The sequence below is a fragment of the Bacillus sp. BB51/4 genome, assembly GCF_008368845.1.
Lineage (GTDB): Bacteria > Bacillota > Bacilli > Bacillales > Bacillaceae_G > Bacillus_A > Bacillus_A wiedmannii.
The window spans coordinates 57,356-114,226 of record NZ_QOSC01000003.1 but is presented as its reverse complement, the minus strand read 5'-3'; the positions used below and the strand labels follow the sequence as shown (position 1 = coordinate 114,226).

The window sequence follows — 56,871 nt, the reverse complement described above, 5'->3', positions numbered from 1 at the left end:
GAACAGCTGAATTCAATTGGTACGGATTTAACACCAGATGCTGTGAAACTAGGAATGTTATTTAGCAGTGAAATTATTCAAATTGTAGCAGAACATATTAATAAATTTGGGTGGAATAATATTGTACTAGATCCTGTTATGATTGCTAAGGGCGGTGCATCATTATTACAACAAGAAGCAGTACAAGCATTAAAGGAATATTTATTACCAGTAGCAACAGTTGTAACGCCGAATGTTCCTGAAGCAGAAGTGTTAACTGGGATGGAAATTCATAATGTTGAAGATAGTAAGGAAGCTGCGAAAGTACTGCATGAATTAGGTGCGAAATACGTACTTATGAAGGGCGGCCATGCAGAGTATCAAGGTAATGAAGTAATTGATTTACTCTTTGATGGAGAAGAGTTTATCGAATTTAGAAGCGAACGGATTCCTTCAAAGCAAACGCACGGAAGCGGGTGCACATTTGCTTCAGCGGTTACAGCAGGACTTGCGAAAGGCTACTCGATTGAAGAGGCAGTTCAAGAAGCAAAACGATTTATTAGTATAGCAATTGAAGAGCCGTTGAATATTGGTAGTGGTCATGGACCGACGAATCATTTTGCATATAAATTGAATAAAACGCGTGCTTAGGTAAGTAAAAAGTCAGTTTTATAACTGGCTTTTTTTCTGTTTACTTTTTCCAAATACAGGAGTAATATATCAGCCAGAATATATTTTTTTGTAAACGCTGAGTCCGATTGTATGGAGCGGAGGAACCAATTTGTGCAGTGTCACTAGGGGTGAATCTTTCAATTTTGAAAGTAGGGCTACTCTCAAAGCCCGAATCCGACAGCTAACTTCGTAAGCGTCTTGAGAGAGGACGGTGCCATGATGGATACATCACTTCATCGATCTGATTAGTATAGGGGAATATCAATCTATGTTTGAGTTCTTTTATGCTAAGGAGGATGAGGTACATGGAACTAACACTTATTTGTGTTGGAGAAGAAAGCAAGGTAAATAGTTTAATAGATTTAGTAGCATTTCAACATGAGTTAATTATTTTTACAGCAAATGAAGAGATAGCGGCTGAAGTGAGGAATTGTGGGTTTGATTGGACGTATAGTTGTAGTAAGGAGCAGGATTTTACTAGTATTTGTGAGTGTATTAAGAAGGTGATTTTACTAGGGGATGAGCTTCCAATTATTAGTTTCTTTACAGAACACATTCGCTTTTCTTTTCAAGCACCTATTACTGTTGTTACAAGGAATAAACGATATCCAGCGAGGCTCTATGAAACAATTGGAGCTACATTTGTCGTGTTTACAAATTGTGATAATATTTCTTTTTTATTTTTTGAATAGGGCGGGGGAGAAGAAGATGAAGGTGTTGTTATTAGGAGATATAGCGAATCGTTGGGCGGTATCGGTAGAGCGAGTTCAAGAATTGGTGATGCTTGATCCTATTTTTCCAAGGCCCTATATTATATTGCCATCGAAAGACGCTTTATATTTAAAAACAGATGTTATCGAATATGAGCAACTACATGCAGAATTGTCACAAGTTTATATTCGCGGGAGAAATTTACGTGCTTTTTTACGAGGAGAATAAATAGTGAATAAAAAAGAGCGAATGCTAAGTGCAACAAGCTATGCACTTCATGTCATTCGCTCTTTTTATTTCGTATTTAAAAGATCATTTATGTGAAAAAGAAAGAAAAGACGAGAAAACAGATGAAAGAATATTAATAATACTCAATGTAAGCGTTTAAACAGACGGATATTTTCTTATTTTCAGTAATTTGCCTCTTTACAAGTGAAATATAGAGGAGTATATTTACTCTCATAAATCATTCATAAAATTTCCAAAAAAACCTAAAATCGCTGAGTTCCAGAAATGGAGCGGGGGAACCAATTTTGTGCATCGTCACTTGGGGTGAATCTTTCAGTTTTGAAAGTAGGGCTACTCTTTAGGCCCGAATCCGACAGCTAACCTCGTAAGCGTTTAGAGAGGAGGTTTACTTTGTGTTGTTCATTTCGAACACTAAGTAGAGCTTAGTGTTCTTTTTTTGATAACTAAATGGTAAATTTTAACAAAAGGTGAGGGATAGTTATGCTAGATGTTGTAATGATCGGGATTTTTGTTGTGTTAGTCGCATCGATGGCAAGTCTTGCAAGTTGGTCAGATAAAGTTGTGAAAGAAGGGAAGCAATCATGATGATTGCCTTATCGGTTATTGTTGCAGCAATTACGGTGTACTTAGTGTATGCATTATTAAATCCAGAGAAGTTTTAATTAGGGGGAATCATTCATTATGATTTGGGTCGCAGTTGTTATTACCATGCTGTTGTTTATTCTTGTGGCAAAGCCAATGGGGATATATTTAGAGAAAGCCTTTCAAGGTAGTCAAAAGCTAGATAAAGTATTCGGGCCTTTTGAAAAACTTATTTTTAAAATTACGGGTGTAAAAGAATACAATCAAACGTGGAAACAGTACGCATTGTCATTAGTTTTATTAAATGGATTTATGATTGTTGTCGTATATTTCATTTTCAGACTACAAGGAGTATTGCCATTAAATCCAGCACACATTGAAGGAATGGAGCCTACGCTTGCTTTTAATACAGCAATTAGTTTTATGGCTGATACAAACTTACAGCATTATAGCGGTGAAAATGGTTTATCTTATTTATCACAATTAATCGGAATTACATTTTTAATGTTTGCAGCACCGGCAACGACGTTAGCACTCGTTATGGCATTTATAAGAGGGCTCGCTGGAAAAGAACTCGGTAACTTTTTCGTTGATTTTACGAGAGCACTAACGAGAGTATTTCTTCCTATCGCATTTATTGCGGCGCTAGTCTTTGTCACACTCGGTGTACCACAAACGTTAGACGGTGCAGTTACGGCACAAACGATTGATGGGGCAAAGCAAAGTATATTACGCGGGCCAGTTGCATCATTTGTTTCCATTAAGGAACTTGGGAATAACGGCGGTGGATTTTTCGGAGCAAACTCTACACATCCTTTTGAAAATCCAGGACAAATGAGTAATATTTTGCAAATGATGCTTATGATGCTATTGCCAACAGCACTTCCATTTACGTACGGACGAATGGTAGGGAATAAAAAACAAGGTCGTATCCTTTTCGTATCACTATTTATGGTGTTTTTACTTGGATTTATAACGATTACGACATCGGAATTACATGGAAATCCAGCGTTAAATGGAATGGGTATCGAACATGTACAAGGAAGTACAGAAGGAAAAGAAGTCCGATTTGGAACAGTATTTTCTTCTCTTTATGCGACTGTAACGACAGCTGCTGAAACAGGGGCTGTTAATACGATGCATGATACATTAACACCAATTGGCGGTCTAGTTCCACTCGTAAATATGATGTTAAACACAGTATATGGCGGTGTTGGAGCAGGTTTTGTAAACATTATTATGTATGCCATTATTGCAGTATTTATATCTGGCTTAATGGTTGGACGGACACCGGAGTTTTTAGGTAAGAAAATTGAAGGTAAGGAAATGAAATTAATTGCGGTAACGATTTTATTCCATCCATTGCTTATTTTAGGATTTTCAGCATTAGCTCTTTCAACAAGTTTAGGAACAGATGCTATCTCACATTCCGGTTTCCACGGTTTAACGCAAGTTGTATATGAATACACATCGTCAGCTGCGAATAACGGATCTGGATTTGAAGGTTTAGCAGATAATACACCGTTTTGGAATATTACAACTGGTTTAGTTATGTTTTTAGGACGCTATTTCAGTTTAATTACGATGTTAGCTGTGGCAGCTTCGTTGAAAGAGAAGACGGTAGTACCAGAAACAGTCGGAACGTTCCGTACAGATAATGGTTTATTTGGTGGCATCTTCATCGGAACGATTGTAATTGTCGGTGCGTTAACATTCTTCCCGATGTTAGTACTTGGCCCAATTGCAGAATTTCTTACATTGAAGTAATGGAGGGTAAATGATGAGACCGGTAGTAGTAAAAGAAAAACAAGTAAATCAGTCACAAATACATGCTATAGAAGATGAGGTTAGACAAGCGAAAACGATGGATCGTGATATCGTAACACATGCGATGAAACAATCTTTTGCGAAATTGAATCCGAAAGTCATGATAAAGAATCCGATTATGTTCGTTGTGGAAATTGGATTTATCATTACGTTCATTTTATCGTTTCTTCCAAGTAGTGCTAGTAGTGTACCAGGGTGGTTTAATATAACAGTTTCTCTCATTCTCTTATTTACAGTTTTATTTGCTAACTTTGCAGAGGCGTTAGCAGAAGGGCGGGGGAAAGCGCAAGCCGATTCTTTAAAACAGTCGAAGAAAGATGTGTTTGCAAATGTGGTGAAAGAAAATGGGGACATTGTTCAAGTTTCAGCAACTGATTTGAGAAAAGGTGACGTTGTTATTGTAAAGCAAGGTGAGATGATCCCAAGTGATGGTGAAGTAATGAAAGGGTTAGCTTCTGTAGATGAATCTGCGATTACAGGTGAATCAGCTCCTGTAATAAAAGAAGCGGGCGGTGATTTTTGTTCCGTAACAGGCGGAACGATGGTCGTAAGTGATGAGATTACAATTGTCATTACGAGTAATCCTGGTGAATCATTTATTGATAAAATGATTTCGTTAGTAGAAGGCGCTGCTCGTCAAAAAACGCCGAATGAAATTGCTTTAAATACAGTATTAACGAGCTTAACGCTTATTTTCTTAATCGTTGTTGTGACGTTGCCGATCTTTACAAACTATTTAGGGTTTCAAATTGATACAGCTGTACTTGTCGCATTGTTAGTTTGTTTAATTCCAACGACAATTGGTGGGTTGTTATCAGCAATTGGTATTGCTGGGATGGACCGGGTGACAAAGTTCAATGTGTTAGCGATGTCGGGTAAAGCAGTAGAAGCTGCAGGTGATATTAATACAATTATTTTAGATAAAACAGGTACGATTACTTTCGGGAACCGAATGGCACATACATTACTTCCTGTAGGAAATGAAACGATTGAGCAAGTAGGAAAATGGGCTGCGATTAGTTCAGTTTTAGATGAAACACCAGAAGGTCGATCAGTTATAGAATATGTAAAAACGAAGTCTATATCATATAATCGAGAAATTGCAGAACAAGGTGAATTTGTTCCATTTAAAGCAGAAACGAGAATGAGTGGTGTTGATTTACAGGACGGAACGAAAGTGAGGAAAGGTGCTGTAGGTAGCGTTATTGAATGGGTTCAGTCACAAGGTGGAACGATTCCGAAAGATGTAAATCAAAAAGCAGATTTCATTTCAAAAGAGGGCGGGACACCACTTGTAGTTGCAGTGGATAATCGTATTTACGGTTTAATTTATTTAAAGGATACAGTAAAACCTGGTATGCGTGAGCGTTTTGAACAATTGCGTCAAATGGGGATTAAAACAGTTATGTGTACAGGCGATAACCCATTAACAGCAGCGACAATTGCAAAAGAAGCAGGGGTAGATGAATTCGTTGCTGAGTGTAAACCAGAAGATAAAATTGCGGTTATTAAAGCAGAGCAAGATAAAGGGAAACTTGTAGCGATGACAGGTGATGGTACAAATGATGCGCCGGCACTAGCGCAGGCTGACGTTGGATTAGCAATGAATAGTGGTACGACAGCTGCGAAAGAAGCAGCGAATATGATTGATTTAGATTCGAACCCGACAAAAATTATTGAGGTTGTAGGAATCGGTAAGCAATTGTTAATGACGCGTGGTGCGTTAACGACGTTTAGTATTGCGAATGATATCGCAAAATATTTTGCAATCATTCCAGCGATGTTTACACTTGCGATTCCGCAAATGGAAGCATTAAACATTATGAAACTAACATCACCACTGTCAGCGATTTTATCAGCACTAATATTTAATGCTGTTATTATTCCGTTACTCATTCCGTTAGCGATGAAAGGTATCGCATATAAACCGATGAGTTCGAATGCACTACTTGGCCGAAACCTACTTATTTATGGACTTGGTGGGGTTATTGTACCGTTCATTGGAATTAAAGTAATTGATATAATTGTCGGCTTGTTTATATAAGGAAGAGGGGAAAAAGATGGCGAAGAAACAAAGTATACTATCACCAATTGTCCGCATTACTTTTACATTTTTAGTGTTGTGCGGCCTTGTATACCCGCTTATTGTTACTGGTATTGCACAAGCAGTAATGAAGGATAATGCGGATGGAAGTCTAATATATAATGATAAAAATGAAGTGATTGGTTCTACATTAATCGGTCAAAATTTCACAGATCCACGTTATTTTCATGGGCGTGTTTCTAGTATTGAATATAAGGCAGAAGCATCTGGTTCAAATAACTATGCACCGTCTAATCCAGATTTAGAGAAACGAGTAGAGAAAAGTATTGAAGAGTGGAAGAAACAAAACCGGGCTGTTCCAGTTACAGAAGTGCCGATCGATTTAGTGACAAATTCAGGTTCAGGGCTTGATCCTGATATTAGTCCGAAGGCAGCTTCTGTACAGGTAGAGCGTATCTCGAAAATAACGAAAATTCCGAAAGAAACGTTAAATCAATTGATTAAAGATCAAACGGAAGGTGCGGCACTTGGCTTATTTGGAGAAAACCGCGTGAACGTCTTAAAGTTAAATTTAGAATTAAAGAAACTAATGAAATAGTAACAGTGCTACCTCAATCTAACGGATTGAGGTAGCGTTGTTTCGAAAGAAAGGTTGTGAATGTGTTGTATGCGGATGACTATAAACCGACGTTTCAAAGGCGAACACCAGAAGAGTATTTAGAATATATTCGTCAGCAAAACCGCGGGAAGTTAAAGCTATATGTAGGAGCAGCTCCAGGAGTAGGGAAAAGTTATAAAATGCTCTTTGATGCAAGAGAGATGAAAAAAGACGGTATGGATATTGTAATTGGTTTAATTGAAACGCATGGAAGAAAAGAGACAGAAGAAGCAATTGCTGATTTAGAAAAAATTCCTTTAAAAGAAATAGATTATAAAGGGAAAGTATTTTATGAACTCGATGTAGAAGGAATTATAAAACGTGCACCACAAGTAGTTGTTGTGGATGAACTTGCGCATAGTAATATTCCTGGATCTAAAAATAAGAAACGTTATATGGATGTACAGGAATTGCTAGATGCTGGTATATCCGTATTATCAGCGTTTAATATTCAACATTTAGAAAGCGTACATGACATTGTAGCTCAAATTACTAATGTAAAAGTAAGAGAGCGTATTCCAGATTTTATTTTACAAAAAGCAAATGAAATTCAGCTCGTTGATGCAACGCCGGAAGTATTAAGGAAGAGATTAATAGACGGGAAGATATATAAGGAAGAAAAAATAGAGCAAAGCTTACAAAATTTCTTTACGCTTAATAATTTAGGGGCACTAAGAGAATTATCGCTTCGTGAAGTGGCAGATGATATGGACGAGAAAATTAGCCAAACCGTTATAGAACCGATTGGTGTAAAAGAAAAAATTCTCGTTTGCGTACAATACAGTTCAACAGCGGAGAAATTAATAAGACGGGGATGGCGCATGGCGGATCGGTTAAACGCTGAATTGTATGTATTAAATGTTGAAAGAGAAAATATAGAGTTCCTTTCAGCAGGGAAAAAGCAAACGATTGAAGAGTGGAAGTTGCTAACGAATCAATTTGATGCGAGTTTTGTTTTAGAAGAGGCAAAAGGAAGAAAGCCAGCGGATGTTATTATTGAAGTCGCGAAAAGACTACAAGTAACACAAATTTTACTCGGACAATCGGCAAGAACACGTTGGGAAGAAATACGAAAAGGTTCAATTGTAAATGAAATTATGAGAGAAACGAAGTATATTGATATTCATATCGTTGCAGATCAAAGAGTTTAGAATAGAGACCATCTATAGGTCTCTATTTTGCTTTTTGCACAGCCTGAAAACATATCATTTTCATTGCGCATAAAATGATAAATAGAAATGTAATTGCACCTAGGAAGAAAATCCAAAAGTAATTTTGATTAAATACAAGAAATCCACCTACAAGTGGCCCTGTGCCCATACCGAGATAGCGGATGAAGTTGTACATACCGATGGCTGTTGCGCGTTCTTGTACGAATTCTTCCGTTAATAAAGTAGTGTGAGTTGGCATAGAAAGTCCCATGCTAAAACCGTATAAAGAGGTGCCGATAATGATGAATGGGATGTTGATGCTATATGTGAAAGAGAATAAAGTGACACATATAATATTGAAGAAACTAGTAGTGAATAAAGCTTGCTTTGTCGTGAGGCGTTTTTGCAAAAACTTGTAGCAATAACTTCCTAACATGATGGAAAGGGACATTGGTACAAATATAAGACCAATTTTACTTATAGTTAAGTGAAATAAATTTGTTAAAATACTCGGTAAAAAAACGAGGAAGTAAAAGTAAATACAAAATTGAATAAAGCCAATAAGAGTAATAGAAAATCCAGTTTTATTTTTTAAGATAAACCAGTACTTCTTTTTTGCTTGCGGTTGCTTAATTACAGTTGGTTTTGTTTCTGGAAGTAGTGAAATGTTTATAATTAATAAGAGAATGCCAAGTGTAGATAAAAACAGAAATACGGATACGTGGCCATTTATACTGCCGAGATAACCACCAATGAGAGGGCCAATCGCAGGTGCGAGAGCAAGTAACATTTGATAAAGGCTCATTGCTTCTCCGCGTTCTTTTCCTTCAAAGAAATCGCCTATAATTGTTGCTGCGACTACAGGTATAGCCGCTATTCCTATAGCTTGAACAGTTCTAAAAAATAGAAATAAATAAATGTTCGCCGAAAAAGCACATCCGATTGAACCAATTGTACTAATGATTAAACTAGGGATAAGGATAGATTTTCTCCCTTTTGTATCAATTAAAGGTCCATATATGAGCTGCATAATTGCAAGAACGAATGTGAAAAGTGAAACTGTTAAATTTATAAGATAAAGAGAAGTGTGAAAAGAATCTTGAATCATAGGCAAAATAGGTGTGTAAATATTTTGAGCGAAGGAACCGAGTAAGGCACTCATACAGACAACATATAAAATGAAATTTAGTTTGGATTTTTTCATCATGTTAACCTCCTTATAATTTAGTTTCCTAGGAAACTAAATTTATTTTAACATAATTTTCTCACTTGTAAATATGAAAAAATGATTTTAAAATGGTATATAGTTAAATTGTTTCTTTGGAAACCTAGGGGGCGAACGGATTGGAACGTACAATGAAACAAGTGGAAATACTTTCGGACATTCGTACACTTTTGCATAAAAAAGAAGAACATTTGAAAGGGCAAAATGAGAAGTTTCTTCGTGAAACAGGTATAAATGGTATGTCTTTATCTGAACTACATGTGATCGAGTGTATCGGAAAAAATGCTCTGATGAATGTAACTGCTATTACGACAGAAATGGGAATGACGAAGGGGGCAATCTCTAAAATTTGTACAAAGTTGTTTCAAAAGCAATTCGTTGAGAAGATGCAAATGTTAGATAATCAAAAAGAAATTTTCTTCCGCTTAACGGAAAGCGGAAATGAAATATATAAAGCTCATGATAAATTGCATAAACAAGCTGAAGAAAAGTGGCTGTTACTTTTAGATGGATATACGAAAGAAGAGCAAGATTTTATTCAAAGGTTTATAAAGGATGTCTCCGGTCATTTGGAAATATAATTGGAAGAAAAAACTCCTTCATTTCAAGACTTTTGAATATAATTTCTAAAAGAACTCATATATAATAGAAAAAGATACTTAACATGGTGAATAATTAAAGAGTCAATATATAAAGAGGAGAGAATAACATGCTTGAAAATACGGGGTTAGTATTAGAAGGCGGCGGTATGCGTGGTGTATATACGGGTGGGATATTAGAATACTTTATGGAACAAGATTTATATTTTCCATATGTAATCGGTGTATCAGCTGGTGCTTGTCATGCAGCGTCGTATCTTTCCAGACAAAGAAATAGAAATAAAACGGTCAATATTGATTATGCATCACACCCACAATATTTATCATATAAAAACTTATGGAGAAAACGTCAGCTATTTGATATGGATTTCATTTTTCATGAGATTCCAGAAAAGCATGTACCGTTTGATTTTGAAACATACTTTAATAGCCCAGAGCGTTTCCTTGTAGGGACGACGGATTGTGAAACAGGAAGGTCTATTTATTTTGAAAAAGAAGGAACGAATGATGATGCACTAAATTTATTACAAGCATCTAGTTCATTACCTTTCATTGCACCAGTAGTAAATTACCGAGGTAAGCAATTGTTAGATGGCGGGATTTCTGATCCGATTCCAGTTCGTAAAGCACAGGAAGATGGGTTTGAAAAATCAGTCGTTATCTTGACGAGAAACCATGGTTATGCGAAGAAAAAATCAAAATTTGGCTGGATTGCATCGAAAGCTTATAAAAAATATCCGAACCTTGTTAACACGATGGTGAATCGTTATGAAGTGTATAATGAAACACTTCACTACATTGAAAAAGAAGAACAAGCTGGGAATTTATTTGTTATTCGTCCGGAAGTGCCGCTTCAAGTAGATCGTATGGAAAAAGATACAGCAAAACTACAAAATTTATATGAGCAAGGCTATGAAGATGCAAAGAGACAGTTTGCAGATTTACAGTCGTTTTTACAAAAATAAGTATGAGGCTGTGGAGAAGATTTTCTCCGCAGCCTTTTTATATTGCTACTTATACGTTACTTTTTAAAAATGTATTAATGTTTAAGTGTTTAAAGAGTTTGTAAAACATCGGGTTTCTTATTGAGGAGAATTTATTTGAAGGATATTATGATGATGTAGCGCTACTAAACTATTAAATTTATGAGGTGATTGTTAATGAAAGGAAAAGTTTTTTCAATTACGACTTTAGTAATATTAGCAACATCAATCTCAACAAGTGCATTCTATCCAACTCTAAGCGGTCACAAAAGCGGTAACCTACTATCCTACGGAGCTCAAACTACTACGAATCAAAATGCATCTCGTTGTTCAGTAGCAATTTCTTTTATTAAATCAAATGGAAATAATTCATATATTGAAAGCGCTTCAGACAAATTAGGATCCCATGAATCTGGAAGAGCATTAAACGCAACTGTGAGTAATGGTGCATATAACGCCTTTGGTGCAAAAAGGACTATACTCTGAGCACTATGCTAATGAGAATAATGACTATCAAGAAGATACACACAAAGGTACTTTTGATAGTAATGGTAACTTACGATTACAGTGGTAAAAAGCATTAAACAGTTGTCTTTATAAATATTTGGATAAGGAGAAGGGGATGTTTATCATCTCCTTCTTATCTAAAAGGAGCAGAGACATGTATTTAGCTTTTAAAAATATAAAAAACAATAAACTGTTTTCAGTCATTCTTCTTATGGCATTTTTTATTTCTTTTCTTTCTATATCAATAGCCGCACTTTTAACAGAGTCTAAACGAAACTTTATATCTGCTTTTCAAATCGGTTTTCCAGAGAAGAATCAAATTTTAACTGTTCCGATAGCGAATGCAACTGAATTGGAAGAGGTAATTCCTTTCATACAAGATACTTTTGTTAGAAGTGATATTTACGTAGAGCATTTAAAAGCATTAAATAGTTCAGGGGCAACAAAGATCATAGCTGTGAACCTAAAAGATGATTATTATTGGAAGCCATATATTTCTGAAGGACAATATTTTCATCGTGAAAATGTAAGCGATATGGTTGTTGGCGATCAAACGAATGTAGAGGAGCTATATGAATTTGATGATACATATAAAAAAATAGGAACTATATCGAGAAAAGACAGTGACGTCGGTGTAGCAGGAATATACGTTCCACTTCAAAACTTACCTACTATATCTAAAAAAGGTATTATCGCGAGTAAACAATTACAATTAACAGTTGTTAATCCTACATCATCTATTCATAAAGAAATAAAAAAGTTTATGGATAGGAGTAAAGAAGTGCTTTCGGGAGATGTTCAAATACTGAATGAACGAGATCTTCAGGAACTACATGTGACACATATAGATTCAGCAAATAAGTATTATTATAAATTCATTCTTATTGCGATTGTTTCTGGCATTTCTGCGGTTTTATTTTGGATTTATAAAAAAGAAAGAGAGATTTCATTAAAAAAAGCAGTAGGTGCTTCTAATATATCTATTTACTGCGAACTATATATTCAAATTTTGTTTATTTCTCTAGCAGCGATGTTCGTAGTTTTTATTACGTTAGAAATATTTTCGGGAACAATTCATACTTATTTTGAGACATACTTAGTAAAACCGTTAACACTATATGTATTGATATGCAATGTTGTTTTTATAATTTTTCTTACAATTTTTGTTACTGTAATTCCAATCAAGCACATTATAAATATATATCCCGGAAAACACTTAAGAACGTAGGAGGTCTTCATGTTTTTTATATTTGATTCTATACGGTCTGTGAAAAAACGGTTGTTACCAAGTTTGATTATAGTAATTTCTTTAATTATTGCATTTTCTTCAGCAATAGAATTTGTTAGTAATCTTTCGGGATATCGAAAAATGATGACGGTAGCAAATAATTTATCGACGCATAAAAATTTCTATGAACTTTATGCGACGCAAGATATAACATTGTTTAGCGAAGAAAAAGCGAAAAGTGATTATCAACATTTCATTCAAGGGTTATCGAATACGATACCAATAACAAATAAAACTAATTATCTGTTCCGTAACTATTCACTTAGTTTAAAAAAAGAAAATGGAACGATAAAGACTCTTATTGTTGATAAAGATATTAATAAATACTTTCATATACGAATTTCACAAGGAAGATATTTTGAGGAATCGGAATTTCATAAATCAGTATTTGATAGTAGACCTGTTATATTAGGGGCTAATTATAGAGGAAAGGCATCTATTGGTGATATCATACCATCTGGAAAAATGAAACTAAAAGTAATTGGCTTTTTAGAAAAAAATTCAGCATTTACATATCCTCGAAGCGGTGAAATATCAGATAATCGTATTACATTATTAGATGACATGGCGATTTTACCAATTGGAACAGAAGAAATAGAGTTCTATAGTGTAGACCTTTTATACAATGGGGTAATTATAGAAACAAATGAGAAGATAAATATAAATGAATTTCAAAAGAAAGTATTAAAGGTAACAGAAGGTAAGGGGTATTCGTATTATGTTACAAATCCGGATAAATTATTAGAAAATGAAAAGCAAGGTAGTGATAATATGTCATATCCCTTATTATTAAGCGGTACAGTCTTATCTTTTTCATTTATATCTATTTTATTAACATCAATGGCCACGCTTTATATGGAACGTAAAAATATTTCTATTAAATCAGCATTAGGAGCAAGTACTTTTCAACTATGTCTTCCGTTTGTTATTGAGTATATGTTGTTATTCGTTTTATCTATATGTATAGGAATTATGTATTTTCAATGGGAGAATAGCGGAGTAATTGAAATTCAGAAAGGGCTAGAAAATAGTATGTTATCTTTCTTTGGAACGTTAAAAGTCTCTATAGAATCATTGGTTGTTATAGGTGCTTTATCACTTGTAATGATCCTCGTTATATATGCAATCATTTATTTCAATGTACTAAAAATAAAAAATACATATATGAAAGAGGTGTTATAGATGATTCAGCTCGCAAATGTGGCTAAGGGATACGGAAAGAGTAATTTTAGTGCTTTAAAAGATATTAATCTTACAATAGAAAAAGGCGAAATGATAGCCATTATGGGACCATCTGGTTCAGGGAAATCAACCTTACTTAATATTATTGGCTTAATTGATAACCCCTCTACTGGAAAGTATTTTTTAGATGGCATGGATACGAGTACATTAAAGTCAAACTATCATAAGTATAGAAATAAGGAAGTTGGATTTGTGTTTCAAAACTTTTCGCTACTAGATGATTATACAGTTATTGAAAATGTAATGCTCCCGCTTATATATAGAAAAATTTCTCATAAGAAACGTATACAAATATCAAAAGAAATGCTTGAGATGGTAGGGCTGGAGAGACATATTAATAAGTATCCCCACGAATTATCTGGAGGAGAACAGCAAAGGACAGCGATAGCGAGGGCATTAGCACAAGATACAAAAATTATACTTGCTGATGAACCGACTGGTGCTCTCGATCAAGAAAACGGAGAAAAAATTATGAGCATTTTAAAAGAGGTTCATAAACAAGGAAAAACGGTGCTAGTTGTTACACATGATCAAAAGGTAGCTGCATACTGCCAGAGGACAATATGTTTGCTTGATGGATATGTGGTGTAATATGGATAAAAGTATGTGGAGTGGTGATACAGATGGAAAATGTATATAAAGAGCTTAGACATACTGGATTTACTATGTTGCTTATTTTTGGCGGTGTATTTTTACTGTGCTGGTTCATTCATGATGAAATGCTATTGGATCAGCTTATTGGGTTGAGTGTAGGGATGGTAATGGTTATTTCATCAATATTTTCATTCAAAAGTACAGTAAAGAATTACAAGTAAATGAGAAGTGTTAAAAGTAATTCGTATGATTGTTATAGAAGGAAAGTAGAGCATCGAAATTAGATGCTCTACTTTCCTTTTATAAATAAAAAATCCCTCTGTATGAGGGATTTTAATGTGGTAAGAAAATCAATTGATAAGCGAACAAGATTCCGAATACATACACAAGTGGGTGAACAGAACGGAATTTACCTTTTGCCACTTTCATAATTGGGTATGAAATAAATCCAAGTGCGATACCTGTTGCGATACTTGATGTAAGTGGCATGCTTAAGATTACTAAGAATGCTGGGAATGCTTCATCAAATGCGTCCCAATCGATGTGGCGAACTGATCCCATCATAAGACTACCAACGATAATTAATGATGGTGCAGTAATAGCTGATACACCAGAAACGGCACTTACTAATGGTCCGAAGAATGCTGCTAGTGCAAATAGAACAGCTACTGTAACAGTTGTTAAACCAGTACGACCACCAGCTGCAACACCAGCAGATGATTCAATGTAAGCTGTTGATGGTGTTGTTCCGAACATAGAACCGATTGTTGCTGAGAATGAGTCAGATAGAAGAGCTCGTCCAGCTTTTGGAAGCTTTCCATCTTTCATAAATCCACCTTGCTGAGCTACACCAAGTAATGTACCTGTTGTATCGAATAATGTAACAAGGAAGAATGAAAATACAACGCCGTACAATCCGTAGTTAATTACATCAGAAACAGCAGTAATTGGATTAGAAACGATAATTCCTTCTGGTAATCCAGGCATTGATGTAACACCGTTTGAGAATGTTAATTGTCCTGTGAAGTAAGCGATAATACCAGTTAATAGCATTCCAATAAATAGTGCACCATTTACATTTAAAGACATAAGGACAATTGTAATTCCAAGTCCAGCTAATGCTAGTAGTACTGGAGCAGAGTGAAGATCACCAAGTCCAACTAAGTTTGCTTCATTTTTTGTAACGATACCTGTTAAACGTAAACCGATAAAGGCGATGAAAAGACCGATACCAGCAGTAATTGCATGTTTTAAGTTTTCAGGAATTGCTTCCATTAATTTTGTACGGAAAGATGTGAATGATAACAAAATTAAAATCATACCTGCTACGAATACAGCAGAGAATGCAATTGCGAAAGTCATGCCTTCATGAGCTTTTACAACAGAGTAAGAGAAGTAAGCATTTAATCCCATACCTGGTGCAATTGCGATTGGTAAGTTTGTAAAGATCGCCATAAATAATGTTCCGACAACAGCAGCGATAATTGTTGCTGTAAATGCTTGTTCAAATGGAACTCCTGCATCCCCAAGGATGACAGGGTTTACGACAATGATATATGCCATTGTTAAGAAGGTAATAATACCTGCCATAATTTCAGTTTTAATAGAAGTTTTATGTTTTGAAAGGTTAAACATATAAACATCCTTTCTGTTTACGAATAATTTTCACAACAGTTATATATAATATTCGTTTTTTAACTATTTTGCAATAGTTTTGCATAAAAAGTTTACAACAATTCATATTTTGTGTCTTAAATTCGAATATTAATCGTAAAACGATGTGTGAATTTCAGTTTTTATTGTGCGCATATTATAAGGAAAAGGAGTTGAAAGAAGATATGCCGCAGCAAAAAAACTTTGTAACAAAGCCAGCGCAACATCAAAATAAACAACCTGGTATTGAATCGTTAATGAATCCTCTACCACAGTTCGAAGACCCAAATTATAAAGGAAGCGAAAAGTTAAAAGGAAAAAATATATTAATTACAGGAGGAGATAGTGGGATTGGACGCGCTGTTTCCATCGCTTTTGCGAAAGAGGGAGCAAATATTGCGATTGCGTATTTAGATGAGGAGGAAGATGCAAATGAGACGAAACAATATGTTGAGAAAGAGGGGGTAAAGTGTGTATTGTTGCCGGGTGATTTAAGTAATGAACAACATTGTAAAGATATTGTAGAAGAGACCGTTCGGCAGCTAGGTAGTTTGAATGTCTTAGTAAATAATGTCGCACAACAATATCCACAGCAAGGATTAGAGTATATTACAGCAGAACAGCTAGAAAAGACGTTTCGCATTAATATTTTTTCTTATTTTCACGTTACGAAAGCAGCACTTTCTCATTTAAAGCAAGGGGATGTCATTATAAATACGGCATCTATCGTTGCATATGAAGGAAATGAAACATTAATTGATTATTCCGCAACGAAAGGAGCAATCGTAGCTTTTACAAGATCACTTTCTCAGTCATTAGTGCAAAAAGGGATTCGTGTAAATGGTGTTGCACCGGGACCAATTTGGACGCCACTTATCCCATCGAGTTTTGATGAGAAGAAAGTCTCTCAGTTTGGGAGCAATGTTCCGATGCAAAGACCTGGTCAACCATATGAATTAGCGCCAGCATACGTATACTTAGCGTCTGGGGATTCATCCTATGTTACCGGGCAAATGATACATGTAAATGGAGGCGTTATTGTAAATGGATAGTTTTCATTGATAAGAGCAAAGTAAAGTTAATTCCAATTATTATATTGAGCGCTAGGGGAGGGATATAGATGAAAAAGTTATGTTTCGTCATACTATTATTTTTCATCCTACCGGTTAGTGCTTTTGCTGATACAGATCATTTAATATTAGTGAATCTTACGACAAACCAATTATCTTTTTTTGAAAATGGAAATTATACAAAGACATTCCCCGTAACAACTGGAAGAGACCGTACACCTACGCCTGAAGGTAATTTTTGTATTATAACTAAATTTAAAAATAAAGAATACCATCGAAAAAAAATAGCTGGGGGTGCACCGAATAATCCTCTCGGTACGCGTTGGTTAGGTTTGGATAAGAAGGAGTATGCCATTCATGGAACGAATCGGGAATGGACGATTGGAAGCCGCGAATCGAATGGCTGTATTCGCATGCATGACAGGGATATACAGTGGTTATATGATCGAGTCCAGTTACAAACAAAAGTAATCATTTCCCGTTTTCATACGAGCCCCGAATATGAAGCGAATAAGCTTGGTTACCGTGTTGTAAGTTGGAATGGTCGTAAAGTGGAAGAAGAGCAAATTGGCGTGCTTACGTTAGTAGACCGTGCCGATATATATTGGCAAGAACCAAATGGACAGTTAACGAAAGTGAAAACGTTATTGCCAAACGAAAGATATGCAGTGTATTCAAAACGAAAAGATGGAATATATTATATAGGAAACAATTTGTATATTGTGGATGAAACAGGAGAAAAAATTCGTTATGAGCAAATTCCTACTTCGACTTTAAGTAATATATATAAACGGAAATATAATATTCCGTAATAAGCTACCGTATTATAGACGGTAGCTTATTTCTACTTCGAGTTTAACTGCAACTATTGTATTTTGCTGAATATAATACAGTACAGATAGGGGGGCGGTTACATTATGAAAAGTGAATTTGCTTTTAAAATTTTCTTAGTAACGACCTGTTTATTTATCGTGTATTTGTATGCGTTTCTCGTTTTTTCTTTTTATGTTCCATATGTTGATTTAATATTGTTCTTCGGATTTATTTGGGCATTTGTGAAAGCAAGAGAAGGAGAGAAGAGTATATATCGGCGCATTACCTTATGTGGGACAGTTGTTCTCGTTATTTTGTACTTTTTTATGATGCATGATTTTTGGAGAGGAATGTAAAAAAGCACACGAGTAATCGTATGCTTTTTTTATTTAATATTTTGGCTTAAATGTATGACAACAAGTTTCTACACTTGTTGTTACAGAACTTTCTAGCGTCTCGTTTGTTAAAACCGCGCCTGTATACGAATCATTTGCATTTGAACCAGCCTCTTGAGCATCTGGTTGAACAACGATTGCACTTGCTTGACAAAAGTTACCTTGTCCCCAAAATGAGCAATTGGAAACAGAACATTTCACTTCTGGCATAAAACCCCCTCCTTATACATTAGTTTGGGATTTTACGCCCATTTCATGTGTAGAAGGAGTTTCCTTTTCTCGTTATTTTTTCGTTTGCTCAAGCCATTCTTTTAATTTGTCTTCCGGTTGTTCACCACTAATACGGCTTACTTCTTTGCCATCTTTAAAGTGAATGATTGTTGGAGTTCCTTTAATTTTATATTCATCCCAAGGAACATCTAGTTTTTCAATATCCATAACTTTCATATCGACGTTCAAGTCTTTAGCCATTGGTACTACGACAGGAGATAGCTTTTGACAATGAACGCAAGATGTTTGATAAAAGTATACTGTTTCTTCTTTTTTCTCTTTTAAATTCTTTTGAAGATCTGAAAGAGAGATTTTGTTTGTATAGTAGTCAGGGCCATTTGTCTTACTTTCAGTAGCATTATCAATTTTTTGGCTAGTAGCATTTTTTTCTTCCATTTGTGTGACAGCGAAAATTGCTGCAAACAGAGCGATAATAATACCACCAAATATAAGCATTTTTTTCATTGTTTCATCTCCTTATTTGTTTTTTATTACAATAAAACTACATACAGCGATTGTAATAAAGCCGATAAGTGCTAAAAACGGGATTGTAATAAAACCAAACCAGTTTATGAATTCTCCGGTGCAAGGTACACGGCCGCAAGCTGCCCCAGCAGCTGAAAATGCTGCGACTTTTTGAATTGCATAGTGATATAAAGAAATACAAGCACCGATACTTGCAATTGGTAAAGAATAACTTGCGATGCGATAATCTTTCTTTGCTACAGCGATACCAAGCCATAAAACGAATGGATACATAAAAATACGTTGATACCAACAAAGTACACAAGGCTCAAATTTCATGATTTCGGAAAAATAAAGACTTCCTAGTGTAGCGACAAAAGAAGCTCCCCATGCGGTAAGTAAAGCATATTCTTGCTTTTTTTCTCGTCCCATATTTTATACCTCTCTTATAATAGTTACATACTAAATTATAGTATGAAGTAGCACAGAAAAGAAAGAAAAAATATGTTTATCAATAAAAGTTTTATAAGAGGAAACTTTTATTGATATCAATATTTAAAAAAGCGCCATTCTCCTGAAGAGAATAGCGCTATATTTTACATTTGAATTTGTTCTACTTCTTCTATATGTGACTTTTGGGATGCGTGGTCAATATATTGAAATAGGAGCTGCAATTGTTTATCAACTTCTGGTAGTTCTTTACTGTATTGATAAGCGTGTAAAAAATGTTCAATACGCTTAGAAAATAGTTGATCGTTCGTTTGAACCATGAGAACGAGTAATTTATCCCAATTACAGCAATACGTGTAATAGAGAGCTTTGTCATAGTCGTTATATGTTTGCACTGTGTACCCTCCTTACTGAGGAGTTATATATAGTGTGTGACAAGTAAGGAGAAATACACTTGAAAGAATTTGTTAAGAAAAAAAGTGAATGAAAAGAAAAAACGAGGTGTTTCCTCGTTTTTAAGCTTTTGGCATTGGCGTAGGTGTTGGCTTGCCATAGCCTTCTTTGTATTTATTATCGATATAGTTACGAATTTCAAGCGTTGATTTTCCTTTTTGTTTCATCGAAGCAGATTCAACTGCGATTTCTAGGCAATTGACGCAAGTCGTTGCATGGGAATCCCAAACAACTTCACCATTCTTTTTCATTTCACGAATAAAGCAGTTTTTATTATTTTTATGTCCTACACTCTCACCGCAACCGCAGTAACATGGAATCCAATCTAATAGCTCTGCATTTTGTCCAGCAACAGTGTAAATGTCTTTCATTTGTGGATCAAGCTTGTCTAGGAAGGTAGGAAGTGTGTCGACTCCTTTTGTTTTCTCTTGAATGTCAGTTTGCTGAGTGTGCGTGGCGTGGTCATGCTCTTCTTTTGATTCAGATGATTTTTTTTCATTTGTACTAGTAGCTCCGCATCCAGCAAGAATTAAACTCAGTACTGCAAGTAAAGAAAATACATATTTCTTCATACGCTTGTCCCCTTTACAAATGTATTACTCAAATTGTATCAGAGATTATGGTGTATCGGTTGAAGATTTTTTCGACGGATTTTTGAAGCGCCATCGTAGTGAATGAAATAGAAATAAAATTGGGATATAGGCGTATACAATATATAAACCAGCTTTAGATAGTACTGTATTTAATGTGTTGATACTTTCACGGTTTGTGAAAAATAAGGATGAAATAAATATGACTGCGATAAATAATGGTAGTGTGATTTTAAATGGTATGTGAAACGATTTTTTACTAATGCAACAAGAAGACCAAATGGTTAAACAAAGATTAGGTAAAATAATAAGATACCATAGAAAAATAATGATGTACTCAAACCTTTGGATAAAAGGAACTTTAATGATTTTTAGCATCGTTAATGTTGGCCAAATGGTATGGTGTAGCTGCCCTTGACTATAGTACATAAGGGAAACAATTGCCAGTACTACGTATAAAACAGTTGAAAAAGCAATACCACCATGTGCCCATTTATTTATCGATTTTCCTTTTTTAATAAACGGATAAAAAATAAGAATCGCTTCAAATCCAAGAAATTCTAATGCAGATGCTTTCGTTGCATTTAGAATTTCTAAAGGTGAATGAGTAAGAATTGGGAAAATGTTACGGACATGTGCATATTTCATTGGGAAAACTAAGAAAAATAGGACGAAAATCGGTATGATAACTCCCCAAAAACATATTCCTGTTACAGACCGCAAGCCACCTCTAATTATGTAATAAGCTACAAGTAAAAATAGTAAGGTTAATTTCCACGGTTTAATTGTAGGAAAGACCCAAACTTGAATCACTTCAATATATGAACGAAGAACAGTAAGGCAAAATAATAAAAGATATGCGGCAAAGCATACAGAAAAAAATTTTCCAATCCACTTTCCGAAACATGTCGTATGAATATTCATTAAATCATTATCTTTTTCTAACATTTTAAGCATGCAAAATAGTACGATATGAGTTGCAATGCCAGCGATGATAAGAGAAATCCAAGCATCATAACCGGCAAATTGTGCAATAATCCTTTGGTATCCTAGCACACCTACTCCAATTTGAAGAGAGTGTAATAGAAGGAATGTGAAATAAGGGGAAACAGTATGTGTTTTATCTTGTTCAGCCATGATAGCACCTCACTATTCTCCGATACCAGATTGTACGACATTAATCTTTACATTGACAGCAACGTCTACGTTAGGATACATGTTCTGAATTTGTTTCATGCTCCATTTTCTTGAGTGACTACGAATTTCTTCACGTATACCAATTGGATCGATTTCATTTTCTTGGAATGTTTGTATTAATTCGTTTAAATCCTTTTCAAGCGCTTTTTCTACATGTCTTTTTACGTAAGTTACATTTTTGCTCTTCGATAAATCAAGCCAGCTGGGAGCATTTTTTATGAGTCCATTTAATTTTAAGTGTATGTTAACTTTCGGAATATCACCGTTTGGTGAAAGAGAACATACACTTTTTCCAGATATGTTTTGAGTAGCAATTAATCCTTTATGTTTACCTTGACGTATTGGGACTTCGTAACGCCCATTTTTCGTTGGATTAATGAGTAATTTAAATAAAAAAGACCTTTTCTTATCTGTATACATAACCACTTTATCCTTTTTTAAAAAAGCTAGCCCTTTAATGGAAGCAGATTTGTCTTCTGATACTTGAATGTAAGGAAGAAATGGATCGCATCCAGATGAATAGAAGTTATATAAAAAAATATTTAAAGCTGTCCGCGGGATTGTCTCGTTTTTTATATTTTGCTCCAATAAATCAGATAAATAAAGTGATCCATTTATTCTGACATGTTTCAGTAATTCTTCTGCTGAACCATCTACAAGTGCTAGCTGCACATCACGGCCAATGTTAGGATCACGTTGTAAGTTGTTAATAACATCTCCAAGTCCATGTTCACCAAATGCTTTTCCAAATAGGACAACACGCATTTGACCTACAGCGATCGTATGTGGAGATTTGGCGTTTAGAAGGGAAGAGATTGTTTCAATTGTACCTGCATGAGTTGATTGAGTTTCTGGTTTAGATTGTACGCCCTTTGTGTAATCGGGATATAAAATGGTTCCGCGAAATTTTTTATCTTTTATTATATCGAATCCACCTACGTGAATCATTCGCTGTGTATCAACTATATATGCTTCTGTACAACCAGATTGAACAATTAAAATGATAATGGAAAAGCATAATAAAATATTTTTCATTTTTCCTCACCGTCGCGTTTTTCTTTCGCTTTGTTCGGGTCATAGCGCCATTTCTTTTTGGGCCTTAGAAAAGAAGCGCGTTCTGCAGTTTGACTAAATGGAAGGCGAAGGAGTCCTTCTGCTGTCCCTAAACCGCGAAATGGATATAGAGGTAATAAATAAGGTGATCCAAGTGATTTTAAGCGAATTAAATGAGCTAATATGAGTACGAATCCTACAATAAGACCTAAGCCCCCAAATGCACCAGCTAAAAGAATAAGTGGAAATCGTAGTATCCGGATAGTAGAAGACATTTTTACAGTTGGTGTTGTAAAAGAAGCGAGTGCTGATAAAGCAACTGCAATTAATAAAATGTTACTCGTTAAAGCAGCTTGAACAGATGCTTGGCCAATTACAATCCCGCCAACGATGCCGATTGTTTGTCCAACTTTTGTAGGTAATCGTGCTCCAGCTTCACGGAGCAATTCGATTGTGATTTCTAAAAAAAGTGCTTCTAAAATGGGCGGAAAGGGTACATTAGCTCTTGAAAAAATAATCGGACCTAGTAAATCCACAGGAATCATTTGATAGTGATACGTTAATACAGCTGTATAAATAGCTGATGAAAATAGCGAGAATGCTGCTCCGAAAAAGCGAACCATTCGAAGAAATGAGCCTGCGATCCATGGTAAATAATAATCTTCTGGCGAGACGAAGAAATCAAGTAACGTCGCTGGTCCAGCTAATGCGTAAGGTGAACCGTCTGTTAAAATAACAACGCCTCCATTCAGTAATGCGTACACAGAGCGGTCTAACCGCTCTGTAGGTAGTAAAACAGGGAAGGGTGAGTTACTATTATCGCTAATAAACTGTTCAATCATAGTTGCATCAAAAGGAACATCAAAGTCAACATCTTGTAAGCGCTGCATTGCAGTATTGATGTGTTGTTCATTTGTAATGCCTTCGATGTAAGCAACTATCACCTTTGTTTTTGATATAGAGCCAACTATAACTTCTTTGAAAACCAATTGCTCTGTTACTATATTTCGGCGAAGTAAGTGTGTATTTGTATCAATATTTTCAACAAACCCGACTTTTGGACCGATTACACTATATTCATTTTCGGTATCGTTATATAATCGTGTACCTAAAACTGAACTTTCAGCACGAATAAGTGCATATTCTGCTGCTTGAGAATCGTTTTTTATCTGTATGAGTACATACCCAACTAATAATTTTTCACGAATATCATCAATAGAAGGATTGGTGATGATCCCTTCGAGTGTAACGATATTTGCTATGTCACTTATATTTTCAATGCGATCTAATTCTCTTTTTATAGGTGTTAAAATGAATCGATTAATGAGGAGTGATTCAGCTGTAGATTTATAATAAAACAAACATAGTGTCCCATCTTCTACGATGTTATAGGAAACGAAATCACTAGATTCTTTCATAGTGAGGACAAACTCTGGAATGGAACAGATTGTTTTTTTCTTCTTTTTAGACGATAAACGAAACATTTTCTCACCCCTTACTACATCATTTGTTTATGTTAGTTTTTGGGAAATACGGGAATTTATACTTCAAAGTTGAAAGTTCATAAAGAAAAGGAAGAGCAGTGAATACCTCTTCCTTTTTTGCGTGTTAATTTGTTTGCTTCTCTTTAATAGACTTCACTAATTTAATCATCTCTGCTCGTATATCTTCTCTTTTAACATTTAATTTTTCCGCGATTTGTTTAATATCCATACCGTCTTTTTTCATTTTTAGTACATCATCAAGAGGGGTATTACTTTTTTGAGAGATGATTGTTAATACCGTGAGCTGACGTAATCCGATATTATAATCTTTCATTTTTTGTTTTAGTCCGTCTGGTGTAGATTTTTGCATATTTGCTAATTCTTGCAGCAGTGCTTTTTTCGTCTCTTTATTCATATGATGCTTTTTCAACTTACTTGGATCTACACCGAAATGCTGGGCTGTTTTCTCCCAAGATTTATTTTGTTTATAGTAAGCTAAAACGTCTTTTATTTCTTTTTTACTCATTCTTGCAATGTGAGCAGCTTTCCAAATTTCATGTTTGTTATAGCCGAGTTTTTCGAGCGACTGCATTTCTTCTTCTGAAATAGGCTTATGATGATGGTGCAATGTTACTTCTTTTGGCGTGGTAGCGGAAGCAGAAGCAGGGAAGGTAGATATCCCGCATAATAATGCTGCCATAGTCATACTTACTACGATTTTTTTGTACATGTAAATTCCTCCTAGATGGATAATGTGGAAAACTGTACACATATCATTTCCATAAAATGTGAAATACTTGTGAACAAATGAAGTTTTTTTATTCACAGTATAAAATGACGTTTTTGGAAGTTTTCCAACATAAAACATTGATTAATAGTAAAAAACTAAGGTATAATCGAAATTGAAAATCAATATCAATAACAAATGTATACATATAGATGAAAATAAGGGAGAGAAAAATATGACTACATATACTTCCATCGCAAATGTGATTAAAGAAAGACGCTCTGTACGTACATTCACAGATAAAGCTGTAGATAAAGAGTTATTAATTGAACTATTAAACGACGCAACGTGGGCACCGAATCATAAACACCGTGAACCATGGAATTGTAAATTATACATTGGAGAAGGTCGCAAAAAATTAGTAGATGCAGTATTAAACTCTTTCACAGAAGAAGAAAGAGCGAAACGCGGCAAAATTTTATCAGATCGTTTCTTAAGCACGCCTGCACAAATTGTTGTTTATATTAATGAAGATCCACGTCAAATTCAACGCGACGAAGATTACGCTGCAACATGTGCATTTATGCAAAACTTCCAACTGCTTGCTTGGGAACGCGGATTAGGTTGTGTTTGGAAATCAGGCGGATTAAACTACAATCCATTATTTATAGAAGGACTTGGTTTAACAAGAGGTCAACGCATCGTTGGAATTCTTCACATTGGCTATTTCGATAAAGCACCAGAAGGAAAAGCTCGTACACCGATTACGGAGAAGATGGAGATTATTGAAGGTTAATAGATGAGACATTCTCGTTTTTATGAGGATGTCTTTTTATTATGCAATCAATCCTCATGAAAGCTTGTTTCCAATCATACACTTTCTTAAGGGAAAGTGTAAGGAGGGAAAATAATGAGAGCAAGTGACGATAAAGCACTGCAATATGCGATTGCGGAAATTACGGAAATTGCGACTGGATTTGGGCTTGATTTTTATCCGATGCGTTATGAAATATGTCCAGCAGAAATTATTTATACATTTGGTGCATATGGGATGCCGACGAGGTTTTCACATTGGAGTTTTGGAAAACAATTTTTCAGAATGAAATTACAATACGATTTAGGTCTTAGTAAAATATACGAACTCGTTATTAACTCTGATCCATGTTATGCCTTTTTATTAGATACGAACTCGTTAATTCAAAATAAATTAATTGTAGCGCACGTTTTAGCACACTGTGACTTCTTTAAAAATAATATTCGTTTTTCAAATACGAAGCGAGATATGGTAGAAAGTATGTCTGCAACAGCTGAACGTGTGAAAGCATATGAGCATAAGTATGGAAAGGCAGAAGTAGAGACATTTTTGGATGCCGTACTTGCTATTCAAGAGCATATTGATCCATCGCTTATGCGTCCGAAACTTGCGTGGAGTATTGAAGATTTAGAAGAGGATGTAGAAAAGAAAAGGATATCACAGTACGATGATTTATGGAATTTAGATGATCGAAACAAAAAGAGAGAACGACCTAATATGCATAAAAAGAAGAAAATTCCGCCGCAACCAGAGAAAGATTTACTACTCTTTATTGAAGAATATAGCCGTGAGCTAGAAGATTGGCAGCGCGATATATTAACGATGATGCGCGAGGAAATGTTATATTTCTGGCCGCAGCTTGAAACGAAGATCATGAACGAAGGTTGGGCTTCGTACTGGCATCAACGCATACTCCGTGAAATGGACTTAACATCTTCTGAAGCGATTGAATTCGCAAAGCTTAATGCAGGTGTAGTTCAACCATCAAAAACAAGCATTAACCCATACTACCTCGGTATTAAAATGTTCGAAGATATTGAAGAACGCTACAATAACCCGACAGAAGAAATGAAGCGACGCGGTGTAAAACCAGGGTCTGGTCGTGATAAAATCTTTGAAGTACGCGAAATTGAATGGGACGTATCGTTCTTAAGAAACTACTTAAATAAAGACCTCGTAATGAGAGAAGATATGTACTTATTCCAGCGCCAAGGAAAAGAATATAAAGTAATAGATAAAGAGTGGGAACATGTACGTGATCAGCTCGTAAATATGCGTACAAATGGTGGCTTCCCGTACTTAGTAGTAGAAGACGGAGACTACTTAAAGAACGGAGAATTATACATTAAACATAGTTACGAAGGAATCGAGCTTGATTTAAAATACTTAGAAAAGGTATTACCATATCTTCATCAGCTGTGGGGAAGAACGGTGCATATGGAGTCCATTGTGGAGAGTAAGGGCGTTGTGTTTTCTTATGATGGGAAGATGGTGCATCGGAAGTATGTGTGAGGAGAAGCCGCTGGGATCAGCGGCTTTTTAATTGAATTAACAAATCTAGTTAAGTAAAAGGTATTATATTTCATGTAATGTCCTTTTATTATTTGTTTTTCGAATAAAATTTATCTTCCTAATCCCAGATATTTGTTAAAATATATGATATGAATTACATTTGTTTAGTTTGATTAATAGATTAATAGAGGGATGGGATTTTAAGTGGGTTTTATTAAAAATTTAGTCACCTTTGGGGCTTCCGGTCGAATTGAAAGGAAGATCGAAGAGTTTAATCAGTGGAAAGAAGAATACGAAGAACTATATGAGGAAATGGAAAGAAAAAGAAAAGAAACAAATTCCGTATTGGAAGAGGTCGTTACTTCAAAGGTTAGAGCTATTAAAGCATTAAAGAAGATACATAAGATATCTAAAAATTTAAAAGGGAAAGATCGAGAAATATTATTGAGAAAAATGGGTGAAGAACTTGAAACAGTTGATTTTAATAATATTGATTCGACTATTAGTGCAGCGGATGCAGCATTAAATGCAACGAAGGGGTTAGCTACAGGAGTTGGTACTGCACTAGGTGCATGGGCATTAGTATCTACATTTGGAACTGCTTCAACGGGTGCGGCTATCACAGGATTAAGTGGTGTTGCCGCTAGTAATGCAACTCTTGCTTGGTTTGGTGGTGGTGCAATGGCTACTGGAGGAGGTGGCATGGCTGCTGGAACAGTTGCTTTAGGTGGTATTGTATTGCTTCCCGCATTAGTTTTGACAGGAGTTTTTAGTCATTTGAGTGCTAACAAAAAAATAAATGAAATTGAAGAGCAAATATATAGCATAATGGAATCTATGGATCAAATAAAAACAAATTTATTACAAATGTCATTGGTAGTAACTAGGGGAAATGAGTTATTAGTATCTTTGCAGAAAAGCACAGAAGTATTTAACCAAGAATTTAAGCGCACGTATAAAGAAATATATTCTTATCCATTTATTTCAAGGTTATTTAAATGGGTTAGAAAAAATATATTTCGTAGGAATTATTTTTCTAAAAAAGATCTAAATAATATAGCTTATATTGGTGGATTAGCTAGTGATTTTGCAGTTTTAATTGATACAAAGATATTTGAGGAATAGGAGAGAATAATATGTTCGAAATGATATTTAATAAAAGTAAAGATATAAATCCAATAAGTAAGTTGGAAGAAGTATCTAGAATTATTCCATCGGCGGATGTTCTTCGTTTTTTCGATCAATTAACACAAGCGTATACAGAAAATCAAATAACCCAACGTGACATCGCTAGAATAGAAGCCCAAAGAGAAGTTTTGTTAACTGAAATAAATCGTAAGTACGATGTATATCAATATGTATTCAAACAAATTTTCGATGAGAGAGAAAAAGCAATTAACAAGTCCTTTGCAGTTATTGATAAAGGAATGAATGAAGGAGATAAAGAGTTAATAAGTATGGGATTAAAGAGCTTAAGTACAGTTGTCTCTTCAAGTCCTTTTTCTAATATTCAACAGTTGTCTGAATTACTGGAAGGTAACAAGGTATTTGAGATTTAAAAGGGTAGTGGCTGTATACTTCTAATCGATTAATAAAATTATTTAAAGAACAGATAAAGAATTCAGTTGAAATCCTTGTCCGTTCTTTTTTATTTGGAACAAAGTTAAATATGCTATTCTTGAAAAAAGGGAGTTACATAGAGAAATGGAGCGATATAAATGAGCAAAATAGGGGTATGTAAGGTTGATATTACGCCGCCTGTAGGTATTGATTTTGTCGGATACCATAGAGAGACAGGAATAAATAATATTGAAGAGCATATTTATGGGACGATTTTTGTATTTGAAAAAGATGAAGTGAAAACGGTGTTTATAAGTATTGATAATATTGGGATGTTAGTAGAAGATACGAATATGATTCGTGAGCGAGTAGCGAGTAGGCTTCATGTGCCATTTGAGCGAATAACAGTTGTTTATACACATACACACTCTGGTCCGGAAACTGTTGGTGAGCAACCTTTAGTAAAGTCGTATAAAACGATTTTAGTAAATAATGTAGTGCAAGGTGCTGTTACTGCGAATAACAATTTGAAGTTGTGCGAAGTTGGATGGGGTGTTACGACAGGTGATATTGGTGTCAACCGAAGAGAGAGAACATCTGATGGAAGAGCGAAGATGGGAACAAATATAGAGGGTGTTGTAGATAAACGAATTGGCATGTTAGCGATAAGAAATGCTGAAACGAAGGAGCTATCTGGTATTGTAGTATTTTGTACTGCGCATCCGAATGTTTTAAAAGGTGATAGCGATGTATTATCAGCGGATTATCCTGGAATGACAAGGGAGATTCTTGAGAAAATCGTAAACTGCCCTGTTATTATTGTGCAAGGAGCTGCTGGTAATGTAAATGCGAAGTATCGTGGTTCAAGGGAAGCATTAACACAAATGGCTTACATGCTTAGTGGACATGTATTAACGATGTTGCCAGCAGTTTCTTATAGCCCGATTGTAAAATTAAGAACTATTTCAAGTGCGATGCAAATGAAGTTGAAGGATATCCCTGAAATTGATGAGATAAGAAGAATGGCTCGGTTCGCCGAGAAGCAGTGGGGCGTGAATACGGATGAATGGCTTACTATCGTTTTAGAGAAATATAAGCAAGGTATTCGGCAGTTACGTATTGATTTAGAAGTTCAACTGTTCCAAATTAATGATGGTATGTTCTCTGGTATACCGATGGAACCTTTTTCAGAAACGGCATTAGAAGTGAAAGATCGTCTTCAAAATGAATTAGCTTTCTTTGGTGGATATATGAACGGATATGTTGGTTATTTACCAAGCGAAGAGGAATATGTATATGGTGGGTATGAAGTCGAGTTAAATACAGTTGTATATGGACCGGTTACGAATTTATTGATGCCACCGGGGGAGAATACTGCGGAGTTGGTTGTGAAGAGAGTTATGGAATTATATAACGCGTAAAAAAATATATTCAGTAGAATAAAATTTAAAGAAATTAATGATTTTTAATACAGCTATAGAAAAACGAATCCATTTTGAAGAAGTTGAATCAAAATGGATTCGTTTTTTGTTTACCAGACAGGTCGTATATTTGATGATAATTTCTCTGTATTTTCTTTAGTGACGAATGTCGTTAAATCTTCTTTAAGCATTTGCATTCTTGCTGCACCTATATTTTTAATCCATCGCTGCTCTATTTCAGCTACTATTTCTTCTTTTGCTTTCATTACTGCTAAACCACGTTCGGTTAAAACAATGATTTTACCCCTTTTATCAGTAGGGTGTATTTTACGTGTAACGTAGCCACTATTCTCAAGAGAATCGACCATTTTACTTATAGCTTGTTTGGAAATCCCTAAATATTCAGCTAACTCTATACCAGTTGCTCCATTAGGAAGGATGCGTTTGAACATAAAACCATGTGCTGGTCTAATATCTTCAAATCCCAATTCACTTAATCTGTCATGTAGCTCAGTAATTAATGTACTAAAGGATAATGATAAAAGTGAAGTAAGATCTAACTCGTTAAATGTTTGATTCATGTATATAACCTCCGCACTTGTAGTCAATTAAGTTGACTATATATAATACTTATTGTACTATACACAATATAGTCAATCAAATTGACTATATTGTGTTGGTAGAACAAATAATGATTTATATAATATAGAATCAATGGAGGTTTCATATGGTCAATATCGTAAAAGTTAGAGGGAGTGTCTTTGCACCATATGCATCGCTGGAACCTATTAAGGATCCTGCAACAGGAAGATCGTTTGAATATGCTGGAGATGCACGTGAGTTTACACCATACGCTGTGAACGCAAAGCGTTCAAGATTAGAACAAGAAGTGAATATTGATTTTTATAAAAGAGAAATTTTCACATATGCAGATGCTTGTATCGTCACAGTGAAGATTACAAATCCAGATGGCTCAATTGAGTATCAAAAGGGAGAAACAAGTACAGAAAATATTGTATGTACTAATATCGTATGGGGCGAGGATGAAGTTTCATTTGAAATGAGAGCAAGTGCCAGTAATCCGTTAAATGCGGCAGCACCTGCAGCTGATTATTTGTTGGCTATACGAGTTAATAAAAGTGGTACTGTGCATGTTGAAGGTGTACATGATGGTTTTCCTTGCTATGAATTTTATAAACAAGTAGATTTTGGTTCGTTTGAATTAATATATACACATGATTTTAGAGAAACAAATGATACTCCAGCAGCACTAGCTGGAGAGATGGAATATAACTTTAAAATGACAGTCTAAACGTAAATATAGCACTATTTTTTAGAAGGAAGTAGAAAAGTAAAAGAGAAATCTATTGGTTTTAGGATTGAAATTATGGTTTGTTTTATTTAATAGTATTCAGTATCTAAAATAAAATTATAGAGGTGGTTCTTATGACTAATATCGTAAAAATTAGAGCCAGTGTCTTTATTCCAATTTCTTGGACAGAAGCTAAGAAGGATATGGAAACAGGAAAAATAATTCAATTCGAAGGTGATTCGCGTGAATTTACACCACATGCGGTAAATACGATGCGCTCTAGAGTTGAGCAAGAGGTAGTAGTTGATTTCTATAAAGAAGAAGTGTTTTCATATGCGAACACGGGTATTACGACCGAGAAGGTTACAAGTCCAGATGGTTCTGTGAGTAAAAGAACAGGGAAAGCAAGTACAGAAAATATTGTGTGTACTAATATCACATGGAATTCTGACGGTGTGCAATTCAAAATGAGTGCGAGTGCAAGTAATCCATTAAATGTATATGCACCTCCTGTGGATTATGTATTAAATGTATGTGTGAAAAAGGACGGCAGTATTGATGTTCAAGGAGAGCATGATGGTTTCCCTTGTTTTGAATTTTATAAGCAAGTAGATTTCGGTTCATTTGAAAAAATATATACACATGATTTTAGAGAAACTGGTGATACACCTGAAGCGTTAGGTGGAGAAATGGATTATAGTTTTACAAAGAGTTTATAAGAAGTAAGATAATAATACAGTGTAGTTGAGAAATGCAAAAGTCAATAAAATCAGTGGCTTTTGCATTTTTACTATACGTTAGAAAGGTTCAAAAAAATAAAATGCTTTACAATATACCCTTGAGGGTATATGATGTTATACAAAGTTACAAAGTAATGTATAATATCGTTATAAATACGGAGGTGGTCTACAGTGGAATATAATCAAGATATGAAAAATAGATTGAAACGTATTGAAGGTCAAGTTCGTGGTGTACTTCGCATGATGGAAGAGGGAAAAGATTGCCGAGAGGTTATTACACAGTTAACGGCATCTCGTTCTGCACTTGATCGTACAATTGGACTTGTTGTGGGAACAAATTTAGAGCAATGTTTGCGTGAGCAGTTTGAAAGCGGTAATGGTTCAAATGAAGAGTTAATTAAAGAAGCTGTTCAATTACTTGTAAAAAGCCGATAATCTGTCAAACATAAGTGTTGACAGATTTTCAAAAACATTTTAATATACCCCTACAGGTATGTGTATATAAATTATGGAGGAATCGACTATGAGTATAAAAGTGGATATGAGTTTAGATTGTAAAGGTTTGGCCTGTCCGATGCCGATTGTGAAGACGAAGAAGGCGATGGAAGGTTTGACATCAGGGCAAGTGATTGAAGTTCAGGCAACAGATAAAGGGTCTACTGTAGATATACAAAGTTGGGCGAGTAAAGTAGGTCATCAGTACATCGGGACGAAATACGAAGGTGATTTATTGATGCATTACGTTAGAAAAGCACACGAGCATGAAATGAATGAAGTAGTGAAATATCCTCATACGATTACGAATGCGGATTTGCAAGATATAGTATTAAGTGGTGAAGAGTGTACTGTAGTAGATGTTCGTGAAGCGGCGGAATTCGCCTTTGGTCATATTCCATCGGCCATTTCGGTGCCATTAGGTGAACTAGCAAGCGCAGGATTAGATAAGACGAAACAAATTTATGTTATTTGCCGAACTGGTAACCGTAGTGATGTAGCTTGCCAAATGTTGAAAGATAAAGGGTATTCAAATGTGAAAAATGTCATTCCAGGTATGTTAGAGTGGCAAGGGAATGTGGAAAAATAAAATTTTTTAAATAAAAATATACCTATGGGGGTAATTAGATGAGTGTTAAACCGCTACAAGCAAAAGATGTTGCAGAGAAAGTTTTATTCGGAGAGTTGTTTATTTTAGATGTTCGTAATGAGACGGATTATGAAGATTGGAAAATTGAAGGGAGACAAATTTCTTCTATAAATAAACCGTATTTTGATTTGTTAGATGGTGTAGATCATATTGTAAGTGAATTACCTAAAGATAAAGATGTTTTAGTAGTATGTGCAAAAGAAGGGTCTTCTATATTTGTGGCAGAGCAATTAACAGAGGCCGGGTTAGAAAATATTTATTATTTAGCTGGCGGTATGAAAGCTTGGAGTGAATATGTGAAGCTGTTAAAAGTAGGAGATGTACAGGGCGGAGGGAGTATATATCAATTTAACCGCCTTGGAAAAGGCTGTTTATCTTATATGGTCGTTTCAAACGGTGAGGCAGCAGTTATTGATGCAGTCAGAACAGTTGAAGCATATGAAGAATTCGCGAAAGAGCATGGCGTTACGATTACGAATGTAATGGATACACATTTACATGCAGACCATATTTCTGGCGGACGTAAGTTAGCTGAAAGAGTAGGTGGTACGTATTGGTTACCGCCAAAAGATGGGGAGGAAGTTGTTTTCTCATATAAACCGCTCGTTGAAGGATCAATTATTACGGTGGGGGGTACTAAAATTGAAATTGACGCATTATACTCACCGGGGCATACGATTGGAAGTACATCATTTATTGTAGATGATTCCTATTTATTATCAGGCGATATTTTATTTATAGATTCAATCGGGCGTCCAGACCTTGCTGGAAAGGCTGAAGATTGGGTGAGTGATTTACGAGAAACTCTATATAACCGATATAAAGTACTATCTCAACAATTAATCGTGTTACCAGCTCATTATTCAAAAGTAAGTGAAATGGATGAGAATGGTGTTGTGAGCGCAAAGTTAAAAGATTTATTTACGTATAATGCAGGACTAAATATTGAGAGTGAGGGAGAGTTTCGTAAAGTTGTAACGGAGAATTTACCACCTCAGCCGAATGCTTACGAAGAAATTCGTCAAACGAATATGGGGAAGATTCATCCGAGTGTAGATAAAGAGCGTGAAATGGAGATTGGTCCAAATCGTTGTGCAGTTCACGAATAAGAAATAAATAAAAAATGGAGGAATAGATGATGAATGTAAAACAAGTATTAGATGCGAAAGGTTTAGCATGTCCGATGCCGATTGTAAGAACGAAGAAAGCGATGGATACTTTACAAACTGGAGAAGTGTTAGAAGTACATGTAACGGATAAAGGGTCAATTAAGGATATTCCGGCGTGGGCAAATAAAGGTGGTCATGACATCGTAAAGCATGTAGAAGAAGCTGATGTGCTAAAGTTTTGGATTAAGAAGGCGTAGCATGTTTATAAATGTAGAGAGGTTGGTTATATGAATACAATATTAAGTACGCTCTTTATTGTACTGGCTGCAGGATTTGTTATTTCACGTTTTTTACCGGTAAAAGGTGTTCAAAATATAAGTGGGAAAGAATTAAAGAGTATAGCAGGAAAAAAGGGAAAACAATTTATCGATGTTCGCACAGTAGGTGAATATAGAGGAAATCATATGAAAGGATTTCAAAATATCCCGCTAAATGAGCTAGCGAGTAAGGCAAATCAGTTAGATAAAAATAAAGAAGTAATCGTTATTTGTCAGAGCGGTATGAGAAGTAAGCAGGCTGCAAAAGTATTAAAAAAATTAGGGTTTCAGCACGTTATCAATGTTTCAGGTGGTATGAACGCTTTGTAAGAAAGGAATATCAAGATGAAAGAAATAACAGCGAAAGAAGTAGAGGAAAGATTATTACGAAATGAAGAGTTACATGTAATCGATGTTCGTGAAGTAGAAGAAGTGGCGGAAGGGAAAATTAAGGGAGTGCTTCCTATTAGGTTAGGACTACTAGAGTTTCGAATGCATGAGTTGGATAAGCATAAAGAATATATTATCGTTTGTCGCTCTGGCGGAAGAAGTGCAAGAGCAGTTCAGTTTTTAGAGAGCTACGGTTTTCAAGCAATCAATATGGTAGGTGGTATGTTAGCGTGGGAAGGGAAAGTCGTATAGTACAGAGATAAATGATTTGAGCCTTTTTATAAATAATAAAATACCCCTATAGGTAATTGGAGGGAGCACAACATGGAGCAACAGAAGAAAACAACAATTGTTTTATTTAGCGGAGATTATGATAAGGCGATGGCTGCTTATATTATTGCAAATGGTGCAGCGGCGTATGATCAAGAGGTAACTATTTTTCATACTTTTTGGGGATTAAATGCTTTAAGGAAAGATGAGCATGTGAAGGTGAAGAAAACTTTCATAGAAAAAGTATTTGGAAAAATGATGCCGCGTGGTGCAGACAAGATGGGATTATCGAAAATGAATTTTGCTGGTATGGGACAAAAGATGATTAAAGGTATTATGAAAAAACATAATGCTATGCCTTTACCAGATTTAATTGATTTGGCGAAAGAACAGGGGATTAAACTTGTAGCTTGTCAAATGACAGTAGATTTATTAGGGTTAAAAGAGGAAGAGATTATGGAAGGGGTAGAGTTTGCAGGAGTAGGAGCTTATTTAGCAGATGCTTCGGATGGGAATGTAAACTTATTCATTTAATTCACCTTCTTTTTAGAAGGGAGGGGATGTAAGATGAGCTTAGTCGTATTACTTTTTATAATTGGGTTTATAGGATCGTTTATATCAGGAATGGTTGGAATTGGCGGTGCGATTATTAATTATCCAATGATCCTATACATTCCGGTATTGCTAGGATTTACTAGTTATACGTCACATGAAGTAAGTGGTATTACAGCGGTTCAAGTATTCTTTGCAACTTTTGCAGGGGCATGGGCCTATCGGAAAAGTAATGATATGGATAAAACGCTAGTTGTGTATATGGGAGCTAGTATATTAATAGGAAGTTTCATAGGGAGTTTTGGTGCTAACGTATTAGCGGAACATACGGTCAATGTTGTTTATGCAGCGTTAGCAACAATAGCTGCTATTATGATGTTCGTACCGAAACGAAATAATAGTGGTGAAGTGACATATAATAAATGGTTAGCAAGCTTGTTAGCGTTTATTGTAGGAGGCGCATCAGGCATTATAGGTGCTGGAGGTTCTTTCTTATTAGTTCCTATTATGCTAGTTATTTTAAAATTGCCGATACGTACAACAATAGCAACATCTATCGCTATTACGTTTATTTCCTCAATAGGGATTACGACTGGAAAAGTGATAACTGGGCAAGTAGTTGTAATTCCAGCTCTTATTATTGCGATTGCAAGTATCTTTGCTGCGCCGCTTGGAGCACGAGTTGGGAAGAGGATCAATCAAAAAGCATTGCAATATATGTTATCGATTTTGATTGTAGGCACTGCTGTTAAGATGTGGATTGATATGTTATCGAAATAAAAGGATGGCGCTGCTTGCAGCCCATCCTTTTATTTATGCCCAAATAACTTTCATTAAGTTTTTATATTCGTCATTTGCTAATTTATATAGCATTCTCGTATGTTCAAAGACAAGTGCTGGATTGAAATTTGGTTCTGAGAATGCAAGTGATGCTGAAATATCAATTGCATTTTGCTTATTTAACGTGAATTTTGCAAATCGGTAAGATGTGTTTAATTCATTGATGACATGCAAAATATCATTTGTTGATGTTGCATCAGGTACGTGAGCAACATTGAAGCAGTATATATCCACAGTAGGATGTTCGTTTTGGAAAGCAGCGATTAGTTGGATTTTTGCGCCAGCTTCTGTCTCTAACCCTACTGAAAAATGAACAGAACCATCATTTTCATCTATATTTTCTTCCATGTATATATCGTTTGATTTTAAGTAGTCTTTAAAATCTGAGATGTTATGTTTTACTGCAGCTTTCATATGTATGAGCCCCCTGATAATTGGAATAGATTGCTACTATTTATTATAATTTAAAAATATTAAAAAAGATAGTTAGAAAGTTCTGATTTTTAATTATAGAGAAATAAAAAGAAGCAGTACTCTACCTCCATAGAGAACTGCTTCTTTTTTATTCATTGTCGTTAGACGATGTTTCTGTTTCTTCACTGCTATTTTTATTCTTATTTTTAGATTCGTTGTTACTTGATTCGCGTTCACTTGAATTTTCCGACTTAGATTCTTTTGTTTTCTCTGTGCTTGTTTTCTTTGAATCAGAGTCTGTTTTTGTATATGCAGGTAATCCAAGGTGAGTACGAAGTTCGTTTGTAACAGTTGCTAATTCTTTTTTATCTGGATTGTAGTAATACGTTCGGCCGCCACCAGCAGATTTGCTACATGTATCGTCACCTTTTTCCATATAGCAGTCTTCACCTTGAATTTGTAATTTCTCAATTTCCGAGTCCGATCCGTACTTGTAGAATGAAAGCATATCATCGAATGTTAAGTTAGTAACGAATTGTCCGTTAATATCATCAATGATGTTACCAACTTTTGTTACAGATCCAACGCTTGTTAGTTTCTTTAAAATGGCTTCAATAACGAGTTGTTGACGTTGTCCACGCATTGCATCACTATCGATGTGGCGCGTTCTAGCAAGAGCAAGAGCTTCTTCACTATTTAGCTTTTGAACACCTTTTTTCAGATGAATTGCATCAGCATTATCATTGCTATCTTGTTCAGTAAATTCAACTGGTACATCGACTTCAATCCCGCCTAAATCATCGACAATTTTCATAAATGATTTGAAGTTAAACTTTACAAAGTAATCGACAGGAACATTCATTAATTTTTCAACTGCATCAATACTTGCTTGTGGTCCACCATCTTTTCCGTTTTTAGTAGAACCGTATGCATGAGCGTGTGTAATTTTATCTTTTTTCTTTTCCACTGGAATATAAGTATATGTATCTCGTGGAATGCTTAATAGTTTTACAGTTTTGCTATCTTTATTAAACGTGGCAAGTAATAGTGCATCCGTTCTTATAGCTTCACCATATTCTTTCCCGCGGACATCGCTTTCATCAACACCCATGACTAAGACAGAGACATTATTTGCGATAGGTTTTACAGCTTTATCACGTAAATCAGATTTATCACCGCGTGCTAAATCGTGTGCGGCATTTCGAACAGCAGAAGATGCTTTATTTACTAAAAACCAAGTATAACCGCCACCTATTATTAAAAAGAATAGAATAACGCTTATAATAATTTTTGTTTTTTTCTTACCTTTTTTCGGTTTACTGCGTGTATTTTCTTGCAAAGATGGGTTTTGCTCCATTTCTTGTACTCCTTCATTTGGATTGAAATACGACACTCATATCCACTTATTATAATGAAATTTGACGAAAAAAACATTACAAATCATTTACATTTCGTAAAAATTCAATATATTTATAAAAAGTCAGATTTTCTATATTTTATTTTTAAGATGTAGAATAAGTATAAGTTGTTTTAGTAGAAATGAAAATATGTATTGTGAGAAAGTAATAGAGAAGTAAGATTTGTTGAAATATAGCCAAGAAGAAATGAGTAGGTTTACTTATTTCTTCTATATAATAAAGAAGAAATTTACGGATAAAGGAGAGAGCATAATGAATCATACATCATTCCGAGCAATCGTTGTGAACGAAACAGAAAGTAAGCAGTTTGTAAGAAACGTTGTAGAGAGAGAAGTAAGTAGTTTACCTGAGGGAGACGTATTAATACAGGTTCATTATTCTTCATTAAATTATAAAGATGCTCTTTCAGCCACGGGTAATAAAGGTGTTACGAGAACATATCCTCATACGCCAGGGATTGATGCAGCAGGAGTGGTTGTGAGTAGTGCAGATGAAACCATTAAGGTAGGAGACCAAGTTATTGTAACGGGATATGATTTAGGTATGAATACTTCTGGTGGTTTCGGAGAGTATATTCGCGTGCCAGCATCTTGGATCATCCCTTTACCAGAGGGAATGTCATTAAAGGAAAGTATGATGTACGGGACAGCAGGTTTTACAGCTGCTTTATCAGTATATAAGCTTATTGGAGCAGGCATAACGCCTAGTATGGGAGATGTTTTAGTAACGGGTGCAACAGGCGGCGTAGGGAGTGTAGCGGTTAGTATTTTAAGTAATCTAGGATTTAACGTAGTAGGAGCGACAGGGAAAATGGAAGAAGAAGAGATGCTACTACGTCTAGGAGCGAAACAAGTGATTCATCGTACGGAGTTGAATGATGAATCAGGAAGACCAATGTTAAAAGGGATATACGCCGGGGTTATCGATACTGTAGGTGGACATATGCTAGAAACCGCTTTAAAAACGGTAAAGTATGGTGGTTGTGTAACGACGTGCGGTAATGTGGCAGGACAAGAATTGCAAACAACGGTATATCCGTTTATTTTGCGAGGCATAAGCCTTTTAGGAATCGATTCTGTGCAATGCCCAGTGGATGTGAGAAGAGATGTGTGGACGCTTTTAGCAAGTGAATGGGAAAATAAAGAGCTACTATCTTATACAGAAGAATGTACATTAGAAGAGTTAGATGAAAAGTTTATACTTATATTGCAAGGAAAGTTAAAAGGAAGAACTGTTGTAAATATGAAATAAGAAAAGAGACGCTTAAGTTAGCGTCTCTTTTCTATTATAATGATTGTTTTAAATTGATTTTACCTTGTTCACCTAAAACACCATCAGCAATATTTACAGCGTGATCACCGATACGCTCTAAGTTACTTACCATATCAACGAAGATGATACTTGCATCACCTGAACAGCTACGTTCGTTTAGACGTAATACGTGACGTTTACGAAGAACACGTTCCATTTGGTCGATTTTACGTTCTTTTGCAATAACCGTTTGTGCTAGTTCAGTATCGAAGTTTGTTAAAGCTTCAACTGCGTCTTGTAATGTTGAAATTGTTAATTCAAGCATTTCATTTAGTTCAGCTAGTGCTTCGTCTGATAGGGAAACACGGTTTGAAATTTGGAAATCTACAAGTTCTACTAGGTTTTCTACATGATCACCAACACGTTCAATATCTCCAACAACACCTGCTAAAACGGAATGTTTTTCAGAGTCTGAAGGTGAAAGCGGCTTTTCCGATAGTAAAACTAAATACTCGGTAATTTTTTTATCTAAATTGTTAATAGCTCCTTCTAATTGAGTAGCCATGTTTTCATGCTTTTTGTCTTGTGTATTTAAATATTGATTCGCTTCTTTTAAGCCGTGTAATGAAAATTCAGCCATACGTACAACCTCTTTTTGAGCTTCAGTTAAAGCAATAGCTGGAGATTGCTCAATAAAGATTGGATTTAAATGTTGCGGTTTGAAGTTAATAGATGAATCTTCACCACGAATGATTTTTGTTACGATCCATGCTAATACTGCAATAAATGGGAACTGAATGATTGTATTTGTTACGTTAAATGTTCCATGTGCAAATGCAATTGTCATTTCTGGATTTAAGTTTAATGACGTTTGGAAATATTGGATTAAACTTGTAAATGGTACTAATAAAATTGTAAAGATAATGGTACCGATAATATTAAAGATAACGTGAACTAATGCTGCACGTCTTGCGGCAATTGAAGTACCGATTGCTGCTAATACTGCTGTAATTGTTGTACCGATGTTATCACCGAACAATACAGGAAGAGAAGCTTGTAAATCAATAGCACCTTGACCGAATAGTTCTTGTAAAATACCGATTGTTGCGCTTGAGCTTTGTACAATTAAAGTGAACACTGTACCGACAATAATTCCTAAAATTGGATTGTCACTCATGCTAACCATTAACTCTTGGAATGACTCTAAAGAGCGAAGAGGTTTCATACCTGCGCTCATTAATTCTAAACCGAAGAATAACATACCAAAACCGAATACAACTTGACCTACAGAATGTACTTTTTTATTTTTAAAGAAGAATAGTAAAATCGCTCCAATTGCCATAACTGGGAGCGCATATTCTCCGATTTTAATTCCGATAATAAATGCAGTAACTGTCGTCCCGATGTTCGCACCCATAATAACACCGATTGCTTGTCTTAATGTCATAAATCCGGCACTTACAAGTCCGACTGTTAAAGCGGTTGTTCCTGAACTTGATTGGATTAATACAGTAACTAACATACCTGCTAGTACACCCATAAGTGGGTTTGTTGTAAAGCGATCTAAAATATCGCGAAGACGATCACCAGCTGCTTGTTGCAGTCCATCGCCCATGTATTTAATCCCGAATAAGAAAATACCTAATCCACCAATGAACTGGAAGATCATATCTTGAACATTATATTCCACGCACTCCACTCCTTAAATTTCATGTACGCTGTAATTATTAACTAAACCTTGAGGCACTGTAAACGGTTTGCTAGTAAAATTTACACTAACTTTACAAAGGGACAAAAAGTTTACAATTCTTTAAAGAAACAGCTGTATTTTATTGGTTTTCATCTTGTATAAATCTTAATTTTGTAAATAAATCACACTTTTTAGAATAGTATTGTTCAGGTGGATATGAAGGAAAGCGTCTGCGAGTTCATCGTATATTTTTTGATGAAAGTTAAAAAAATATGTAGGAAAATGCATGTGGTTTTATAACAGCAAAAATACGATAAAAAAAGCCACTGAAATTATCCAGCAGCTTTTTCTCTGTTTTTATCTCCATGCTTTTGCTTTCTTATACTTGTAATGTAAATGAACAGGAAAGCAATAAGTAATAGAGAGGAATAACGATATACAGTTGCGTAGTTTGTAAAATGTGCAATGAATCCAAAAATAATCGCGCCAGCACCAATTCCAAGGTCAAATGCGGAGAAAAATGTAGCTGTTGCAACTCCTCGTCGGTGCGGTGCTACTCGGTCAATCATCCATGCTTGTAGTGCAGGTTGAATCGCTCCAAAACCACTTCCGTAGCATGCTGCTGCAATAATTAAACTCGGAATTGTAGTTGTATACGACAGTAAAATAATACCTGTAAACGTAATGATAACTCCTGGAATAATAACAAATGCATGACCTTTCGCATCGTATAACTTTCCAGAAAACGGACGAGTGACAGCGATTGCAAGTGCATTAAATAAGAAGAAGAGGCTTATATCAGCAATTCCGACTTCCGTAGCAAATAATGTAATAAAGCTTCCGATTCCGCCGTACATTAATGTAATACATAATATTAATAATGAAGGAAGTAAAGCTTTGCGCTCAATAAATCCATCGAGAAAAGTACCAGATGTTTGCTGTGGTGGTTGCGGCGATTTTTTGATTTGAAGTAGTTTCGTTAATATTAATGAAACAATTGTACATGAAAGTGCACATAAAAAAAGAATCGTGAAGTTATATGTTTGCATGAGCCAAAGTCCGATAAGTGGACCGAGCGCCATTGCAATCGTTCCAGAAAGACCGAAATATCCCATGCCTTCTCCGCGGCGAGCTTGTGGAATTAAATCTGAAACGACAGTTCCATATGTAGTCGTTGTAATACCAAAACCAGCCCCGTGTAAAATTCGAACGGCAAGTAATAGGAAGACGGTTGAAGCGAAAAGATAACTGCCCATAGCGAGTAAACAAATAGCAGTACCGATCATTAAAATGATTTTTTTATTAAATTTTTGCAAGGCATTTCCAGTTAGCGGTCTAACAAAAAGTGCCGCCACGGTAAACATGCCGACAACAAATCCGATATTGGAACTTGTGCCGCCAATTTCTTTCACATAAACAGGTAAAGTAGGAATTAACATTTGAAACCCTAAAAACATACATAAGTTTGCAAAAATTAAAGCGACAAACTCTTTCGTCCATAACGATTCTCGTTTTACGAGTATTGCTTCTCCCATATATTCATCCCCTATATAAAATTTTCTCTTTTCTTTCGAGTATATGTATTGGTCAATGTAACAGTCAAGGAAGGTGCCTTGAAAACGTATAACAATTTTCGAGGTGGAAAAACTGACAAATTTGTGTAAAAGCTACACAACTATGAAAAAAAGTTGTAAAGTATAGATGTATAGACTTGTAGTTGTTATGAATGATAGAAGTTGTTTTTTCTTTAAAGAAAGCGGATTCAAAAAGTAGTGAATGAGAAGGGGATATATACTTTTTCACTACACATATTTGAAAAGGTTTACAAAACAATGAAGAAAGAGGCGTGTACATATGAGACGATTAGGTATTTCTATTTATCCAGAACATTCAACAGTAGAGAAAGATAAGGAATATTTAACATTAGCAAGTAAATACGGATTTACTCGTGTATTCACATGCTTATTGTCTGTAGATGGAGAAAAAGAGAAAATTATAGAAGAGTTTAAAGAAACAATCTCTCATGCAAATGCATTAGGGTTCCAAGTATTAGTTGATATTAGTCCGTCTGTTTTTACACAATTAGGTATTTCATATAATGATTTATCTTTCTTCCATGAGTTAGGAGCGTACGGTATTCGTTTAGATGTCGGTTTCTCTGGTTTAGAAGAATCGATTATGACTTACAATCCATACGGCTTAAAAATTGAAATTAATATGAGTAACGGTACGAAATATGTAGATAACATTATGAGCCATAGACCAAACCGTGAAAATTTAATTGGTTGCCATAATTTTTATCCGCATCGTTATTCAGGATTATCATACGATCATTTCATTAAATGCTCGAAACAATTTAAAGATTACGGTATGAGAACGGCTGCGTTTATTTCATCCTTTGATGCAACGTACGGACCTTGGCCAGTAACAGAAGGGTTATGTACGTTAGAGCAGCATCGTGAATTACCGATGACAACACAAGCGAAGCATTTATTTGCGACAGAGTTAATTGATGATGTTATTATTGCGAACGCGTATGCATCAGCAGAAGAATTACAAGCACTAGGTGCATTAAATAAAGAGAAACAAACATTTGATATAGGATTATATGATACAACAACAGAACTAGAAAAAATTATCGTATTAGACGAGCCTCATTTTTATCGTGGAGATGTATCTGAATATATGATTCGCTCGACACAAAGTCGTGTGAAATATAAGAAAGAAGAGTTCAAACCGCATAATACACGCGAAATTAAACGCGGTGATCTTTTAATTGATAATGAACAGTATGGTCAATATAAAGGTGAATTACAAATTGCGTTAAAAGATATGGTGAACACAGGAAAAACAAATGTAGTTGGCCGAATTGTAGAAGAAGAAATTTTCTTATTAGATTATTTACAAGCATGGGATAAATTCGGATTTACATTAAAGAAATAGATAAAATGAAAAAGGAAAAAACTACTGACTTCAGCAGCTTTTTCCTTTTTATATATAAATTGTGAGAGGAAGAGCTATGACAAAAGTGCATCAGCGATTAATTTCTATTTTAGAGGAGTTTTTAGAAGAGAAGTCGATGTTAAATCGAGCTTTTTTAGCGAGCCGTTTACATGTATCAACGAAGACGATTCAAAAAGATATAAAATTATTAAATGATATATTGGAAGAAAACGGGGCGAAAATTGAATCGCAAAGAGGGACTGGATACGAACTAGAAATTATACAAACGAAGAAGTTTGAAGAGTTTTGCGTGGGTTTATTTCAAAAACAGACGGAAAAGATCCCAACTTCTTATGAAGAAAGGATAGCGTACATTCTGCAACGTATTGTAACGACAGAAGGGTATGTGAAGCTTTCACAGTTAGCAGAGGAGATTTATGTGAGTAAATCGACTGTAAATTTAATTATGAAAGATGTGACAGATATATGTGGTCGCTATCAATTACAAATTGAAAAGAGACCGTATTATGGTATACGTATTGTGGGAGAGGAGTTTCATATTCGGTCTTGTTTATCACAATATGGTTTACCGCGCTATGATCATACTCCGTTTCATGAGCAATTTGAGCAGAGGGATACATATTTATCGTTACCTCATATCCCACTTATCCGTTCGGTTATATTAAAGTATATCGAGGGAGGAACGATATATTTATCAGATATTGAAATTGATAATTTAGTCATTCATATTGCAATTGCAATAAGGCGTTGTGAAAATCAACATTATATGAAAGGGCTGAATGCGGAGCAATCAGAACTTATCATAAAGAAAGAATATACAATTGCGAAACAGATTGTAGGAGATTTAGAGAAAGAGTTGCATCTTTCATTTCCAGAAGAAGAAGTTTTATATGTGACGATGCATTTATTGAGTACTGCTGTTACAGCGAGAGATCGTTATGAAAATGTGGAAGAACTATTAGGGAAAGATCTATATGCATTTATGCAACATATTCTTTTTAAAGTAGCGGAAGAACGGAATCTTATTTTTTATTATGATGAAGAATTATTATTTGGATTTGGTGTTCATTTAAAAACGTTATTAAACCGTTTGAAGTATAAGTTAAATACGAGAAATCCTCTTTTGGCAGAAGTGAAAAAGAATTATCCGTATGCTTTTGAAATTGCGGTTCTCGTTGGAGATATAATTGGTTATTATACGGGAGAATCGATTCCAGAAAGTGAAATTGGTTATATTGCGATTCACTTCGGGGGAGCGATGAGTCGTTTACAGGAACAGAATCAAAAGAAAAGATGTTTACTAGTTTGTGCGACTGGTCAAGGAAGCGCCCAGCTATTGAAATATAAAATTCTATCACAGTTCCAAGATAAATTAGAGATTGTAGGGATTACAGGTTATTATCAATTGAAAGTGGAAGAACTTTATAAAGATAAAATAGATTGTATCATTAGTACGATTCATATACCGAGTGGTTTGCCTGTGCCTGTTATAAAAGTGAACTCAATATTTGATGATAAAGAGATTAAGTCAATCGGTCAGCAGTTGTTTACGCATGTGAATACTAGTGTGCAGCAGTATATAAAGGAAGATTTGATCTTTTTAAATCATAGCGCTTCTACGAAGGAAGAGGTTATTCAGTTTTTATGTGAGAAAGCTGCTGAGAAAAACTATGTACCAGAAAAATTTTATGATTCTGTTATGGAAAGAGAGAATACATCTCCGACAGCCGTTGGGAATTTAGTTGCAATTCCACATCCGATGCAGTTATTAAGTGAGAAAACATTTTTGATGTTTTGTACACTTAATAAAGCGGTTGACTGGGGAGATAAGAAAGTACAAGTTATTATTTTATTTAGTGTAAAGCGCAATAATAATGAAGATTTACAAAAGCTTTATGATTTTTTATATGATATTATGTCTAGTCAGCATACGATAGAGAAATTAACTCAGGCTGGAATGATTGAAGAATTTCAAGAGATTTTACTATCGTTTTGAAAAAGTATATAAAAACTTCCGTTACACAACGGAAGTTTTTTATGTTTAATTGTATGCGTTTTCATAATAAGATAACAATATAGAAAAAAGATAGCTTGGGGGAATTTAAAATGACTGATATGCAAACTCCATTTGCGTTAATTTTACATGGTGGCAATGCGAGAAGCGCGGCGCTTGAAGCAATTGCTTTTGCAAGACAAGGAGATTTTGAGAATGCGAGCGAAAAGATGACACTTGCTAGTGAAGAGATTTCGGCAGCTCATCGCATTCAAACAGACTTAATTCAAGAAGAAGCAAGAGGAAATCATGCAGAAATCAGTTTACTGTTAGTGCATGCACAAGATCATTTAATGAATGCAATTACAGTGAAAGAACTTGCTGAAGAATTTATTACTCTTCATAAACGAGTAGAAGAGAAAGTGACAGTATAAGATGTACATTTTATTATGTTGTGCAGCAGGCATGTCAACGAGTATGGTTGTAAGAAAAATGCAAGAAGAGGCAAAGAAACAAGGGAAGGATTATAAAATTAAAGCAGTTGATTCAGAACTTGTGAAACTGGAAATAAAAAATGCTGATGTTGTTTTAATCGGACCACAAGTGAAGTATTTGTTTCCAGCGGTACAGTTTCTTGCGAAATCACACGATATACCGGTTGCAATAATAGAACAAAGAGATTATGGCATGTGTGACGGTTTAAAAGTACTGAAACAAGCAGAACAATTAGTTTTAGCATAATTATATTTTTTTAAATATAAACATTATAATGTTATAACTTTTTGTCCTTACGTAGTAAAGAGAAAGAGGAGGGGTATTGATGAATGGTTTTATGAGTTTTATGGAACAAAAGATTATGCCAACAACGCAAAAGATTGCAGGACAACGACATTTATTAGCAATTCGAAACGGAGTTATTTCTACATTGCCGTTAACGATTGTCGGATCATTTTTCGTTATCTTTTTAAATTTACCAATTGATGCATATATGGAATGGATTGCACCATTTCGCCATATTTTAGATATTCCATTCCGGTTTACAGTAGGTTTAATGGCGTTATACGCAGCATTTGGGGTAGGAGCTTCACTCGCAAACTTTTATCAGCTCAATCAGTTAAGTGCAGGGTTGTTATCTGTACTCGCCTTTTTACTAGCATCAGTTGAACCAATTCAAATTACGAAAGCTGTACCAGGTGTTATTGATGCAGGAAGATACATTTCAGTAGGAACATTAAGTGCAACGTCTTTATTCGGCGCAATTGTTACAGCTTTAATTGCAGTAGAAATTTATCACTTTATGATTAAGCATAATATCTCGATTAAATTACCAGACAGTGTACCACCAGCAGTTGCAAACTCGTTTGCAGCATTAATTCCAACTTTAGTCGTTATTCTTTTATTCTGGGGTATTCGTTACGGTTTAAAATTCGATGTAAATACAACAATCACATATTTAATCGCACCACTAAAATCAGTATTAGTAGGAAATAATTTATTCGGCGGTTTATTAACAGTATTCTTAATCGTGTTCTTCTGGTCATTCGGTATACATGGCCCTGCGATTTTAGGACCAATTATTCGTCCAATGTGGGATTCAGCAATTCTTGAAAATATGGAAGTATTCACAGCTACAGGAAATGCACATCAATTACCAAACTTATTTACAGAGCAATTTATTCAATGGTTCGTATGGATCGGTGGATCAGGCTCAACGTTAGCTTTAGTTATTATGTTTATGTTCTCTAAATCTAAGTTCCTAAAAGAGTTAGGTAGATTATCATTCGTACCAGGTTTATTCAATATTAACGAACCAATTATTTTCGGGGCACCAATTGTAATGAACCCAATCTTAATTATTCCATTCGTTATTACACCGTTAGTGACAACGACAGTATCATATTTTGCAGTTGTTTCAGGCATGATTCCGCTCATGATGGCGAAACTGCCATTTACGATGTTAGCACCAATTGCAGCGATTATTAGTACAGACTGGACAATTATGGCTGGTGTACTTGTACTTGTTAACTTTGTGATCTCATTCGTTATTTACTATCCATTCTTCAAAATGTATGAGAAACAGCAATTAGCAGGAGAGGAGAAAACAGAATGCTCGGAGCAATTATCATCTTAATTACATTTGTAGCGGGGCAGTGTATTGCACATTATTCAAAATGGGTACAAAGTAAATCTTTATTAGTGTTACTACTCATATCAATTTTATTTATCGGTAGTTCAATGGGTGCATATGTAATGCTAAGCTTACAATCACCGTACGTAATTATTGTACCAACGATTTTATGTGCCACATGTTTATCTGCAAAATATAGATTTACGAGCATGGCATTAATACAACGTGTGAAGGAGATGCAAAAGCATGGAGCGTAAATTAGGAATTTCACTTTATCCAGAGCATTCAACGAAAGAACAAGATATGGCATACATTTCGGCAGCGGCACGCCACGGTTTTTCAAGAATATTCACATGTCTATTATCTGTGAATCGTCCAAAAGAAGAAATTGTAGCTGAATTTAAAGAAATTATTAATCATGCAAAAGATAACAATATGGAAGTTATTTTAGATGTAGCTCCGGCAGTATTCGATCAACTTGGTATTAGCTATAGTGATCTATCATTCTTTGCAGAGTTAGGTGCAGACGGTATTCGTTTAGATCTAGGATTTGACGGATTAACAGAAGCGAAAATGACGAATAATCCGTATGGCTTAAAAATTGAGCTAAACGTAAGTAACGATATTGCATACTTAGAGAATATCCTTTCGCACCAGGCGAATAAACCAGCTTTAATTGGCTGTCATAACTTCTATCCACAAAAATTCACTGGTCTTCCATATGATTATTTCATTCGCTGTAGTGAACGCTTTAAAAAGCATGGCATTCGCACGGCAGCCTTTATTACGTCCCATGCAGCCGACATCGGTCCATGGGATATTAATGACGGATTATGTACGTTAGAACAACATCGTAACTTACCGATTGAAGTACAAGCGAAACATTTATGGGCAACAGGGCTTATTGATGATGTGATTATCGGAAATGCTTATGCGAATGAAGAAGAGTTAGAGAAACTAGGAAACTTAAATCGTTACATGTTACAGCTGAAAGTACACTTTGTGGAAGAAGCGACTGAAGTAGAAAAGAAAGCGACACTGCAAGAATTACACGTAAGACGCGGCGATATAACAGAATATATGGTACGTTCTACAGAAGTGCGTAAAAAGTATAAAGACTATGACTTCCCAGTGCGCGAAAGTGTACGACAGGAAAGAGGGCAAGTTGTAATTGGAAACAACTCATTCGGTAAGTATAAAGGTGAACTGCAAATCATTCTAAAAGAAATGCCGATAGATGAACGGAAAAATATTGTCGGTACAATTGCGGAAGAAGAGTTATTCTTATTAGATTATGTAGGAGCTTGGACGCAGTTTACTTGTGTGGAATAGGGAAGTATAGGGGGCTGTCCGAATTTTGGGCAGCCTTTTTATCATAAAGTACTTTTCAATGTCAAAGTTTGTCGGTAAATCGATATTCCTTGTCGAATCGTTGATATAGTATAAGTTACGATAGATATATTCGGAAAATCGTGGATATATTGTAGGTTACGATAGATATATTTGAAAAATCGTGGATATAATTTCAGGTAGAGTATATTTTCCTTTAGAAGGAACGCAAAAAAAGTCAGCCTCAATGAGACTGACCTTTTTTATACGAACTAGTTTAATACTTTAACTGTAACTGTTTTACGTCCCCAGTTACTTGATGTACCTTTATCAGGCATTAAAACGTCAATTTTATTTCCTTTAATAGCTCCACCAGTATCACCAGCGATTGCTACTCCGTAACCTTCAACCCATACTTTTGAACCTAATGGAATTACACTTGGGTCAACTGCAATAAGTTTCATATTTGGATTTGCTGTTAAGTTGTGACCTAAAGCTGATTTTACTTGGTCGCCTGCTTTATAACCATTTTCAAGTGGATCTGCTGTGTAAGCTGTTGCTACAACACGTAACTCACGAGAAGATGATGGTGCACTTGTTTCAGTTTCTTTTGCAACAGGTTGTTGTGTAGCTGGTTTTTGAGCTTTAGCCGCTTCACGAGCTTCAGCTGCTTCTTGAGCTTTAGCTGCTTCACGAGCTTTAGCTGCCTCTTGAGCTTTAGCCGCTGCTTGAGCTTCAGCTGCTGCCTCGGCTTTAGCTGCTTCACGAGCTTTAGCTGCTTCTTGAGCTTTAGCCGCTGCTTGAGCTTCAGCTGCTGCCTCGGCTTTAGCTGCTTCACGAGCTTTAGCTGCTTCCCCGGCCTTAGCTTCTGCTTGAGCCTCAGCTTCTGCCTGAGCTTTAGCTGCTTCACGAGCTTTAGCCGCTTCTTGTGCTTTAGCTTCTGCTTGAGCCTCAGCTGCTTCACGAGCTTTAGTTGCTTCTTGTGCTTTAGCTTTTGCTTGAGTTTCAGCTACCTCACCGGCTTTAACTGCTTCACGAACTTTAGCTGTATCTTGAACTTTAGTTGTTTTTTCAACTTTAACTGCTGGCTGAACTTTAACTGGAGCTTTACCTGTTAAGTAAGGAACGTGAACATAAGCTGTTTTTCCGTTATATTCAAATTGAATCCAGTCATTTTGTACTTGGTGTGTTGTTTCAATTACATCATCTTGTTTCAATTTACCAAGAATTTCTGAGTCTGTGTTTGCACCAGCACGTACGTTTAATACGTTTGCTGTTACGTAGTAAGTGTCTTTTGTATAGTCAGCGCTAATGAAAGCTTCTTTACCGCTATTCAATTTCACTTTTGACCATCCGTTTTCTGTATGTAAAACGTTAACTTTATATCCATCTAATAACTTTCCGACAACTTGTGATTCAGTAGTTGGGTTTTCTCGTACATTTAGTACATCAGTCGTTACGATTGTTTCTGCTTTAGCAGATGTTGTGAAAATCCCAAGACCAAAAACCGCTGCTGTTGCTATACCCATAAATTTTTTCATAATAGCCTCCATTGCATTTGTTTTCGTTGACCTCATTATAGCAACCATTATTTTCTTATTTGCGAAAAACATAGAATTACAAAGCTTTCGTAACGGGGCGTTAATATTCTGTAATAATTCCAGTAATATCCTAAAAGCGCTTTCTTATAGTTTTTAGGGGAGGTTTGAGCATAAGATGCATAAAAAGGGGAGTATTTCAATTTCTAATAGGTTAACAATGTTTCAGTATTATTACGTAATAATTTCGTAGTCGTTACAAAAATGGCGTATTTTGCTGTTAGAACAGGTGATTAGTTATGTAAAAATAACTATTTTCGCTGTGGAGAGATTGAAATGAGGTGAAATTTAATGAAATATCGTTATAATTGTTACAAAATAAGTCGAGGTATGGAAAAAATTACGCCTTGATTTTAGTCTGTCACATATTATTTTTGCAATAATAGGATTCTATAATAGCTTTAGTAGGTTAAAATAATTAAAGATGTTGATAACGTGAAACATATATAATAGAAGAAACACGATTTAATAGATAAAGTGAAACTTTAATCAGTGGGGGGGATTCTTCCTCCCCCACTGATTATTAGTTGAACCAATTGGGCTTTTATGGGCAGTTGATCCCCCACCTAAATTCTTTGCTTTCGCTGAATTTTGAGGTGGGGGTCTTACTGCCCATTAAAGCGGGATAAATAAAAAGCGTAGGAGTGTAAAATCCTACGCTTTTTATTTATTCATATCGTAAACATTCAATTGGATCCAGTTTTGCAGCTTTGTTAGCTGGAAGTAAACCGAATATAATACCGATTAACATTGAGATACCTACTGCAAGAAGTCCAAGTTCTTTTGAGACAACGAGTGGCCATCCAGCAAAGATTGAGACGATCCAAGCGAAGAAGATACCGAGCATGAATCCGATGAAACCACCGAGTCCTGTTAAAATACAAGATTCAATTAAGAATTGTGTTAATACTTTACCGCGCGTTGCACCAAGTGCTTTACGAATACCAATCTCACGTGTACGTTCTGTTACAGATACAAGCATGATGTTCATTACGCCGATACCACCAACAAGTAAGGAGATAGCAGCAATACCACCGAATACCATTTTCATCATGCCAATGGATTCGTCTAATTGCTTCGTAAATTCACCTAAATCTTGTGCTTCGAATTTGTGCTCAAATTTAGGAGCTTTCATTTCGTTTAAAACAGAAACGGCTTGTTTTTCTACACTTTTACGTTCTGTTGGAGAGGTCATCGTTAATCTTACAGAGTCATACTCATTTACTCCTGAAATGACAGGCGCGTTTTCAAGTGATGTGTAACCTTCAGGCATAGCCATTCCGAACTCATTTTTCGTTTCGTATACACCGACTATTTTATACGGCTTTCCTTTTATATCTGTGTATTGATTTGATTCCCAACCACTAAATAATTTGTTGAAAGCTTCTTCATTTAATATAATAGCAGGGATTGCTTGGTTTAATTCGCTGTCGTTTAATTCACGACCGTGAACTAATTTTATTTTCGAATCTGTCATAAAGGCGCCTGTTCCACCTTTTAAATCAAGATTTACATCTTTTGAACCAGCAGATGCTTTTACTTTCATACTTACATCTGGATACACATCTTTAACGCCTGGTACGGTTTGAAGACGGTTTAGCATATCAGGTGTGATTTTGGCACTATCCGTTCCATAATCAGGATTGTTGTAGTAAATCGTTACTTCATTATCTTTTCCTTGGCCTAACTCTTTTTTAAACTTTGCGTTAGTACCATCACCCATTGAAATGATAGTAATGATGGCACTAATACCGATAATAATACCTAACATCGTTAAGATAGAACGCATTTTGTGGGCAAAGATAGAGGAAAGGGCCATGCGTATATTTTCACTCGTGTTCAAAATTAACCTCTCCAATCTTGGACGATGTTTCCGTCACGAATTACAATTTGCCTTGCTGCAGCTTCCCCAATTTCACGATCATGGGTAATCATAATGATTGTTGAGCCTTGTTTGTTTAATTCGTAAAAGAGATCCATAATTTGTGTACTTGTTTTCGTATCAAGTGCTCCTGTCGGTTCATCGGCTAAAATGAACTTTGGATTATTTACGATTGCACGTGCGACTGCGACACGCTGTTTTTGTCCACCTGATAATTCGTTCGGTAGGTGAGTAGCACGATCAGCTAAACCTACTTTTGTTAAAGCGGCTAATGAGCGCTCGCGTCTTTCTTTTTTATCGACTCCAGCGTAAATAAGAGGTAGCTCTACATTTTGAAGTGCTGTAAGTCTTGGTAATAACATGAAGTTTTGGAATACGAACCCAATCTCTTTATTACGAACGCGTGCAAGTTCTGTCTCAGACATGTTTGAAATATTTTGACCAGCTAGTTCATACGCACCTGTCGTTGGTTTATCTAAGCAACCGATAATGTTCATTAGTGTTGATTTACCAGAACCAGATGGTCCCATAATAGAAGTGAATTCTCCTTGGTTCAGTGTTACGTCAATGCCGTGTAATATTTGAACGGATTCTGCACCATTTTGGAAAGATTTCGTGATGCCTTTTAAGTTAATCATCGGGCGACGACCTCCATACCATCTTTTAAGTCTTTTTCAGGTTTAGAGATAATTTGCTCTCCTTTTTTCACTCCAGAAACTTTTGCTTCGCTATCAGTCTCGAATTCAACAGTAACAGCTTGTTCTTTCGCTTTACCGTCTTTTACAACGAAGACAACATTTTTGTCACCTTTTTTCACGATGCTGCTTTTCGGAACAATCGTACCAGTTGCTTCGCCAGATTTACTTGTTACGTAAACGTGGAAGCCGTTTTGTAATTCTTCACTATTATCTAATGTGACAGTGAATTGATAGTTAGAAACTGTTTTGTTTTCATCCATGCTCTTTAATGGTGTAGAACCGATTTCTGTTACTTTTCCTGTCCAAGTCTTACCAGCGACCGTTTTTGATGAAACAGTTACTTCTTGCCCGACTTTCATACTAGCAAGCTCATATTCAGAAAGTTGACCTTTTACTTTAAATGGCCCAGCGTGGCGAAGTGTAATGCCGCTCATACCTGTTTTTTCATCAGCAGTTTTCACGATATCATCAATTACGCCATCAGCAGGACTTGTTACAGAAAGATTGCTTACTCTCTCTTTTGCTGCTTTAATCATTTCATCAGATTTTTCAACTTCAAACTTTTTCATTTCAAGTTGCGATTCTAATTGTTGCACTTCGATTTCTGAAGCTTTTAATGCTTCAGCAGGAAGGCCTGCATTTTTATCTTTTTGTAATTTTTGTTTCGCTGCATCAATCTGTTTTTGGAACAATGTTACTTCTTTTTGTGCGATTTTCTTTTGCATTTCTGCTTCTGTTACACCTTGTTTCGCAGTAGGATCATTATATTTAAATAGAAGCTGTCCTTTTTTTACTTCGTCACCTTTTTTTACAGCTAATTCGTACGTACCTTTTGTTGGATCAAATGAAATTGTTTCGATGCCGTTTGGAATGACTTCACCGCCAAATTTTTGCGCGTTTTCAATTTGTTTTTCTGTTACTTTATATCCGCTATATGCCATTGCTACTTCTGAACTACCGCCAGCAAATGCAAAATATGATCCAGCTGCAATACCGATTGCTACTACACTAGTAATTAACACTTTATTTTTCTTCTTCATCTATTTATCACCTTTTCGCTCGTTTTAGTATCTACATTAAGTATAGAAGAGGTGAAGAATCTGACAAATCGTTTTAGCTTACAATAACCTTACAGTTTTGTAAGGTATGAATATGTAAATGTAAGGTAGAGGTTGTCCCAGCCTAAGCAAATGAATTGACTCGTTGTTTCTTTCTTACAATAATATTGTATGAAGGAGAGGAGGAAGGAAGATGGAAGCTTATTTTAGTGCGCATCCATTAAAACCATTTATTCCATACTCAAGGCAACATGCCATTATATTATTTATTATGTTGGTGGGGATCATTTTTCTGTATCAATACCAAGATATATTACGTCAAAGTGAGTGGAATATAACGGTTCGATATGTGATTGCATTTTTATTTATTGGAAGCGAAATTGGGCTTCATATGTGGGAATGGAAAGCAGGGATTTTTGAACTAGGCACTTCATTACCATTTGAGTTATGTACGATTAGTTTATTGTTAGCATCGATTATGATTGTAACGAAAAGTTACCGCATATATGAGATTGTATTTTTTACGGGAATTATTGGTGCATCACAAGCTATGTTAACACCAAACTTGCAATATGCTTTTCCGCATTTTCGTTTCATTGAATATTTTATCGCGCATATATTGCTCATTTGGGCACCACTCTTTATGACTTGGGTGGAAGGATATCGTCCGACAGTACAATCTATTAAACGCACAATGATATTTTTAAACATATTGATTCCAATTGTTTCGTTTGTGAATTACAAAACAGGCGGTAATTATATGTTTTTAGCTCGTAAGCCAGAAACAGCTTCATTACTCGATATGTTAGGGCCGCACCCTTACTATATTATTTCATTAGAACTCGCAGCGCTTATTGGATGTTTTATTTTGTATATGCCGTTTGCGAAAAGAGAAGGGCATGCGCATAAAGAATCACTAGGATCATAACCTAGTGATTTTTTTTATATAAATATTTACAATTCAGAAAATTAAGAATAAAATTAGAGGGTAAATTATATATAGAGAGAAGGGAAAACGTGGTCAAAAAAGTTTTTCTGAATGGGATGGGAGTGACGATTCAATTTATTATTTCGATTTTGGGGATTATTTGTTTAGGGACATTGCCGAAACTATTTTATGGATTTGAGCTGCATGCATCACAGTACATAAAGAGTTTAAAAGAAGTGTTTGTGAATTTAATGGACATCTCCAATTTTAAATATGTGGGAGATAAATTTTTATTTCCGCAGTTGTTTGTTCATTATAAAGAAACAATTGTTATATTTTTAGCTGCTTTTTTCATTTCATTATTTGTAGCATTTTGTATTGTTTATGTCATTATGAGTAGTTCACCCCGTATACAACATCGTATTAAATCATTTCTTATCTTCCTAGAATCTATTCCAGACATTTTACTTATTTTGTTATCGCAAATTTTAGTTGTATGGGTTTTTAAACAAACAGGCTTTTTACCTTTTCAAATTGCGTCAATCGGAGGCGAGTCGATTAGAGGATTGCCAATATTGTGTTTGAGCATCCCGACTACGATTATGTTT

At 35.4% G+C, this 56,871-nt stretch carries 62 protein-coding genes, 2 pseudogenes and 2 riboswitches (2 of these 66 only partly in view); of the genes and pseudogenes, 44 read left to right on the top strand and 20 right to left on the bottom strand.

Annotation, left to right across the window (positions count from 1 at the left end; translation table 11 throughout):
• From thiD to kdpDN, 9 genes are all read left to right on the top strand, one after another.
• Window positions 1-630 carry the 3' portion of a bifunctional hydroxymethylpyrimidine kinase/phosphomethylpyrimidine kinase gene (gene thiD, locus DN392_RS01990; protein ID WP_131233524.1) on the top strand. Its footprint begins 192 nt before the window's first position, so the window shows 630 of its 822 coding nt (coding positions 193-822); its start codon lies beyond the left edge, outside the window; its stop codon occupies window positions 628-630.
• Window positions 631-715: 85 nt separating this feature from the next.
• A riboswitch (cyclic di-AMP (ydaO/yuaA leader) is annotated at window positions 716-863 on the top strand.
• Between the two features lie 93 nt (window positions 864-956).
• On the top strand, window positions 957-1,343 hold the full coding sequence (locus tag DN392_RS01985; protein WP_000424073.1) for a hypothetical protein: 387 nt from the start codon (window positions 957-959) through the stop codon (window positions 1,341-1,343).
• A gap of 16 nt (window positions 1,344-1,359) precedes the next feature.
• Window positions 1,360-1,590 (top strand): hypothetical protein, encoded by a 231-nt coding sequence (locus tag DN392_RS01980; RefSeq protein WP_000866307.1) that lies wholly within the window; start codon window positions 1,360-1,362, stop codon window positions 1,588-1,590.
• Window positions 1,591-1,850: 260 nt separating this feature from the next.
• A riboswitch (cyclic di-AMP (ydaO/yuaA leader) is annotated at window positions 1,851-1,996 on the top strand.
• Window positions 1,997-2,091: 95 nt separating this feature from the next.
• Entirely contained in the window at window positions 2,092-2,196 is a 105-nt protein-coding gene (locus tag DN392_RS01975) for a SipW-dependent-type signal peptide-containing protein (RefSeq protein WP_000887889.1), read from the top strand.
• Complete coding sequence (gene kdpF / locus DN392_RS01970; RefSeq protein ID WP_000972378.1) at window positions 2,193-2,273, top strand: K(+)-transporting ATPase subunit F; 81 nt, start codon at window positions 2,193-2,195, stop codon at window positions 2,271-2,273. The genes DN392_RS01975 and kdpF overlap by 4 nt, the downstream gene beginning before the upstream one ends.
• 19 nt (window positions 2,274-2,292) lie before the next feature.
• Window positions 2,293-3,960 (top strand): potassium-transporting ATPase subunit KdpA, encoded by a 1,668-nt coding sequence (kdpA, locus tag DN392_RS01965; protein ID WP_000638336.1) that lies wholly within the window; start codon window positions 2,293-2,295, stop codon window positions 3,958-3,960.
• Window positions 3,961-3,973: 13 nt separating this feature from the next.
• Window positions 3,974-6,064, top strand: coding sequence for a potassium-transporting ATPase subunit KdpB (gene kdpB / locus DN392_RS01960; protein ID WP_001248010.1), 2,091 nt, complete (start codon window positions 3,974-3,976; stop codon window positions 6,062-6,064).
• Window positions 6,065-6,080: 16 nt separating this feature from the next.
• The gene (gene kdpC / locus DN392_RS01955) at window positions 6,081-6,662 is read left to right on the top strand and encodes a K(+)-transporting ATPase subunit C (RefSeq protein ID WP_001085571.1); all 582 of its coding nucleotides are present in this window, start codon (window positions 6,081-6,083) and stop codon (window positions 6,660-6,662) included.
• Window positions 6,663-6,718: 56 nt separating this feature from the next.
• Window positions 6,719-7,873 (top strand): KdpD-like non-kinase potassium sensor, encoded by a 1,155-nt coding sequence (kdpDN, locus tag DN392_RS01950; protein ID WP_081113603.1) that lies wholly within the window; start codon window positions 6,719-6,721, stop codon window positions 7,871-7,873.
• A 22-nt stretch (window positions 7,874-7,895) separates the two neighbouring features.
• Here kdpDN and DN392_RS01945 read toward each other — a convergent pair whose 3' ends face one another.
• Window positions 7,896-9,077, bottom strand: coding sequence for an MFS transporter (locus DN392_RS01945; RefSeq protein WP_149237903.1), 1,182 nt, complete (start codon window positions 9,075-9,077; stop codon window positions 7,896-7,898).
• 152 nt (window positions 9,078-9,229) lie between these two features.
• Here DN392_RS01945 and DN392_RS01940 point away from each other — a divergent pair, with 152 nt between their 5' ends.
• From DN392_RS01940 to DN392_RS01910, 7 genes and pseudogenes are all read left to right on the top strand, one after another.
• Window positions 9,230-9,679, top strand: coding sequence for a MarR family transcriptional regulator (locus DN392_RS01940; RefSeq protein WP_370512824.1), 450 nt, complete (start codon window positions 9,230-9,232; stop codon window positions 9,677-9,679).
• Between the two features lie 128 nt (window positions 9,680-9,807).
• On the top strand, window positions 9,808-10,662 hold the full coding sequence (locus DN392_RS01935; RefSeq protein WP_149237902.1) for a patatin-like phospholipase family protein: 855 nt from the start codon (window positions 9,808-9,810) through the stop codon (window positions 10,660-10,662).
• Between the two features lie 195 nt (window positions 10,663-10,857).
• Window positions 10,858-11,254, top strand: a pseudogene (locus DN392_RS01930) (hypothetical protein).
• Window positions 11,255-11,341: 87 nt separating this feature from the next.
• Window positions 11,342-12,415: an ABC transporter permease gene (locus tag DN392_RS01925; RefSeq protein ID WP_149237901.1), complete on the top strand. Its 1,074-nt coding sequence runs from the start codon at window positions 11,342-11,344 to the stop codon at window positions 12,413-12,415.
• Window positions 12,416-12,424: 9 nt separating this feature from the next.
• A complete protein-coding gene (locus DN392_RS01920) occupies window positions 12,425-13,657 on the top strand; it encodes an ABC transporter permease (protein ID WP_149237900.1) in 1,233 nt (410 codons plus the stop codon).
• A complete protein-coding gene (locus DN392_RS01915; RefSeq protein WP_000615291.1) occupies window positions 13,658-14,308 on the top strand; it encodes an ABC transporter ATP-binding protein in 651 nt (216 codons plus the stop codon).
• A gap of 32 nt (window positions 14,309-14,340) precedes the next feature.
• Window positions 14,341-14,546 (top strand): annotated as a pseudogene (locus tag DN392_RS01910) (hypothetical protein).
• A 98-nt stretch (window positions 14,547-14,644) separates the two neighbouring features.
• Here the strand turns inward: DN392_RS01910 and DN392_RS01905 are convergent.
• A complete protein-coding gene (locus DN392_RS01905) occupies window positions 14,645-15,946 on the bottom strand; it encodes an NCS2 family permease (protein ID WP_000482732.1) in 1,302 nt (433 codons plus the stop codon).
• Between the two features lie 203 nt (window positions 15,947-16,149).
• Here DN392_RS01905 and DN392_RS01900 point away from each other — a divergent pair, with 203 nt between their 5' ends.
• The 3 genes from DN392_RS01900 to DN392_RS01890 all read left to right on the top strand — a co-directional run bounded on the left by DN392_RS01900 (window position 16,150) and on the right by DN392_RS01890 (window position 18,203).
• Complete coding sequence (locus tag DN392_RS01900) at window positions 16,150-17,016, top strand: SDR family oxidoreductase (RefSeq protein WP_088091180.1); 867 nt, start codon at window positions 16,150-16,152, stop codon at window positions 17,014-17,016.
• Between the two features lie 68 nt (window positions 17,017-17,084).
• Window positions 17,085-17,846: a L,D-transpeptidase gene (locus DN392_RS01895; RefSeq protein WP_000732017.1), complete on the top strand. Its 762-nt coding sequence runs from the start codon at window positions 17,085-17,087 to the stop codon at window positions 17,844-17,846.
• Window positions 17,847-17,951: 105 nt separating this feature from the next.
• On the top strand, window positions 17,952-18,203 hold the full coding sequence (locus tag DN392_RS01890) for a hypothetical protein (protein WP_000834191.1): 252 nt from the start codon (window positions 17,952-17,954) through the stop codon (window positions 18,201-18,203).
• Between the two features lie 33 nt (window positions 18,204-18,236).
• Here the strand turns inward: DN392_RS01890 and DN392_RS01885 are convergent, their stop codons facing one another.
• From DN392_RS01885 to DN392_RS01845, 9 genes are all read right to left on the bottom strand, one after another.
• On the bottom strand, window positions 18,237-18,452 hold the full coding sequence (locus DN392_RS01885) for a DUF1540 domain-containing protein (RefSeq protein WP_001115401.1): 216 nt from the start codon (window positions 18,450-18,452) through the stop codon (window positions 18,237-18,239).
• A 72-nt stretch (window positions 18,453-18,524) separates the two neighbouring features.
• Window positions 18,525-18,977, bottom strand: coding sequence for a thioredoxin family protein (locus DN392_RS01880; protein ID WP_000738444.1), 453 nt, complete (start codon window positions 18,975-18,977; stop codon window positions 18,525-18,527).
• 12 nt (window positions 18,978-18,989) lie between these two features.
• Window positions 18,990-19,409 carry a disulfide formation protein C gene (locus DN392_RS01875; RefSeq protein ID WP_000532271.1) on the bottom strand — a complete coding sequence of 140 codons (420 nt, stop codon included), beginning with the start codon at window positions 19,407-19,409 and terminating at the stop codon, window positions 18,990-18,992.
• A gap of 164 nt (window positions 19,410-19,573) precedes the next feature.
• Complete coding sequence (locus DN392_RS01870; RefSeq protein ID WP_001195458.1) at window positions 19,574-19,822, bottom strand: YhdB family protein; 249 nt, start codon at window positions 19,820-19,822, stop codon at window positions 19,574-19,576.
• A 120-nt stretch (window positions 19,823-19,942) separates the two neighbouring features.
• Window positions 19,943-20,452: a PCYCGC domain-containing protein gene (locus DN392_RS01865; RefSeq protein WP_064470952.1), complete on the bottom strand. Its 510-nt coding sequence runs from the start codon at window positions 20,450-20,452 to the stop codon at window positions 19,943-19,945.
• 45 nt (window positions 20,453-20,497) lie between these two features.
• Window positions 20,498-21,607 (bottom strand): GerAB/ArcD/ProY family transporter, encoded by a 1,110-nt coding sequence (locus DN392_RS01860; protein ID WP_061672596.1) that lies wholly within the window; start codon window positions 21,605-21,607, stop codon window positions 20,498-20,500.
• A 12-nt stretch (window positions 21,608-21,619) separates the two neighbouring features.
• Complete coding sequence (gene gerYC / locus DN392_RS01855; protein WP_000789838.1) at window positions 21,620-22,702, bottom strand: spore germination protein GerYC; 1,083 nt, start codon at window positions 22,700-22,702, stop codon at window positions 21,620-21,622.
• On the bottom strand, window positions 22,699-24,204 hold the full coding sequence (locus tag DN392_RS01850) for a spore germination protein (protein WP_000489317.1): 1,506 nt from the start codon (window positions 24,202-24,204) through the stop codon (window positions 22,699-22,701). Before DN392_RS01850 ends, gerYC begins: the two co-directional genes overlap by 4 nt.
• A 124-nt stretch (window positions 24,205-24,328) precedes the next feature.
• Window positions 24,329-24,934 (bottom strand): hypothetical protein, encoded by a 606-nt coding sequence (locus DN392_RS01845; protein ID WP_048567160.1) that lies wholly within the window; start codon window positions 24,932-24,934, stop codon window positions 24,329-24,331.
• 232 nt (window positions 24,935-25,166) lie between these two features.
• Between DN392_RS01845 and DN392_RS01840 the strand changes: the two genes are divergently transcribed.
• The 5 genes from DN392_RS01840 (at window position 25,167) to DN392_RS01820 (ending at window position 30,238) form a co-directional block, all read left to right on the top strand.
• Window positions 25,167-25,727, top strand: a complete 561-nt coding sequence (locus DN392_RS01840; protein ID WP_000214807.1) for a nitroreductase family protein — start codon at window positions 25,167-25,169, stop codon at window positions 25,725-25,727.
• Window positions 25,728-25,841: 114 nt separating this feature from the next.
• Window positions 25,842-27,257 (top strand): stage V sporulation protein SpoVR, encoded by a 1,416-nt coding sequence (gene spoVR, locus DN392_RS01835; protein WP_001202707.1) that lies wholly within the window; start codon window positions 25,842-25,844, stop codon window positions 27,255-27,257.
• 204 nt (window positions 27,258-27,461) lie between these two features.
• Window positions 27,462-28,382: a hypothetical protein gene (locus DN392_RS01830; protein ID WP_064469252.1), complete on the top strand. Its 921-nt coding sequence runs from the start codon at window positions 27,462-27,464 to the stop codon at window positions 28,380-28,382.
• 11 nt (window positions 28,383-28,393) lie between these two features.
• Window positions 28,394-28,816 carry a hypothetical protein gene (locus DN392_RS01825; RefSeq protein WP_061672591.1) on the top strand — a complete coding sequence of 141 codons (423 nt, stop codon included), beginning with the start codon at window positions 28,394-28,396 and terminating at the stop codon, window positions 28,814-28,816.
• Between the two features lie 159 nt (window positions 28,817-28,975).
• Window positions 28,976-30,238 (top strand): neutral/alkaline non-lysosomal ceramidase N-terminal domain-containing protein, encoded by a 1,263-nt coding sequence (locus DN392_RS01820; RefSeq protein ID WP_000034539.1) that lies wholly within the window; start codon window positions 28,976-28,978, stop codon window positions 30,236-30,238.
• A 110-nt stretch (window positions 30,239-30,348) separates the two neighbouring features.
• Here DN392_RS01820 and DN392_RS01815 read toward each other — a convergent pair whose 3' ends face one another.
• Window positions 30,349-30,819 (bottom strand): MarR family winged helix-turn-helix transcriptional regulator, encoded by a 471-nt coding sequence (locus DN392_RS01815; RefSeq protein WP_001076793.1) that lies wholly within the window; start codon window positions 30,817-30,819, stop codon window positions 30,349-30,351.
• Window positions 30,820-30,965: 146 nt separating this feature from the next.
• Between DN392_RS01815 and DN392_RS01810 the strand changes: the two genes are divergently transcribed.
• From DN392_RS01810 to DN392_RS01765, 10 genes are all read left to right on the top strand, one after another.
• Window positions 30,966-31,550: a DUF3238 domain-containing protein gene (locus DN392_RS01810; protein ID WP_000247274.1), complete on the top strand. Its 585-nt coding sequence runs from the start codon at window positions 30,966-30,968 to the stop codon at window positions 31,548-31,550.
• Between the two features lie 134 nt (window positions 31,551-31,684).
• Entirely contained in the window at window positions 31,685-32,269 is a 585-nt protein-coding gene (locus tag DN392_RS01805) for a DUF3238 domain-containing protein (protein ID WP_000182091.1), read from the top strand.
• A gap of 192 nt (window positions 32,270-32,461) precedes the next feature.
• Window positions 32,462-32,725 (top strand): metal-sensitive transcriptional regulator, encoded by a 264-nt coding sequence (locus DN392_RS01800; protein ID WP_000456206.1) that lies wholly within the window; start codon window positions 32,462-32,464, stop codon window positions 32,723-32,725.
• 73 nt (window positions 32,726-32,798) lie between these two features.
• Window positions 32,799-33,374 carry a sulfurtransferase TusA family protein gene (locus DN392_RS01795; protein ID WP_074651426.1) on the top strand — a complete coding sequence of 192 codons (576 nt, stop codon included), beginning with the start codon at window positions 32,799-32,801 and terminating at the stop codon, window positions 33,372-33,374.
• Between the two features lie 38 nt (window positions 33,375-33,412).
• Window positions 33,413-34,543 (top strand): MBL fold metallo-hydrolase, encoded by a 1,131-nt coding sequence (locus tag DN392_RS01790; protein WP_149237899.1) that lies wholly within the window; start codon window positions 33,413-33,415, stop codon window positions 34,541-34,543.
• A 26-nt stretch (window positions 34,544-34,569) separates the two neighbouring features.
• Entirely contained in the window at window positions 34,570-34,800 is a 231-nt protein-coding gene (locus DN392_RS01785; protein ID WP_002108774.1) for a sulfurtransferase TusA family protein, read from the top strand.
• Between the two features lie 30 nt (window positions 34,801-34,830).
• Complete coding sequence (locus tag DN392_RS01780) at window positions 34,831-35,190, top strand: rhodanese-like domain-containing protein (protein ID WP_001092309.1); 360 nt, start codon at window positions 34,831-34,833, stop codon at window positions 35,188-35,190.
• A gap of 15 nt (window positions 35,191-35,205) precedes the next feature.
• Window positions 35,206-35,502 carry a rhodanese-like domain-containing protein gene (locus tag DN392_RS01775; RefSeq protein ID WP_000659147.1) on the top strand — a complete coding sequence of 99 codons (297 nt, stop codon included), beginning with the start codon at window positions 35,206-35,208 and terminating at the stop codon, window positions 35,500-35,502.
• 72 nt (window positions 35,503-35,574) lie between these two features.
• Window positions 35,575-36,054 carry a DsrE/DsrF/DrsH-like family protein gene (locus DN392_RS01770; RefSeq protein WP_000437733.1) on the top strand — a complete coding sequence of 160 codons (480 nt, stop codon included), beginning with the start codon at window positions 35,575-35,577 and terminating at the stop codon, window positions 36,052-36,054.
• Window positions 36,055-36,087: 33 nt separating this feature from the next.
• Window positions 36,088-36,852: a sulfite exporter TauE/SafE family protein gene (locus DN392_RS01765; RefSeq protein ID WP_000060746.1), complete on the top strand. Its 765-nt coding sequence runs from the start codon at window positions 36,088-36,090 to the stop codon at window positions 36,850-36,852.
• Window positions 36,853-36,885: 33 nt separating this feature from the next.
• Here the strand turns inward: DN392_RS01765 and DN392_RS01760 are convergent, their stop codons facing one another.
• Window positions 36,886-37,326, bottom strand: coding sequence for a hypothetical protein (locus tag DN392_RS01760; protein WP_000642361.1), 441 nt, complete (start codon window positions 37,324-37,326; stop codon window positions 36,886-36,888).
• 148 nt (window positions 37,327-37,474) lie between these two features.
• Window positions 37,475-38,683, bottom strand: a complete 1,209-nt coding sequence (locus DN392_RS01755) for an LCP family protein (protein ID WP_002108773.1) — start codon at window positions 38,681-38,683, stop codon at window positions 37,475-37,477.
• 313 nt (window positions 38,684-38,996) lie between these two features.
• On the opposite strand from DN392_RS01755, the gene DN392_RS01750 reads away from it, so the two are divergent.
• Window positions 38,997-39,995: a YhdH/YhfP family quinone oxidoreductase gene (locus DN392_RS01750; RefSeq protein ID WP_149237898.1), complete on the top strand. Its 999-nt coding sequence runs from the start codon at window positions 38,997-38,999 to the stop codon at window positions 39,993-39,995.
• 34 nt (window positions 39,996-40,029) lie between these two features.
• Here DN392_RS01750 and DN392_RS01745 read toward each other — a convergent pair whose 3' ends face one another.
• Together DN392_RS01745 and DN392_RS01740 are read right to left on the bottom strand one after the other, a co-directional pair.
• Window positions 40,030-41,685: a Na/Pi cotransporter family protein gene (locus DN392_RS01745; RefSeq protein WP_000456268.1), complete on the bottom strand. Its 1,656-nt coding sequence runs from the start codon at window positions 41,683-41,685 to the stop codon at window positions 40,030-40,032.
• 332 nt (window positions 41,686-42,017) lie between these two features.
• Complete coding sequence (locus tag DN392_RS01740; RefSeq protein WP_048562484.1) at window positions 42,018-43,220, bottom strand: MFS transporter; 1,203 nt, start codon at window positions 43,218-43,220, stop codon at window positions 42,018-42,020.
• Between the two features lie 319 nt (window positions 43,221-43,539).
• Between DN392_RS01740 and DN392_RS01730 the strand changes: the two genes are divergently transcribed.
• From DN392_RS01730 to DN392_RS01700, 7 genes are all read left to right on the top strand, one after another.
• Window positions 43,540-44,628, top strand: coding sequence for a DUF871 domain-containing protein (locus DN392_RS01730; protein ID WP_001253361.1), 1,089 nt, complete (start codon window positions 43,540-43,542; stop codon window positions 44,626-44,628).
• A gap of 76 nt (window positions 44,629-44,704) precedes the next feature.
• Window positions 44,705-46,645 carry a BglG family transcription antiterminator gene (locus tag DN392_RS01725; protein WP_064056186.1) on the top strand — a complete coding sequence of 647 codons (1,941 nt, stop codon included), beginning with the start codon at window positions 44,705-44,707 and terminating at the stop codon, window positions 46,643-46,645.
• A gap of 110 nt (window positions 46,646-46,755) precedes the next feature.
• Entirely contained in the window at window positions 46,756-47,076 is a 321-nt protein-coding gene (locus DN392_RS01720; RefSeq protein WP_000131328.1) for a PTS lactose/cellobiose transporter subunit IIA, read from the top strand.
• A 1-nt stretch (window position 47,077) separates the two neighbouring features.
• Complete coding sequence (locus tag DN392_RS01715; protein WP_149237897.1) at window positions 47,078-47,383, top strand: PTS sugar transporter subunit IIB; 306 nt, start codon at window positions 47,078-47,080, stop codon at window positions 47,381-47,383.
• Between the two features lie 79 nt (window positions 47,384-47,462).
• Window positions 47,463-48,773, top strand: a complete 1,311-nt coding sequence (locus DN392_RS01710; RefSeq protein ID WP_001013048.1) for a PTS sugar transporter subunit IIC — start codon at window positions 47,463-47,465, stop codon at window positions 48,771-48,773.
• On the top strand, window positions 48,749-49,027 hold the full coding sequence (locus DN392_RS01705) for a hypothetical protein (protein ID WP_000900028.1): 279 nt from the start codon (window positions 48,749-48,751) through the stop codon (window positions 49,025-49,027). The genes DN392_RS01710 and DN392_RS01705 overlap by 25 nt, the downstream gene beginning before the upstream one ends.
• Complete coding sequence (locus DN392_RS01700) at window positions 49,017-50,102, top strand: DUF871 domain-containing protein (protein ID WP_000440087.1); 1,086 nt, start codon at window positions 49,017-49,019, stop codon at window positions 50,100-50,102. Before DN392_RS01705 ends, DN392_RS01700 begins: the two co-directional genes overlap by 11 nt.
• A gap of 269 nt (window positions 50,103-50,371) precedes the next feature.
• Here the strand turns inward: DN392_RS01700 and entC are convergent, their stop codons facing one another.
• The 4 genes from entC to DN392_RS01675 all read right to left on the bottom strand — a co-directional run bounded on the left by entC (window position 50,372) and on the right by DN392_RS01675 (window position 55,317).
• Window positions 50,372-51,763, bottom strand: a complete 1,392-nt coding sequence (gene entC, locus DN392_RS01690; RefSeq protein ID WP_149237896.1) for a cell wall-binding protein EntC — start codon at window positions 51,761-51,763, stop codon at window positions 50,372-50,374.
• A gap of 601 nt (window positions 51,764-52,364) precedes the next feature.
• Window positions 52,365-53,516 carry an ABC transporter permease gene (locus DN392_RS01685; protein WP_472926190.1) on the bottom strand — a complete coding sequence of 384 codons (1,152 nt, stop codon included), beginning with the start codon at window positions 53,514-53,516 and terminating at the stop codon, window positions 52,365-52,367.
• A gap of 26 nt (window positions 53,517-53,542) precedes the next feature.
• Entirely contained in the window at window positions 53,543-54,217 is a 675-nt protein-coding gene (locus DN392_RS01680; protein WP_000609098.1) for an ABC transporter ATP-binding protein, read from the bottom strand.
• Window positions 54,214-55,317, bottom strand: a complete 1,104-nt coding sequence (locus DN392_RS01675; protein ID WP_061672633.1) for an efflux RND transporter periplasmic adaptor subunit — start codon at window positions 55,315-55,317, stop codon at window positions 54,214-54,216. Before DN392_RS01675 ends, DN392_RS01680 begins: the two co-directional genes overlap by 4 nt.
• A 211-nt stretch (window positions 55,318-55,528) precedes the next feature.
• On the opposite strand from DN392_RS01675, the gene DN392_RS01670 reads away from it, so the two are divergent.
• Both DN392_RS01670 and DN392_RS01665 read left to right on the top strand, forming a co-directional pair.
• On the top strand, window positions 55,529-56,263 hold the full coding sequence (locus DN392_RS01670) for a YwaF family protein (RefSeq protein WP_016089205.1): 735 nt from the start codon (window positions 55,529-55,531) through the stop codon (window positions 56,261-56,263).
• 89 nt (window positions 56,264-56,352) lie between these two features.
• Window positions 56,353-56,871 carry the 5' portion of an ABC transporter permease subunit gene (locus tag DN392_RS01665; protein ID WP_061672632.1) on the top strand. The gene runs 348 nt beyond the window's last position, so only the first 519 of its 867 coding nucleotides appear in the window; its start codon is at window positions 56,353-56,355; its stop codon lies beyond the right edge, outside the window.

What these genes read in the sequence shown, in the direction of transcription:
- DN392_RS01985 (WP_000424073.1), top strand. Translation starts at nt 957, where the DNA reads ATGGAACTAACACTTATTTGTGTTGGAGAAGAAAGCAAGGTAAATAGT.
- DN392_RS01980 (WP_000866307.1), top strand. Translation starts at nt 1,360, where the DNA reads ATGAAGGTGTTGTTATTAGGAGATATAGCGAATCGTTGGGCGGTATCG.
- DN392_RS01975 (WP_000887889.1), top strand. Translation starts at nt 2,092, where the DNA reads ATGCTAGATGTTGTAATGATCGGGATTTTTGTTGTGTTAGTCGCATCG.
- kdpF (WP_000972378.1), top strand. Translation starts at nt 2,193, where the DNA reads ATGATGATTGCCTTATCGGTTATTGTTGCAGCAATTACGGTGTACTTA.
- kdpA (WP_000638336.1), top strand. Translation starts at nt 2,293, where the DNA reads ATGATTTGGGTCGCAGTTGTTATTACCATGCTGTTGTTTATTCTTGTG.
- kdpB (WP_001248010.1), top strand. Translation starts at nt 3,974, where the DNA reads ATGAGACCGGTAGTAGTAAAAGAAAAACAAGTAAATCAGTCACAAATA.
- kdpC (WP_001085571.1), top strand. Translation starts at nt 6,081, where the DNA reads ATGGCGAAGAAACAAAGTATACTATCACCAATTGTCCGCATTACTTTT.
- DN392_RS01945 (WP_149237903.1), bottom strand. Translation starts at nt 9,077, where the DNA reads ATGAAAAAATCCAAACTAAATTTCATTTTATATGTTGTCTGTATGAGT.
- DN392_RS01940 (WP_370512824.1), top strand. Translation starts at nt 9,230, where the DNA reads ATGAAACAAGTGGAAATACTTTCGGACATTCGTACACTTTTGCATAAA.
- DN392_RS01935 (WP_149237902.1), top strand. Translation starts at nt 9,808, where the DNA reads ATGCTTGAAAATACGGGGTTAGTATTAGAAGGCGGCGGTATGCGTGGT.
- DN392_RS01925 (WP_149237901.1), top strand. Translation starts at nt 11,342, where the DNA reads ATGTATTTAGCTTTTAAAAATATAAAAAACAATAAACTGTTTTCAGTC.
- DN392_RS01920 (WP_149237900.1), top strand. Translation starts at nt 12,425, where the DNA reads ATGTTTTTTATATTTGATTCTATACGGTCTGTGAAAAAACGGTTGTTA.
- DN392_RS01915 (WP_000615291.1), top strand. Translation starts at nt 13,658, where the DNA reads ATGATTCAGCTCGCAAATGTGGCTAAGGGATACGGAAAGAGTAATTTT.
- DN392_RS01905 (WP_000482732.1), bottom strand. Translation starts at nt 15,946, where the DNA reads ATGTTTAACCTTTCAAAACATAAAACTTCTATTAAAACTGAAATTATG.
- DN392_RS01900 (WP_088091180.1), top strand. Translation starts at nt 16,150, where the DNA reads ATGCCGCAGCAAAAAAACTTTGTAACAAAGCCAGCGCAACATCAAAAT.
- DN392_RS01895 (WP_000732017.1), top strand. Translation starts at nt 17,085, where the DNA reads ATGAAAAAGTTATGTTTCGTCATACTATTATTTTTCATCCTACCGGTT.
- DN392_RS01890 (WP_000834191.1), top strand. Translation starts at nt 17,952, where the DNA reads ATGAAAAGTGAATTTGCTTTTAAAATTTTCTTAGTAACGACCTGTTTA.
- DN392_RS01885 (WP_001115401.1), bottom strand. Translation starts at nt 18,452, where the DNA reads ATGCCAGAAGTGAAATGTTCTGTTTCCAATTGCTCATTTTGGGGACAA.
- DN392_RS01880 (WP_000738444.1), bottom strand. Translation starts at nt 18,977, where the DNA reads ATGAAAAAAATGCTTATATTTGGTGGTATTATTATCGCTCTGTTTGCA.
- DN392_RS01875 (WP_000532271.1), bottom strand. Translation starts at nt 19,409, where the DNA reads ATGGGACGAGAAAAAAAGCAAGAATATGCTTTACTTACCGCATGGGGA.
- DN392_RS01865 (WP_064470952.1), bottom strand. Translation starts at nt 20,452, where the DNA reads ATGAAGAAATATGTATTTTCTTTACTTGCAGTACTGAGTTTAATTCTT.
- DN392_RS01860 (WP_061672596.1), bottom strand. Translation starts at nt 21,607, where the DNA reads ATGGCTGAACAAGATAAAACACATACTGTTTCCCCTTATTTCACATTC.
- gerYC (WP_000789838.1), bottom strand. Translation starts at nt 22,702, where the DNA reads ATGAAAAATATTTTATTATGCTTTTCCATTATCATTTTAATTGTTCAA.
- DN392_RS01850 (WP_000489317.1), bottom strand. Translation starts at nt 24,204, where the DNA reads ATGTTTCGTTTATCGTCTAAAAAGAAGAAAAAAACAATCTGTTCCATT.
- DN392_RS01845 (WP_048567160.1), bottom strand. Translation starts at nt 24,934, where the DNA reads ATGTACAAAAAAATCGTAGTAAGTATGACTATGGCAGCATTATTATGC.
- DN392_RS01840 (WP_000214807.1), top strand. Translation starts at nt 25,167, where the DNA reads ATGACTACATATACTTCCATCGCAAATGTGATTAAAGAAAGACGCTCT.
- spoVR (WP_001202707.1), top strand. Translation starts at nt 25,842, where the DNA reads ATGAGAGCAAGTGACGATAAAGCACTGCAATATGCGATTGCGGAAATT.
- DN392_RS01825 (WP_061672591.1), top strand. Translation starts at nt 28,394, where the DNA reads ATGTTCGAAATGATATTTAATAAAAGTAAAGATATAAATCCAATAAGT.
- DN392_RS01820 (WP_000034539.1), top strand. Translation starts at nt 28,976, where the DNA reads ATGAGCAAAATAGGGGTATGTAAGGTTGATATTACGCCGCCTGTAGGT.
- DN392_RS01815 (WP_001076793.1), bottom strand. Translation starts at nt 30,819, where the DNA reads ATGAATCAAACATTTAACGAGTTAGATCTTACTTCACTTTTATCATTA.
- DN392_RS01810 (WP_000247274.1), top strand. Translation starts at nt 30,966, where the DNA reads ATGGTCAATATCGTAAAAGTTAGAGGGAGTGTCTTTGCACCATATGCA.
- DN392_RS01805 (WP_000182091.1), top strand. Translation starts at nt 31,685, where the DNA reads ATGACTAATATCGTAAAAATTAGAGCCAGTGTCTTTATTCCAATTTCT.
- DN392_RS01795 (WP_074651426.1), top strand. Translation starts at nt 32,799, where the DNA reads ATGGAGGAATCGACTATGAGTATAAAAGTGGATATGAGTTTAGATTGT.
- DN392_RS01790 (WP_149237899.1), top strand. Translation starts at nt 33,413, where the DNA reads ATGAGTGTTAAACCGCTACAAGCAAAAGATGTTGCAGAGAAAGTTTTA.
- DN392_RS01785 (WP_002108774.1), top strand. Translation starts at nt 34,570, where the DNA reads ATGATGAATGTAAAACAAGTATTAGATGCGAAAGGTTTAGCATGTCCG.
- DN392_RS01780 (WP_001092309.1), top strand. Translation starts at nt 34,831, where the DNA reads ATGAATACAATATTAAGTACGCTCTTTATTGTACTGGCTGCAGGATTT.
- DN392_RS01775 (WP_000659147.1), top strand. Translation starts at nt 35,206, where the DNA reads ATGAAAGAAATAACAGCGAAAGAAGTAGAGGAAAGATTATTACGAAAT.
- DN392_RS01770 (WP_000437733.1), top strand. Translation starts at nt 35,575, where the DNA reads ATGGAGCAACAGAAGAAAACAACAATTGTTTTATTTAGCGGAGATTAT.
- DN392_RS01765 (WP_000060746.1), top strand. Translation starts at nt 36,088, where the DNA reads ATGAGCTTAGTCGTATTACTTTTTATAATTGGGTTTATAGGATCGTTT.
- DN392_RS01760 (WP_000642361.1), bottom strand. Translation starts at nt 37,326, where the DNA reads ATGAAAGCTGCAGTAAAACATAACATCTCAGATTTTAAAGACTACTTA.
- DN392_RS01755 (WP_002108773.1), bottom strand. Translation starts at nt 38,683, where the DNA reads ATGGAGCAAAACCCATCTTTGCAAGAAAATACACGCAGTAAACCGAAA.
- DN392_RS01750 (WP_149237898.1), top strand. Translation starts at nt 38,997, where the DNA reads ATGAATCATACATCATTCCGAGCAATCGTTGTGAACGAAACAGAAAGT.
- DN392_RS01740 (WP_048562484.1), bottom strand. Translation starts at nt 43,220, where the DNA reads ATGGGAGAAGCAATACTCGTAAAACGAGAATCGTTATGGACGAAAGAG.
- DN392_RS01730 (WP_001253361.1), top strand. Translation starts at nt 43,540, where the DNA reads ATGAGACGATTAGGTATTTCTATTTATCCAGAACATTCAACAGTAGAG.
- DN392_RS01725 (WP_064056186.1), top strand. Translation starts at nt 44,705, where the DNA reads ATGACAAAAGTGCATCAGCGATTAATTTCTATTTTAGAGGAGTTTTTA.
- DN392_RS01720 (WP_000131328.1), top strand. Translation starts at nt 46,756, where the DNA reads ATGACTGATATGCAAACTCCATTTGCGTTAATTTTACATGGTGGCAAT.
- DN392_RS01715 (WP_149237897.1), top strand. Translation starts at nt 47,078, where the DNA reads ATGTACATTTTATTATGTTGTGCAGCAGGCATGTCAACGAGTATGGTT.
- DN392_RS01710 (WP_001013048.1), top strand. Translation starts at nt 47,463, where the DNA reads ATGAATGGTTTTATGAGTTTTATGGAACAAAAGATTATGCCAACAACG.
- DN392_RS01705 (WP_000900028.1), top strand. Translation starts at nt 48,749, where the DNA reads ATGCTCGGAGCAATTATCATCTTAATTACATTTGTAGCGGGGCAGTGT.
- DN392_RS01700 (WP_000440087.1), top strand. Translation starts at nt 49,017, where the DNA reads ATGGAGCGTAAATTAGGAATTTCACTTTATCCAGAGCATTCAACGAAA.
- DN392_RS01685 (WP_472926190.1), bottom strand. Translation starts at nt 53,516, where the DNA reads ATGGCCCTTTCCTCTATCTTTGCCCACAAAATGCGTTCTATCTTAACG.
- DN392_RS01680 (WP_000609098.1), bottom strand. Translation starts at nt 54,217, where the DNA reads ATGATTAACTTAAAAGGCATCACGAAATCTTTCCAAAATGGTGCAGAA.
- DN392_RS01675 (WP_061672633.1), bottom strand. Translation starts at nt 55,317, where the DNA reads ATGAAGAAGAAAAATAAAGTGTTAATTACTAGTGTAGTAGCAATCGGT.
- DN392_RS01670 (WP_016089205.1), top strand. Translation starts at nt 55,529, where the DNA reads ATGGAAGCTTATTTTAGTGCGCATCCATTAAAACCATTTATTCCATAC.